At 43.2% G+C, this 57,671-nt stretch carries 58 protein-coding genes and 1 pseudogene (2 of these 59 running past the window's edge); 39 read left to right on the top strand and 20 right to left on the bottom strand.

Going from position 1 to position 57,671, the window contains the following annotated elements:
• The 3 genes from A7975_RS04125 to A7975_RS04135 all read left to right on the top strand — a co-directional run.
• On the top strand, nucleotides 1–399 hold the 3' portion of the coding sequence (locus A7975_RS04125) for a PepSY domain-containing protein (RefSeq protein ID WP_065384214.1). 81 nt of this gene lie to the left of the window's left edge; only the last 399 of its 480 coding nucleotides appear in the window; its start codon lies off the left edge, out of view; the stop codon is at nucleotides 397–399.
• A gap of 123 nt (nucleotides 400–522) precedes the next feature.
• Nucleotides 523–1,227: a response regulator transcription factor gene (locus A7975_RS04130; RefSeq protein ID WP_141680193.1), complete on the top strand. Its 705-nt coding sequence runs from the start codon at nucleotides 523–525 to the stop codon at nucleotides 1,225–1,227.
• Entirely contained in the window at nucleotides 1,224–2,597 is a 1,374-nt protein-coding gene (locus A7975_RS04135; RefSeq protein ID WP_065384216.1) for a HAMP domain-containing sensor histidine kinase, read from the top strand. The genes A7975_RS04130 and A7975_RS04135 overlap by 4 nt, the downstream gene beginning before the upstream one ends.
• Nucleotides 2,598–2,662: 65 nt before the next feature.
• Here the strand turns inward: A7975_RS04135 and A7975_RS04140 are convergent, their stop codons facing one another.
• Complete coding sequence (locus A7975_RS04140) at nucleotides 2,663–3,187, bottom strand: superoxide dismutase family protein (RefSeq protein WP_065384217.1); 525 nt, start codon at nucleotides 3,185–3,187, stop codon at nucleotides 2,663–2,665.
• Between the two features lie 211 nt (nucleotides 3,188–3,398).
• Here A7975_RS04140 and A7975_RS04145 point away from each other — a divergent pair, with 211 nt between their 5' ends.
• The 5 genes from A7975_RS04145 (at nucleotide 3,399) to A7975_RS04165 (ending at nucleotide 7,669) form a co-directional block, all read left to right on the top strand.
• The gene (locus A7975_RS04145) at nucleotides 3,399–4,871 is read left to right on the top strand and encodes a spore germination protein (protein ID WP_065384218.1); all 1,473 of its coding nucleotides are present in this window, start codon (nucleotides 3,399–3,401) and stop codon (nucleotides 4,869–4,871) included.
• Between the two features lie 42 nt (nucleotides 4,872–4,913).
• Nucleotides 4,914–6,089 (top strand): Ger(x)C family spore germination protein, encoded by a 1,176-nt coding sequence (locus A7975_RS04150; protein WP_231637634.1) that lies wholly within the window; start codon nucleotides 4,914–4,916, stop codon nucleotides 6,087–6,089.
• Nucleotides 6,090–6,094: 5 nt separating this feature from the next.
• Entirely contained in the window at nucleotides 6,095–7,198 is a 1,104-nt protein-coding gene (locus tag A7975_RS04155; protein ID WP_065384219.1) for a GerAB/ArcD/ProY family transporter, read from the top strand.
• A complete protein-coding gene (locus A7975_RS04160; RefSeq protein ID WP_065384220.1) occupies nucleotides 7,195–7,398 on the top strand; it encodes a hypothetical protein in 204 nt (67 codons plus the stop codon). Before A7975_RS04155 ends, A7975_RS04160 begins: the two co-directional genes overlap by 4 nt.
• Nucleotides 7,399–7,486: 88 nt before the next feature.
• Entirely contained in the window at nucleotides 7,487–7,669 is a 183-nt protein-coding gene (locus tag A7975_RS04165; RefSeq protein ID WP_053377793.1) for a CsbD family protein, read from the top strand.
• A 99-nt stretch (nucleotides 7,670–7,768) separates the two neighbouring features.
• Here the strand turns inward: A7975_RS04165 and A7975_RS04170 are convergent, their stop codons facing one another.
• Both A7975_RS04170 and A7975_RS04175 read right to left on the bottom strand, forming a co-directional pair.
• Complete coding sequence (locus A7975_RS04170) at nucleotides 7,769–9,691, bottom strand: AraC family transcriptional regulator (protein ID WP_065384221.1); 1,923 nt, start codon at nucleotides 9,689–9,691, stop codon at nucleotides 7,769–7,771.
• 129 nt (nucleotides 9,692–9,820) lie between these two features.
• The gene (locus A7975_RS04175; protein ID WP_065384222.1) at nucleotides 9,821–10,369 is read right to left on the bottom strand and encodes a TetR/AcrR family transcriptional regulator; all 549 of its coding nucleotides are present in this window, start codon (nucleotides 10,367–10,369) and stop codon (nucleotides 9,821–9,823) included.
• Nucleotides 10,370–10,598: 229 nt separating this feature from the next.
• On the opposite strand from A7975_RS04175, the gene A7975_RS04180 reads away from it, so the two are divergent.
• The gene (locus A7975_RS04180; RefSeq protein ID WP_065384223.1) at nucleotides 10,599–10,928 is read left to right on the top strand and encodes a carboxymuconolactone decarboxylase family protein; all 330 of its coding nucleotides are present in this window, start codon (nucleotides 10,599–10,601) and stop codon (nucleotides 10,926–10,928) included.
• Nucleotides 10,929–10,953: 25 nt separating this feature from the next.
• The gene (locus A7975_RS04185; RefSeq protein WP_065384815.1) at nucleotides 10,954–11,376 is read left to right on the top strand and encodes a MerR family transcriptional regulator; all 423 of its coding nucleotides are present in this window, start codon (nucleotides 10,954–10,956) and stop codon (nucleotides 11,374–11,376) included.
• Between the two features lie 147 nt (nucleotides 11,377–11,523).
• On the opposite strand, the gene A7975_RS04190 is transcribed toward A7975_RS04185, so the two are convergent.
• Both A7975_RS04190 and A7975_RS04195 read right to left on the bottom strand, forming a co-directional pair.
• Nucleotides 11,524–13,263, bottom strand: a complete 1,740-nt coding sequence (locus A7975_RS04190; protein WP_065384224.1) for a recombinase family protein — start codon at nucleotides 13,261–13,263, stop codon at nucleotides 11,524–11,526.
• Between the two features lie 6 nt (nucleotides 13,264–13,269).
• A complete protein-coding gene (locus tag A7975_RS04195; RefSeq protein ID WP_065384225.1) occupies nucleotides 13,270–13,944 on the bottom strand; it encodes a helix-turn-helix transcriptional regulator in 675 nt (224 codons plus the stop codon).
• 110 nt (nucleotides 13,945–14,054) lie between these two features.
• Here A7975_RS04195 and A7975_RS04200 point away from each other — a divergent pair, with 110 nt between their 5' ends.
• Both A7975_RS04200 and A7975_RS04205 read left to right on the top strand, forming a co-directional pair.
• The gene (locus tag A7975_RS04200; RefSeq protein ID WP_065384226.1) at nucleotides 14,055–14,291 is read left to right on the top strand and encodes a hypothetical protein; all 237 of its coding nucleotides are present in this window, start codon (nucleotides 14,055–14,057) and stop codon (nucleotides 14,289–14,291) included.
• Nucleotides 14,292–14,310: 19 nt separating this feature from the next.
• Nucleotides 14,311–15,366, top strand: coding sequence for a hypothetical protein (locus A7975_RS04205; protein ID WP_065384227.1), 1,056 nt, complete (start codon nucleotides 14,311–14,313; stop codon nucleotides 15,364–15,366).
• A gap of 328 nt (nucleotides 15,367–15,694) precedes the next feature.
• On the opposite strand, the gene A7975_RS04210 is transcribed toward A7975_RS04205, so the two are convergent.
• From A7975_RS04210 to A7975_RS04245, 8 genes are all read right to left on the bottom strand, one after another.
• On the bottom strand, nucleotides 15,695–15,937 hold the full coding sequence (locus A7975_RS04210) for a hypothetical protein (RefSeq protein ID WP_065384228.1): 243 nt from the start codon (nucleotides 15,935–15,937) through the stop codon (nucleotides 15,695–15,697).
• Nucleotides 15,934–16,245: a hypothetical protein gene (locus A7975_RS04215; protein ID WP_141680194.1), complete on the bottom strand. Its 312-nt coding sequence runs from the start codon at nucleotides 16,243–16,245 to the stop codon at nucleotides 15,934–15,936. Before A7975_RS04215 ends, A7975_RS04210 begins: the two co-directional genes overlap by 4 nt.
• Before the next feature lie 277 nt (nucleotides 16,246–16,522).
• A complete protein-coding gene (gene radC, locus A7975_RS04220) occupies nucleotides 16,523–17,143 on the bottom strand; it encodes a RadC family protein (RefSeq protein WP_065384230.1) in 621 nt (206 codons plus the stop codon).
• Nucleotides 17,144–17,244: 101 nt separating this feature from the next.
• A complete protein-coding gene (locus tag A7975_RS04225; protein ID WP_065384231.1) occupies nucleotides 17,245–17,439 on the bottom strand; it encodes a hypothetical protein in 195 nt (64 codons plus the stop codon).
• A 141-nt stretch (nucleotides 17,440–17,580) separates the two neighbouring features.
• Entirely contained in the window at nucleotides 17,581–17,760 is a 180-nt protein-coding gene (locus A7975_RS04230) for a hypothetical protein (protein WP_065384232.1), read from the bottom strand.
• A 34-nt stretch (nucleotides 17,761–17,794) separates the two neighbouring features.
• Nucleotides 17,795–18,013, bottom strand: a complete 219-nt coding sequence (locus A7975_RS04235; RefSeq protein ID WP_065384233.1) for a hypothetical protein — start codon at nucleotides 18,011–18,013, stop codon at nucleotides 17,795–17,797.
• 82 nt (nucleotides 18,014–18,095) lie between these two features.
• Nucleotides 18,096–18,815 (bottom strand): uracil-DNA glycosylase family protein, encoded by a 720-nt coding sequence (locus A7975_RS04240; protein ID WP_141680195.1) that lies wholly within the window; start codon nucleotides 18,813–18,815, stop codon nucleotides 18,096–18,098.
• 253 nt (nucleotides 18,816–19,068) lie between these two features.
• Nucleotides 19,069–19,434 (bottom strand): helix-turn-helix domain-containing protein, encoded by a 366-nt coding sequence (locus A7975_RS04245; protein WP_065384235.1) that lies wholly within the window; start codon nucleotides 19,432–19,434, stop codon nucleotides 19,069–19,071.
• A 320-nt stretch (nucleotides 19,435–19,754) separates the two neighbouring features.
• On the opposite strand from A7975_RS04245, the gene A7975_RS04250 reads away from it, so the two are divergent.
• The 9 genes from A7975_RS04250 to A7975_RS04290 all read left to right on the top strand — a co-directional run bounded on the left by A7975_RS04250 (nucleotide 19,755) and on the right by A7975_RS04290 (nucleotide 32,705).
• Nucleotides 19,755–19,949, top strand: coding sequence for a hypothetical protein (locus A7975_RS04250; protein WP_065384236.1), 195 nt, complete (start codon nucleotides 19,755–19,757; stop codon nucleotides 19,947–19,949).
• A gap of 21 nt (nucleotides 19,950–19,970) precedes the next feature.
• Nucleotides 19,971–20,666: an ankyrin repeat domain-containing protein gene (locus A7975_RS04255; protein WP_065384237.1), complete on the top strand. Its 696-nt coding sequence runs from the start codon at nucleotides 19,971–19,973 to the stop codon at nucleotides 20,664–20,666.
• Nucleotides 20,667–20,966: 300 nt separating this feature from the next.
• Entirely contained in the window at nucleotides 20,967–21,362 is a 396-nt protein-coding gene (locus tag A7975_RS04260; protein WP_065384238.1) for a hypothetical protein, read from the top strand.
• A gap of 148 nt (nucleotides 21,363–21,510) precedes the next feature.
• Entirely contained in the window at nucleotides 21,511–24,768 is a 3,258-nt protein-coding gene (locus A7975_RS04265) for a helicase-related protein (RefSeq protein ID WP_065384239.1), read from the top strand.
• Nucleotides 24,765–25,421 (top strand): DUF4391 domain-containing protein, encoded by a 657-nt coding sequence (locus tag A7975_RS04270; RefSeq protein ID WP_255314162.1) that lies wholly within the window; start codon nucleotides 24,765–24,767, stop codon nucleotides 25,419–25,421. Before A7975_RS04265 ends, A7975_RS04270 begins: the two co-directional genes overlap by 4 nt.
• A 23-nt stretch (nucleotides 25,422–25,444) precedes the next feature.
• Entirely contained in the window at nucleotides 25,445–27,310 is a 1,866-nt protein-coding gene (locus tag A7975_RS04275) for a site-specific DNA-methyltransferase (protein ID WP_065384241.1), read from the top strand.
• Between the two features lie 14 nt (nucleotides 27,311–27,324).
• Nucleotides 27,325–30,378 carry a type III restriction-modification system endonuclease gene (locus A7975_RS04280; RefSeq protein ID WP_065384242.1) on the top strand — a complete coding sequence of 1,018 codons (3,054 nt, stop codon included), beginning with the start codon at nucleotides 27,325–27,327 and terminating at the stop codon, nucleotides 30,376–30,378.
• Between the two features lie 81 nt (nucleotides 30,379–30,459).
• Nucleotides 30,460–32,340, top strand: a complete 1,881-nt coding sequence (locus tag A7975_RS04285; RefSeq protein ID WP_141680196.1) for a DEAD/DEAH box helicase — start codon at nucleotides 30,460–30,462, stop codon at nucleotides 32,338–32,340.
• Nucleotides 32,341–32,372: 32 nt separating this feature from the next.
• A complete protein-coding gene (locus tag A7975_RS04290; protein ID WP_065384244.1) occupies nucleotides 32,373–32,705 on the top strand; it encodes a hypothetical protein in 333 nt (110 codons plus the stop codon).
• Between the two features lie 116 nt (nucleotides 32,706–32,821).
• Here A7975_RS04290 and A7975_RS04295 read toward each other — a convergent pair whose 3' ends face one another.
• Both A7975_RS04295 and A7975_RS04300 read right to left on the bottom strand, forming a co-directional pair.
• Nucleotides 32,822–34,102, bottom strand: a complete 1,281-nt coding sequence (locus A7975_RS04295) for an HNH endonuclease (protein WP_065384245.1) — start codon at nucleotides 34,100–34,102, stop codon at nucleotides 32,822–32,824.
• 18 nt (nucleotides 34,103–34,120) lie between these two features.
• A complete protein-coding gene (locus tag A7975_RS04300) occupies nucleotides 34,121–34,522 on the bottom strand; it encodes a 23S rRNA (pseudouridine(1915)-N(3))-methyltransferase RlmH (protein ID WP_065384246.1) in 402 nt (133 codons plus the stop codon).
• Nucleotides 34,523–34,883: 361 nt separating this feature from the next.
• Here A7975_RS04300 and A7975_RS04305 point away from each other — a divergent pair, with 361 nt between their 5' ends.
• The 5 genes from A7975_RS04305 to A7975_RS04325 all read left to right on the top strand — a co-directional run bounded on the left by A7975_RS04305 (nucleotide 34,884) and on the right by A7975_RS04325 (nucleotide 38,658).
• Nucleotides 34,884–35,390: a MerR family transcriptional regulator gene (locus tag A7975_RS04305; RefSeq protein ID WP_053375937.1), complete on the top strand. Its 507-nt coding sequence runs from the start codon at nucleotides 34,884–34,886 to the stop codon at nucleotides 35,388–35,390.
• Entirely contained in the window at nucleotides 35,387–35,854 is a 468-nt protein-coding gene (locus A7975_RS04310; protein ID WP_065384247.1) for an SRPBCC family protein, read from the top strand. Before A7975_RS04305 ends, A7975_RS04310 begins: the two co-directional genes overlap by 4 nt.
• On the top strand, nucleotides 35,832–36,278 hold the full coding sequence (locus tag A7975_RS04315; RefSeq protein WP_141680197.1) for an SRPBCC family protein: 447 nt from the start codon (nucleotides 35,832–35,834) through the stop codon (nucleotides 36,276–36,278). Before A7975_RS04310 ends, A7975_RS04315 begins: the two co-directional genes overlap by 23 nt.
• A gap of 396 nt (nucleotides 36,279–36,674) precedes the next feature.
• Nucleotides 36,675–38,174: a malate:quinone oxidoreductase gene (locus A7975_RS04320; RefSeq protein ID WP_065384249.1), complete on the top strand. Its 1,500-nt coding sequence runs from the start codon at nucleotides 36,675–36,677 to the stop codon at nucleotides 38,172–38,174.
• A 136-nt stretch (nucleotides 38,175–38,310) separates the two neighbouring features.
• Nucleotides 38,311–38,658, top strand: a complete 348-nt coding sequence (locus A7975_RS04325) for an MmcQ/YjbR family DNA-binding protein (protein ID WP_065384250.1) — start codon at nucleotides 38,311–38,313, stop codon at nucleotides 38,656–38,658.
• A gap of 96 nt (nucleotides 38,659–38,754) precedes the next feature.
• Here the strand turns inward: A7975_RS04325 and A7975_RS04330 are convergent, their stop codons facing one another.
• The gene (locus A7975_RS04330) at nucleotides 38,755–39,840 is read right to left on the bottom strand and encodes a LysM peptidoglycan-binding domain-containing protein (protein ID WP_065384251.1); all 1,086 of its coding nucleotides are present in this window, start codon (nucleotides 39,838–39,840) and stop codon (nucleotides 38,755–38,757) included.
• A 359-nt stretch (nucleotides 39,841–40,199) separates the two neighbouring features.
• A complete protein-coding gene (locus tag A7975_RS04335; protein ID WP_065384252.1) occupies nucleotides 40,200–41,222 on the bottom strand; it encodes a LacI family DNA-binding transcriptional regulator in 1,023 nt (340 codons plus the stop codon).
• Between the two features lie 334 nt (nucleotides 41,223–41,556).
• On the opposite strand from A7975_RS04335, the gene A7975_RS04340 reads away from it, so the two are divergent.
• The 10 genes from A7975_RS04340 (at nucleotide 41,557) to spoIIP (ending at nucleotide 52,151) form a co-directional block, all read left to right on the top strand.
• Nucleotides 41,557–42,891 (top strand): DUF4832 domain-containing protein, encoded by a 1,335-nt coding sequence (locus A7975_RS04340; protein WP_065384253.1) that lies wholly within the window; start codon nucleotides 41,557–41,559, stop codon nucleotides 42,889–42,891.
• Between the two features lie 7 nt (nucleotides 42,892–42,898).
• Nucleotides 42,899–44,191 (top strand): acyltransferase domain-containing protein, encoded by a 1,293-nt coding sequence (locus A7975_RS04345; protein ID WP_065384254.1) that lies wholly within the window; start codon nucleotides 42,899–42,901, stop codon nucleotides 44,189–44,191.
• A 13-nt stretch (nucleotides 44,192–44,204) separates the two neighbouring features.
• Complete coding sequence (locus tag A7975_RS04350) at nucleotides 44,205–45,290, top strand: DUF4832 domain-containing protein (protein ID WP_065384255.1); 1,086 nt, start codon at nucleotides 44,205–44,207, stop codon at nucleotides 45,288–45,290.
• Between the two features lie 48 nt (nucleotides 45,291–45,338).
• The gene (locus A7975_RS04355; RefSeq protein WP_065384256.1) at nucleotides 45,339–46,604 is read left to right on the top strand and encodes a Gfo/Idh/MocA family protein; all 1,266 of its coding nucleotides are present in this window, start codon (nucleotides 45,339–45,341) and stop codon (nucleotides 46,602–46,604) included.
• Nucleotides 46,605–46,752: 148 nt separating this feature from the next.
• Nucleotides 46,753–47,556 carry an ABC transporter permease gene (locus A7975_RS04360; protein ID WP_255314163.1) on the top strand — a complete coding sequence of 268 codons (804 nt, stop codon included), beginning with the start codon at nucleotides 46,753–46,755 and terminating at the stop codon, nucleotides 47,554–47,556.
• Between the two features lie 212 nt (nucleotides 47,557–47,768).
• Nucleotides 47,769–48,452, top strand: a complete 684-nt coding sequence (locus tag A7975_RS04365; RefSeq protein WP_369688900.1) for a carbohydrate ABC transporter permease — start codon at nucleotides 47,769–47,771, stop codon at nucleotides 48,450–48,452.
• A 66-nt stretch (nucleotides 48,453–48,518) separates the two neighbouring features.
• A complete protein-coding gene (locus A7975_RS04370; RefSeq protein WP_065384259.1) occupies nucleotides 48,519–49,976 on the top strand; it encodes an ABC transporter substrate-binding protein in 1,458 nt (485 codons plus the stop codon).
• Nucleotides 49,977–50,176: 200 nt separating this feature from the next.
• Nucleotides 50,177–50,362, top strand: coding sequence for a hypothetical protein (locus tag A7975_RS04375; protein ID WP_065384260.1), 186 nt, complete (start codon nucleotides 50,177–50,179; stop codon nucleotides 50,360–50,362).
• Complete coding sequence (locus A7975_RS04380; RefSeq protein ID WP_065384261.1) at nucleotides 50,359–50,607, top strand: hypothetical protein; 249 nt, start codon at nucleotides 50,359–50,361, stop codon at nucleotides 50,605–50,607. Before A7975_RS04375 ends, A7975_RS04380 begins: the two co-directional genes overlap by 4 nt.
• A 296-nt stretch (nucleotides 50,608–50,903) precedes the next feature.
• Complete coding sequence (gene spoIIP, locus A7975_RS04385; protein ID WP_053375953.1) at nucleotides 50,904–52,151, top strand: stage II sporulation protein P; 1,248 nt, start codon at nucleotides 50,904–50,906, stop codon at nucleotides 52,149–52,151.
• 5 nt (nucleotides 52,152–52,156) lie between these two features.
• Here the strand turns inward: spoIIP and A7975_RS32800 are convergent.
• Both A7975_RS32800 and A7975_RS04390 read right to left on the bottom strand, forming a co-directional pair.
• Nucleotides 52,157–52,330, bottom strand: a pseudogene (locus A7975_RS32800) (IS3 family transposase); the annotation flags it as partial.
• Nucleotides 52,331–52,491: 161 nt separating this feature from the next.
• Nucleotides 52,492–54,333: a stalk domain-containing protein gene (locus A7975_RS04390; RefSeq protein WP_082197963.1), complete on the bottom strand. Its 1,842-nt coding sequence runs from the start codon at nucleotides 54,331–54,333 to the stop codon at nucleotides 52,492–52,494.
• A gap of 182 nt (nucleotides 54,334–54,515) precedes the next feature.
• Here A7975_RS04390 and A7975_RS04395 point away from each other — a divergent pair, with 182 nt between their 5' ends.
• Nucleotides 54,516–55,139 (top strand): histidine phosphatase family protein, encoded by a 624-nt coding sequence (locus tag A7975_RS04395; RefSeq protein WP_053375955.1) that lies wholly within the window; start codon nucleotides 54,516–54,518, stop codon nucleotides 55,137–55,139.
• 261 nt (nucleotides 55,140–55,400) lie between these two features.
• On the opposite strand, the gene A7975_RS04400 is transcribed toward A7975_RS04395, so the two are convergent.
• The gene (locus tag A7975_RS04400) at nucleotides 55,401–56,351 is read right to left on the bottom strand and encodes a helix-turn-helix transcriptional regulator (RefSeq protein ID WP_065384263.1); all 951 of its coding nucleotides are present in this window, start codon (nucleotides 56,349–56,351) and stop codon (nucleotides 55,401–55,403) included.
• A gap of 165 nt (nucleotides 56,352–56,516) precedes the next feature.
• Here A7975_RS04400 and modA point away from each other — a divergent pair, with 165 nt between their 5' ends.
• Both modA and modB read left to right on the top strand, forming a co-directional pair.
• Complete coding sequence (gene modA, locus A7975_RS04405) at nucleotides 56,517–57,380, top strand: molybdate ABC transporter substrate-binding protein (RefSeq protein WP_065384264.1); 864 nt, start codon at nucleotides 56,517–56,519, stop codon at nucleotides 57,378–57,380.
• 11 nt (nucleotides 57,381–57,391) lie between these two features.
• Nucleotides 57,392–57,671, top strand: the 5' end (the start) of a protein-coding gene (gene modB / locus A7975_RS04410) for a molybdate ABC transporter permease subunit (protein ID WP_065384265.1). 380 nt of this gene lie beyond the right edge of the window; only the first 280 of its 660 coding nucleotides appear in the window; it begins with the start codon at nucleotides 57,392–57,394; the stop codon falls past the right edge of the window.

Genomic DNA, 57,671 nt, shown 5'->3' on the forward strand with positions numbered 1-57,671 from the left:
GCCAAAGCAGAATCGCCTGCAGCGATTACAGATCAGTCTCAGCAGGACAATGATGCTGAAGTAAATGATGACCAAAACGGACAAAATGACAACGATGCTGAAGTAAACGATGATCAAGAAGGTCAGAATGATAACGATGCTGAGGTAAATGACGATCAAGAAGGTCAGAATGGCACTGACTCTGCAGTGTCTGCTGAAGCGGCAAAAGCAGTGAAAATTACAGAAGAGCAAAGTATTGAGATAGCAAAGCAACAAACAGCAGGCGAAGTTAAACAAGTGAAGTTAGAGAGTGAGAACGGAAAACTTGTTTATAATATAACAATCAAAGATACAGCTGGAAAAGAGCAGGAAATTAATATTGATGCCGACTTGGGTACAATAATTGCCGAGAACGACTAAATCATTTGAATAAGACCTAAGCAGGCTTTGCTTAGGTCTTATTTTTATAAAATAAAGTTAATCTCAACTACATGATAACTTACTAGGAACAATGATATGTGTTTTTGGGAAGGGGCGGCATTAGTGGAAAAGCGCGTATTGATCGTTGAAGATGAGGAAAAAATAGCAAGATTACTTCAGCTCGAGTTAAACTTTGAAGGATACACGACGGAGATAGCGACAAATGGCAGAGAAGCACTGGATAAAGCGTTATCGCAAGCATGGGATCTGATTCTTTTGGACGTGATGATCCCTGAAATGACAGGTATAGAAGTATTAAGAAGATTTAGGAATGTGGATGCGATTACGCCTGTTATTATGCTGACAGCTAGAAATGCTACACCTGACAAAGTAAGCGGGCTCGATCTAGGTGCCAATGATTACATGACGAAGCCGTTTGAAATTGAAGAGTTATTGGCCAGGATGCGAGCAAATATGCGAAGCCGAACGGAAGAAAGCACGACTGGCAATGCTGATCTAACAGGGAAAATTCAGGTCGCTGACCTTTCTATAAATAAAAAAAGCCGAAAAGTGATTAGGGCAGGCCGTCACCTTGAGCTGACCCCTAAGGAATATGAGCTTCTCTTATTTTTGTTGGAAAATAAGAACATCGTTTTGGAACGGGAGCAAATTATTGAGAATGTCTGGGGATATGATTTTGTAGGTGAAACCAATATAGTTGATGTGTATATCCGGTATGTGCGCAAAAAGATTGATCATGACTTCGACCTGAAGTTGATCCAAACGATACGTGGAGTAGGTTATTGCATTCGCGAGGAGGACGCATGAAACTTAAAAACAAAATCATGTTGTTAACTTCGGTTTTAGTTATCTTTATTTTGTTAGCCGTAGATTTAAGCGTATATTTCTCGTTTATTAAAATAGCCACGCAAAATGAAATGAATTCACTTCAAAACAAAGCGGAACAAATGATTGAAAAAATTGGCCCTACTTCATTGATGAACAATGAAGGAGAACAGCAGTTAAGGATGTATTTGACTGATGACTCAACGATAAGGATTATTAATTCAAAATCAGAGCTTGTAGCTGAGCTCTATAATGAAGAGAGGATGGTTCTGCCGCAAGCGCAGTTCAGCGAACGGAAAACAGCTTTGCTCAGTGAAGATTCTGAACGGAAGATCATAATCGTGCGCGTCCCTATCGTGGAGAATGCTAAGGTTATAGGCACTTTTGAAATGATACAGGGCATGGAGGGGCTGGATAAAAGCATTGATATACTTATCATTATTTTACTCCTTACATCTGGCGGAGCTGTGCTGCTGAGCTTTCTTGGGGGAGCGTTATTAGCAAAAACCATTATTAAACCGATATCCAATAGCATAAATACGATGCGGGAGATTGAAAGCAGCTTATCCTTCAAAAAAATACCGCTAACCACTCATTCTAATGATGAAATCAATCAAATGTCAGAAACCTTCAATCGGATGATTAGCCGTCTTGAAGGAAGCTTCATTAAACAGCAGCAGTTTGTTTCTGACGCCTCACATGAATTGAATACGACTTTAACGATTGTAGAAGGATATGCCAACATGCTTCGCCGCTGGGGAATGAAAGACGAGAGCATTCAGAGAGAAGCGATTGAATCCATTTATGAGGAATCCAAAAGGATGAGGAAAATGACGGAGCAGCTATTGTTGCTCGCCTCTTCGGAGCATGATTCGAAGCTAAAGCTCGAGACATTCAATCTCGTTGAATGCTGTACGGAATCTGCCTCTCTTCTTAGCAAATTGCATAGGCGTGCAATAATGATTCAAACGAATGGCGATGATCCCACAATCGCAGCAGATTACTTGAAGATCAAGCAGTTGATTCTAATTTTATTGGATAATGCACTGAAATACAGCAAAGAAAGAATAGAGCTGACTATAACCTTAATGAGCACGGAGATTGAAATTCGTGTTAAAGATTTAGGGATTGGCATTCCTTGGGAATCGCTTGATCTTATCTTCGAACGTTTTTATAGAGTAGATCATGCACGTCAACGGGCAACCGGAGGAACGGGCTTAGGGTTGCCAATTGCCAAAACAATTGTAATGGAGCATAACGGAAAAATAATTGCGGAGAGCGAAGAAGGGGTCGGTACAGAGATGATCATTCGTCTACCGCGAAATAACATCAAACGCAGAAAAAAGACTTGAGAGATGATGCCTCTCAAGTCTTTTTTCTGCGTTTTACATATATTGCCCATGCGCCAAGAAGTTACTTATTTGATTACCGCGCATGCTATACGATTTCCCGAGTTGCCGGAAGGGTCCGTTACATAATCATCCGCTTTTTCATGAATGACCAAGGAGGTACCCTCAGGCTGAAACAAGGAATTTGATTGTCCGCGAGCTAATGTGACGGTTTCACTTGTGAGCATCGCTTTTACTTTTCCGTCTGCGCCAACTTCGATATTAGGCAAATCACCGTCATGGAAACCTTTTGGGTTATGGAAGCCGTGCTGTTTGTTTTGTGGGTTAAAATGAGCCCCAGCTGTCGTGAAATCAGGAACATCACATTTGCCAACTGCATGAATATGTATGCCATGCGTGCCGGGAGCCAAATTTTCGGCTTCAACCTGAATAAACACTTTATTCTTTTTCTGCGTAAGCTCTGCGGTACCAATTTCTTTGCCTTCGCCATTAATGATTTTGACCGTTAACGCATTGGAATTCGAAGGGGTCATTGCTGTTCCGATTGCTAGGGCTGATAAGATCAAACAAGCAAATAGGATCGTCTTTTTCATCTCGTTCCTCCTGATTTTCTATTTTAGGTAATTTTCTTCTAAACCCTATTTTTTACATTCGAATCATTTTTATGCAAGGAATATTAATTTGCCTTGATCCAAATTTGGAGAAGGGGGGGTGTCTTTAGCAAAACGGAAATGTGCTTCTAGTATTGCATGTGAGTCGAATGGGAATAATTCAAAAAAAATCCATTGAAGGAGAGGCATGTACATGAAGAAGGATACCGATCAAGTGGACAAGATCTCCTTTGAAGATTTTTCTATTGAATCCATCATAAATGCTTTAGGAAATCCGCCTGATCTTACTTATCATGAATTCGCGAATCATCCTCATATTCAGGGTCATTGTTTGTTTATTGAAACGCTGGTGGATAAAAATAAAATCGAGGACATCATTCTTCGTTTTATATCGGAAGGCATCGCAGCGGCAGATCAAGAAATGGACACCATTGCGTATTTAAAATATAAAATTCCTATCGCATCTTCCACAAGCATTGTTGATCTAAGCGCATGTTTGGAAGGGCTTTTGGACGGCAAGTGTTTGCTTAATATTCATGGCTCTGCAGAAATTCTCCAGCTCGATGTAGCAATGTCCTATCATCGTGCAATTGATAAACCAGAGACGGAAGCGACCGTTCGGGGACCGCACGAGGCATATAACGAAGACTTGGCAACGAGTATCGGTCTATTGCGCAAAAGAATCCGCTCAACCGATTTGCGGTTCGAGCAATTGATCATTGGGACAAAAACGGAGACAAGAGTCGTTATCGTATATCTAGAGGAGCTTGCGCCGATTGATATCGTTCATGAATTTCGCAGCAGAATTAAATCAATCGAAACAGACAGCATATTGGATACCTCCTATATTGAGGATTTGATCGCGGACAAAACGTTTATTCCGATACCGCTCATGATGAAATCAGAAAGACCTGACGTTACGGCTTCCCATTTATTGGAGGGAAGGATTATCGTATTGGTGGATGGCAGCCCGCTGGCATTGATTGGGCCCGTTACCTTTTTTCAATTTTTTTCGTCGCCTGAAGACTACTATCAGCGAACGGATATTGCTACCTTTATGCTATGGATCAGATTTATTTCTTTTTTATTAGCGATATTTGTACCTGCGCTTTATATCGCGGTTACGACCTTCCAGCAAGGTCTGCTTCCGCCATCCCTTTTGGTTAGCATTGCGGCGCAGCGAGAAGGCGTCCCGTTTCCATCCTTTGTAGAGGCATTTTTGATGGCGGGCATTTTCGAAATTTTACGCGAAGCGGGATTGCGTATGCCCCGAATTGCTGGACAAGCGATTTCGATCGTAGGAGCGCTTGTTTTAGGGGAAGCCGCCGTTCAGGCAGGGCTTGTCTCTGCGGCAATGGTTATCGTCGTTGCAGTTACCGCAATCGCGGGCTTCGTAGCCCCCAATTATAATTTTGGCCTATCTCAACGATTCTTGCAGTATTCGTATATGGTGCTGGCGAGCTTCTTGGGCTTGTTCGGCATATTATGCGGGGCATTGTTTACGATTGTCCATTTCGCTTCCTTGAAGTCATTCGGAATTCCGTTTCTTGCTCCAATTGCACCTACCATAATTTCGGACTGGAAGGACGTACTGATGCGGGTGCCGCGCTCGAAACTCAAAACCTATCCGCGTATGAACCGAACGAGGCGGAAAAACCGATTTTAACCACGAAAACGAAAGGTGACACGCATGAATGCCAACAAGTTAATGTGGAAAGGTAAATTATGTTGCAGCTTGGCCATTTGCTTCTGCTTAACTGCATGCTGGGATTTAGTGGAGGTTAACGAGTTGGCGATCGTGAACTTTATCGGGATGGACATCGAGCCGGAGAAGGAAGGGAGCACCTTTTATTATCATATCGTTAATCCTGCGGGAATAGCTGCACAAAAAGTATCAGGGATTAATGCCCCGGTATATACGTTCCGAGTAAGCTCGAAGCATTCGATGGAGATCCCCTCCAAGCTGCTTGACAGCATTCCAAAGCGTCCGTTTTTTGACCACTCCGAAGCGATGGTAATAACGGAGAGAGCAGCGAGAAAAGGAATTTTAGACCAGCTTAATTTCATGGAAAAGCAGCAGGATCGGCAGTCCACGATCAATTTGCTTGTTACGGATTCCCCTCTTTCCAATTTCATGAAAACCTACACGACCTTGGAGCGGATGCCGGGCAATAATGTGCGCAAAATTATTCAGAATCAGTCTGTGGAATCTGGAGAAGCAAGCTACCGCTCTCGCGTAAAAGATATTATCGAAAATCTGGAGACCTCTGTGCTTACCGTATTGCCAATTATAAGCATATCCACCCCGCAAGGAAGTCCGTCGACGAAAAGATATGAGAATATTAATGCGAATGAAGGCAGCTTTTATCTAAAAGGAGGAGCTATATTTAAAAAAGGGATAATGATCGGAAAACTAACATCTTCAGAGATGCCCTTGTACAATTTGCTGAATGGACAGATTATGATGCTTCACCAATCAGTCGCGATTGATGATGGTGAAGTTGAACTGTGGTTGAAGGATATTGCCGTGCGCAAGCAATTAGCAAAAAGCTCGGGGCATCCTGTTCTGACCATACAGATTAAAGCCAAGGTTCATATCGAAGGAAATACACAGGAAGATAGATTAACAGAAGATAACTTAAACGCGATTAAAGCGCAGCTAGCCAAACAGGTAAAGGAAAAAGCCAATCGCTTATATGAGAGAGGGAAAGCTAAAGATTGGGATCTTTTGGCCATAGAAGAATTAAATGCCCATAAGCGGGGGAACCTTTGGAAGAAGGAAAAAGCTGACAAAGCGTTATGGAAAGAAACAAAGCTTGCTGTTTCTGTACATTTTGTCATCCAAACCTTCGGAAATACGATAGATCCTTATAAAACAAGGTGATGATGATGGGAAAAGAACGGATTAGCGGCTGGCAGTTTTTTTTGCTGACTGTAAATTATGCATTAGGAACTGCTTTTTTTATTCGTCCGGGCAGCATGATTGCCTCTACCAAACAAGACGGATGGATCATCCCGTTAGTGGCGGGGGCATTTGCCGTTTTGGTGGCGTGTATATGGATTTTATTGGCGAATGCTAATCCGAAATTAAGTATTATACAGATCAGCTTGAAGGTAGCGGGCAAGCCGGTCGGAGGATTGATTGCGATCGTCTATATTTGGTATTTCATACAAACCGCAAGCTGGGTCACTCGGAATCTTGGTGATTTTATGAAAACGATTCTTATGCCGCATACCCCGATAACCGTATTTCATGTTATGTTTTTGCTCATCGCTTGTTATGCCGCGATTAGAGGCATTGAGACAATCGCGCGAACGAGTGAATTGCTTACGCCGTTTATTTTGCTCGTATTATTTGTGATTTATATCGCGGCTCTTAATGAATGGCACGGAGATCGCTTGCTGCCTATGTTTCAAAGCGATCTGATCAAGCTGATGAAAGACTCAGCACCGGTGATCGGTTTCCCTTATCTAGAGACAATTACAATTCTGATGCTAGCGCCGTATGTCAAATCAAGGTTTAAGACCAGCCTGCTTTTGGGTCTCATCGCAGTGACGCTACTATTATGCGGAATCGTATTTGTTACAATCGGCGTTATGGGAGCGGCACGCAGCTCGCATCTCCTGTATCCGCTGTACACCATCGTAAAAGAGCTTCGGATCGCGGAATTTATTGAGCATTTGGAATCCACTATCGTAATTGTGTGGTTAATATGGATTTTTTTAAAGCTGTGTATTGCTTATTTTTGCGCAGTGGAAGGCATATGCCAATTGTTTCAATTAAAGGACAGAACATGGATAGCTATCCCATTGGTTCTTCTTGTCTCGGGATTAGCAATCTCACTTAATGATAACGTCGTAGCTAATATTGACTGGGACCGCAGATATATTTTTCCGTATTCCTGTTTGTTTAGCATCGTATTGCCCCTGTTGCTCCTTATCTTGACATGGATTCACAAGCAACGGCAGAAAGGAAAGGAATTATCGCCATGATCGGTTTTATTCTTCTTTTTGTCATTGCCTTTGCAGGCGCTATTCTATTTTTTGTGTCAAGAAAAAAACCTATGAAGGAAGTAAGCGTATTCGTTGTGTTGTCGCTTCTTTCATTTATGCTTTGGATTGATATTATGCTAGACCATACGTTTAACCCCAATAAGTTGATTGGGTGGATGCTTGATTGGGTGGGGTTATAGCTTGAAATGTATTCATACAGGCCGTCCTGTTTCAAAATATCGGCTTGGTGGTAAGTATGAGCATACAACGAAAGAGGAGATGGTAACCATGAAAACCAATGGACTAGAGGATAAGGTAAAAGGCATGGCAAACCAGGCAAAAGGCGAAGTAAAGGACAGATACGGAAAAGTGACTGATGATAAGCATCTGCAGGCCGAAGGCAAGCTGGATAAGCTCAAAGGCACTGCGCAGGAGAAATTAGGGGAACTAAAAGATAAAATCGGCAAGTAGCGGATAGATGATGCGATATCTCGAATCAAAAGAATTGCAACGCTTAAGCTAAGTAAAAAACGCCATGACTGCAGCTCTGCAGTATGGCGTTTTTCTCATTTATTTAAGGCCAGTCAACCACTCTGCTAATTCCTCCGTCTGGGTGAGTATGGCAATCGGATCCCAGTACCATGAACGTTCTGGCCCCCAAATGTACACTCTGTCGTTCTTGACGGCATCAAGTGAATTCCAAATCGGATCTGCTTTGAGATCTTCCATTGTATGCGAATCGGTAGTCAGAATGATGTAATCTCCCGCATATTTTGGCAATGTCTCAGCAGATATGGATGCCCAACCAGGGTCTTTCATCTCCAAGTCTACTTCAGCCGGCGGTTTGAAGCCAAACCCTCCGTAAACCGCTTGACCGCCTTTGCCATAGTTGGAGCCCACCGCAGAAATGTTTTTTTCCATCAGTTCCATAACAGAGAACGTGCTGTCTGCCGGTATGGCCTTTAAGACTTTTACTTTGGCTTCGGCAATGCGTCGGTCATAATCGGCCAGCCATATCTCTGCTTCTTGTTCTTTGCCGAGCAGTTTGCCGAAATAGGTAAGCTCATCATGAACGGTTTTTAGCGATGCAAAGGGAACGATCACCGTAGGGGCGATTTTGGGCAGCTGCTCGTTCATTTCGGCATAAGTATCATCCATGATAATAAGATCGGGCTCCATCTCCAAAATTTTCTCAATATTGCCGTTCCCATCCCCAATGTCCTCTACGCCTTTCAGGGCATCATTGAAATAGGGATTCTGAATATGATGGTTGGATGTTCCGACGGGTATGACTCCAAGTGCGATCAAGCTGCCCAAATACTCTCCTGCAACAACCCGTTTCGGATGCGTAGGAACCTCGATTTCTCCGGCAATGGTAGATATAATTTTTGTCTGCTGCTCGCTGGAAACAGGTTCCGTCTCCACCGGCGTATGGGTCGACTCTGCCGTGTTTCCCGCCGCGCCGCAAGCACTTAACAAAAGCATAAAGCTTAAAAGCAATGCCACCGCCATAGGCGGTTTGGCTTCATTAAACATGGTAGGTACTTCCTCTCCGTCAGATTGATAATGATTATCACCGACATCAGTATAACGGAGCGGTTTCCGGGAAACAATGGAGGATCTCATGCTTATGGAAGGATTATCTTCTAGCCGGCGTATGGCTGAATGTTCTGTTCTATAGTGTGATGGTGAAAGGCCATTGTGTTTTTTGAACAATCTTCCCAAATAATAAGGGTCCTGATAACCAACACCTGCAGCGATTTCCTTCAAAGTGGCATCGGTTTCGAGCAGCAGCTCTGCTGCCTTGTCCATTCTGATCTTGATTAAGTAATCAATGGGGCTAAGTCCAGTACGGCTTTTGAAATAGGAAGATAAATGGGGGACGCTGTAATTCAAGCTTTCCGACAGTGACTCCAATGTGATGGGTTCCGCATAACGATGATTAATAATAGAGATAATCTGGGCAGCCAAATCACGCTTCTCCGAGCGTATGCCCTGTAGCTGCATCTGATTCATCAGCTCATAGACAAATTGGTGAAGCAGAGCTTTCACGCGCAGCCGGCTGATCGGTTCTGTTTTCTCCCAGTCCTTATACATCTCTGTTAAATAGCCATACAAAGCTACGGGATACGCTGGCATAAAACCGTACTGAATGTGAAAGGGGCGGACGCGATCCATGAGCGTCATTATTTCCTGCCCGGCAGGCAATGGAATATTGGCTTTATAATAAATGACATAATACTCAAATCCCTCTTGGCCGGCACAAATGTCCAGCACGGCTCCTTTGCCGGTATGAAAGATCTTAAAGCGCCTTACGTTATGCTCTATGCCATCCAGCTTTAACTGTGCGCTTCCGCGTACAGACATCAGAAAGATACTGGCAGGAACGGGGTAAGGATACAAGGATTCATTCGGTCGCATAATCACGTGACGAATATCTATTATTTTGCAGTAAGCATGGTTCCATAACACAATATGATCGTGTATTTCCATCTCTTGAGACCTGCTTTCTTCATCCGCGCTTATTGAAATTCGGTATGTTTACGATTATAGATGATATCTATTCTCACTAGTAGCAGCTATTTATTGATGCACGGCTATTAGGCAAGCAAACCATGCGTTCTAGTTGCAATTCCGCTCTAACAAGATCCCCAATTGTTCTGCTAATTCCTGATGTGGAATAGGCTTATCATTTGTGAACCACCATTCCACAACCCCTACATAAGCTGATGCAACAAACCTAACGATAACCGTTTTATTTAATCCTTTATTTATTCCTTTGGTGATATTCACCTCATCCATAAACTCTTCGTGAAGAAAGTCAAGGAATCGCCTTCGAAAGAAAGGGGCGCCTTTGCTCGCCAACATCATCGAAAAGAATGAATAATTGCTTTCGAAGTATTCGGTCCAAATCAGTGAGCCGTTAATAAAATCCATATCAGCTGCCGCTTCACACCTATCTCGGAGCTCGTTGATGTGTGTTTCTATAAGCTTATCCAGCAAATCATACTTATCTAAGTAATGAAGATAGATCGTTCCTCGGCTAACGTTTGCCCTGTCAGAAAGATCCTGTATGGTAATGTCGTCAAAGTTTTTTTCAGACATCAGTTCAATAATGGCTCTCTTTAACGCTTCTTGCGTTTTGAGTATTCTTCGATCCACTTTAGACATCGGAGGTCACCAGACTTTCTGAAGATAATAAACAATGATTAAACATTCGTTCATTAATTAACAAATCTCGCTTATCTAACAATTGCATGATTTCTATGTCTGTTTATAATTATTGACATGAGTTCATTAATGTATCAAGTGCCATTATTGGAATGCTATTAACCATGTTCAAGAGAGAGGGAGGAAAATCCAAAAGTCTAATGAAAGAGAACTTACTGCCGCACAGAGAATGATTGGAGATTTTTCGCCGAAAATCGTAGAATTGACCGATAATATTTTATTCGGCGATATCTGGGAACGTAAGGAGCTTTCTCCGCGAGACGGAAGTTTAATTACGGTATCAAACTTAATCACGAGCGGAAATACCGAGCAACTAGGATTTCATTTGAACAAAGCAAAAGAAAATGGAATTTCAGAAGAAGAACTTAAAGAGGTGATTACCCATCTTGCTTTTTACGCGGGATGGCCGAAAGCGATGTCTGCTATAATAGTTGCGAAAGATAGGATCTGCAACAAACCGCGAAGAGCGCAGCATCAGTGTCCTATCTTTACGAGTTGAAGAGGTGAACGATATGACGTTGACAATGACAATTGCTGAAGTAAGTGAGAAATTTGAGGTTTCGCAGGATACGCTCCGCTACTATGAGCGAATCGGTCTGATTCCACGTGTGAACCGCAATAAAAGCGGTATCAGAAATTATACGGAAGAAGACTGCAATTGGGTTGATTTTATCATTTGTATGCGGCAAGGCGCAGGTCTTCCGGTTGATGCGTTGATTGGGTATGTAGGGCTTTTTCAACAGGGTGATGCAACCCTTGTAGCAAGAAAAGAGGTTTTAATCGAGCAGCGTAAACAACTGTTTACCAAAATCGAAGCTATGCAGAAAACGCTGGAGCGGCTGGATGATAAAATTGTTAGATATGAACAAACGATCGTAAAAAAAGAAAAGACGCTCAGAAGGGCTTCGGAGCAGATTGGGCATACAGCCCGTGCAACGAATGGCTAGAGAACGGTATTCGCCTAATTTAGGATCGATACAAGAACGACGAAACAGCTGCTGGTTCAAACCAGCAGCTGTTTCGTCGTATATATGTGTAAATATTTGTATGACGTCAAGATGCTTGTATAATAAGCAGTAGAGATCACGAAGCAGCTATGCTGGCGGGCAGGCTAATTTAACATCAAGTACGGAGAACCGTATCGCCTCTAAGGGTAAAATAGAAAGGGACTCCATAATGGAATCCCCTCGATTTTGACTCGATAAGCTGTTTCCTGAATCCAGCATCCAAGCTTCAACAGGAGCGATGTAGTTGTATGAATCATTCGCCGCGAGGCGAGTGAGCAGGTTATAGGAATCATGGTTGATTCGGTCAATCGTAAAGTCGAAGTGCAGATGGATGGCCTTGACTTGACGTCCCTTGCCCCGTGGTGCTTCCGGGGTGACCTGGATGCTCTCGACCATCAGCCGCAGCAGAGCTTTTTGCTCTTCGGCATCCACCGCCATCAATTTGTCCTGTATGTGCTTCAACAGATGGTGCAGGGCGGTTGCGTCAACAGGTGTGCTGTTATCCTCGGCAATTTTGGCTTCTACAGCTTCGAGATTTTCCTGTAGCTGTTCATGTTGCGTATGAGCCTTTATAAGCTCGGGTTTGAGAATCGGGACAAGATCAGGATCGTTCATCAGATTGTCCTTGAGCTTTTGGAGCTTCCTGCCCACATTATTCATTTCATCTAGAAGGGCCTTCTTTTCAGCCAGCAAGGGAGCTTCTGCACCGGAGCGAAGCTTGTTTATGTTGTCCGCCAACTGCTGGGCGATATCCGGTCTGGAGGCGACACGCACAAGCTCTTGGAGCATTTGTTCCTCGGCTACATCTGCACGAATCATATTAGAGCGGCATACCGTCTTTCCTTTGTTATGAAACTGACCACAGATATAGTAGCGGTAGGACTGACCTTTGGCTCCTTTGGAACGGGCTGGAACCATGCCATGTCTGCATACAGGGCACTTCAATAGTCCGCTGAGGATGTAAGGCTGATGGGAGCGGGCGGGCTTATATGAGCGTTGGCCGAGCTTCTGCCGGACGCTGTTCCATAACTCAAACGGAATCAGCGGCTCATGTACACCATCCACAAGCAGGTAGTCGTGGTTCTTTCCCTTGCGACGTTTTTCAGACCAGTCCACAACCTGATTGTATCTGATCTTCCCAATGTACATGGGATTGCCAAGGATGGTCTTGATGCTGTTTGTACTGAAGGGCTTGCCCATTTTGGAGCGATAGCCTTCTTCATTGAGCCGTCGGGTGATGGCCTTGAAGCCCATTCCCTGATCGGCGTATTCAAAGATTTTGCGGACGATGACAGCTTCGGTTTCATTGATGACGAGTTCCTTGTTTACGCTGTCGTAGCCTAACGTTTTTCCCCCGTTGTACCGCCCTTCCTTGGCACGCTGTTCCATTCCCATCTTTACACGACCAACGATCGTATTACGTTCCAGTTCGGCAAAGGAGCCGAGAAACTGGAAAGAGGCTTTGCCGAATGGAGTCGTTGTATCAATTTGTTCACTTAAACTCACCAGTCTGACATTGTTCCGCTCCAAGGTGTCACTAATCTCCAGAGCATCCTTCAGTTTGCGGGCAAGACGATCAATTTTGTAGATGACCAAGACGTCAAATTTGTTTTGTCCGGCATTCGTCAGGAGTTTCCGCATTTGCGGGCGACCTGAGATGCTTTTTCCGCTTTTCCCTTCATCAATATATTCACTCACAAGCTCAACATCATTGCGTTCGCAATACTTTCTGATTTCGTCAATCTGTGCAGTGATGCTGAATCCTTCCTTGGCTTGCTCTTCGGTGCTTACCCGGGCGTATAATGCCGCCCTGATTGTGGTGGTCATACGGTGTTATCTCCCTTCATTTTCTCTTTTGGGTTGGTATGTTGCAATAAGCTCATTCCGTGCCTTTATCCAAGCATCTTCCGGAATGGATGGATAGGCTTGAGGATAGATTGCCAAAGCGTTGTACAGCTCGGAAGCAACGATAACTGGATGCGGCTGCGTGTACAGCTTTTCGACGGTTACCGTTGACTGGAATTCGCTGATGAGCCGAGCAAGAGCCGAAATAAATTCTTGCTTATCCAGCGACTTGTAAGAACGAAGATCATGAATAAGCCTGACTGTGTTGTCGCTTCGATACTCATACAGTACAGCACCGATGACAGAGGTTCGCTCAACCCCTTCTCCGGCTTTCATGCGATTGTCGTCATTGCCCGCAAACTCACCGATAGCTATAGAACGGAAGGGACCTTCATAGAAGTCGTCAGTCAAAGCTTCGAAGGGAAGACCGAGGTCTTGAGTGATTTTGTATACCAATTGGTAGGCGGGCTTTTTGGAATCGCCACGCTCAATGGAGATGATGGTCTGATGCTTTATGCCAATGCGTGCACTTATTGCGACCGTCGTGAATGCTTTATATGTATGGAGCTTGCCGATTTCCCGGCGGAACAAGCGGAGGCGGTTGCCAAGATCGGCAGATTTCAGGTATTCAAATTCTTCTGGTGTTAACGTGCGACGTGGCATAACAGAGAACAGTCCTTTCTGGAGGAGCTAGTATTTACAGCAAGTATAAACCATGCTATATTGCTTGTAAATAAGTATTAAAACTTAAATATAAGTATTGGAGGTTGAGCATGGACTACATTAATCCCGTTGAAATTGACCTTAATACATTGGATGATGAACCCTTCCAGCTCTACTATGAGAAGCATGCGAAAAAGGAACAGTTCACCAAACAGTTTGCTCTTTTGTTAAGCAAAACGATGGAAAGAAAGCAACTTATTGATTCGGATTTCCCTAACAACTGGTCGAGAAGAATGACAACCGATAGGGCTCAAACCCTTGCCCCACATGGCTTGAGGCCCTCTTGATACTTGAGGTGAAATCATCATGTTTTTGTACAACAGACACCGGATAACGAAGATTTTAAACACGATTCCTGTCATTCAGAGCCTTCTGTCAGTCAGAGCGGGTGAGAACTTCATCTGTCCCTACGACAAGCTGATTATTGGAGCGGTTGTCCTGCCGCAACAACCATTCATTGATCTTGTTCGGCCCGCGAGCTTCCATGCTGATGACGACGATTCCTTTTACCAGAACAAGCTTATACATGACCTGTTCAGTGTGCAGTGGTCGCCGATGAATTCGCTGGCACCTGCAACCTCGATCATGCTGAATCCTTGGAAGCACCGCCTCACACCGGATGCAGTGCTGGCTCTGGTTGATCTGGTTCTTGGCAACCATTATGACGCTTACATTGTGAAGAGCGATGACAAAGTCGATTGTCTTCAGTTCATAACGTCGGAGGAGCTATCCAAGCGTCTCTACGTCGGCTATCAAAAGAAACCGCCGCAAGATTATCGCAATCTCGGTCAGACCTTCTTGTATGGGAAGCGGGGGTGGCAACAAGTCAAAAATTACGATAAGGCAGAAGAGCAGGGACTGGCCGATGTCACATGGACACGAATCGAACGGACAAGAAGGCAGAAGGACAAGCATACAAGGAAAACATTGCTCCAGTTCTTATTCGATGAGCGGGCGGATGCTATGAAACATATGATCGTCGTAGACACCGACAAGTTCAGAGGCAGAGATAAAATCATACGAAGAATCAAAAAGTACGGCACTTTTCAGGAAGCATTCATGTCTCTTGATGCCAATAAGAAGAGAAGGCTCCGGGTACACGAAGCGTTCAGAAGGCCGATCATTGATCTGGGTTCGACTTTCCGTTCCGACCTTGATAAATGGATGGCCCATTCTCCAAAGCTCTATTTCATGTTCAGGAATTATGTCGTATTGAAAGCAAGCTGGAGCGGGAAAGACAACATATCGTTCAGGGAAGTTCGGGTTAATCCGATTAATCTGCATCATACATGGATACCTGCTGAACAACATGTCGGCAAAGAGCGATACAGGCTGCGACAAAGCTACTTTACCGATGTATGAATTTGGAATGTTGTAGTGGGGGGCCGCGAGCGAAGCGAGCGGCCCCGTCTTTCCATCAGTATTCGCATTGAACCCGATTGCGTTAATGAGCCGCTTGAAGCCAGTAAAGGGCCGCAGGGGCGAAGCCTTTACCCTTGACTGAGTGGTGCCGCGAACAGACACTCCTGCTTGCCATCAGCGTTAGCTGAGGGCCGCCGTACGGCGAGTGACGGGATGCAAGGGTGGTAGTTCCTTGCGTTCTCCCTCAGGGAGCGGAGAGGGTGGTCTTTAATCGGCGAGCGAAGCGAGCCGCCTTTCCGGTTGCTAGTTTGAAGGATATGGGCAGACCTTAATCCGCATATACCACGAAACGCAATTCCTTTTGGTCACGCATCAGTTCATGGCAAACATCGACCGGTAGCGGGAGATGCGATTGAAAGAACATTCTCCATCCGTTGTCGAACCGCAGATAGACTTCATTGTCGTTGATCGATACATGAACGAAGAGTTCATCCGCAGAGAAAACGTAATGGGAAGGGAAGTAAAAACCATTCTCGCTTACTGAGAGCTCCACAGAAGTCTGTTGATTCACTCGCATAGCCTTTGCTTGCTTGGCTTGTACATGCCGTCTACAGCCGATTTAACTCGTCCTGATAATGTGGACAGCAGATCTGGCAAGCTGCCAATCAGTTTGACTATTGCCCGCAGGGGCATCCGCAATAAATCGGCATCGATGTACAATTCCTTCAGTCTCCGATCCGCAATTATCCTGTTGCTGCCTGATGCAGGACAGTACATTTTGAACAGACATACCTTCCAGCCGCTCAATTGCTCGATTGTCTCCCGGATGAACTTGAGTTTGAACCGCAGTCCGATGAATGGAGCATGTTTCAGTACCATGATTTCAAACCGTTCATTCCTGCATTCCGTTTCACATACGAGCTTCCTTGAGGCGTCCGAGAATGTTGTATGTTGCAGTACAACAACTGTCGTAATTGAAACCGATGGATGGGGATAAAGTTCAGCATTGCTTCCGATTGTTGCCGCTGTCAACTGAAATTGTTTCTGATTGTTGTTCGTGTATATTCCTCCAATGTGAAGTTAATGGTGTAAGAACACAGCGGCCAGCCATAATAGCGAGCCACTGCGGATGAAATTGTGTTCGGTGATCAACTGGTTACGAATTCATGTGTCCTCGTTCCTTTAGACTGATGAACTGCTCTCCAGCCACAATGATATGATCGAGCACTTCTATGCCCGTAATGTTCCCTGCTTCAACCAAACGAGCGGTTAACTGTATATCCTCGGGTGAGGGTGTGCAATCGCCACTTGGATGATTGTGCGAGACTACAATAGACGCCGCAGATCGTTTAATAGCGGCCCGAAAAACTTCACGTGGGTGGACAATCGCTGCGTTGAGTGAACCCTTCGAGATTGTTTCCGGTTGCCCAATGACATGATTCTTGGTGTTCAGGAACAGAACAACGAAGTGCTCCTGCTGCAAATATCGCATCTCAGGAATCAGTAAATTGGCAGCATCTTTGGGAGAACGGACAACATGCGGATGACTATACATAGGTGCATTTAATCTCCGAGCCAGTTGCAAAGCAGCAATGATCTGGCGGGCTTTTACTCTCCCGATGCCCTTGATGGAGGTCAGTTCCTGTTCAGTAACATTCATCAGCTCAGTCAGCGACGGAAAACGGGTAAAGATTTGATCCACGACAGAGGAGTCTGGCTTTTCCGCAAGAGCCTCGGTAAACAACGTTTTAATAGACGACATTTCGTACACATTCATGTGTATGACCTCCATAGAAATGCAAAAAGGAGAAGCCGTGATGGCTCCTCCAGTTGCGTGATAGATGATTTTCGATTATGATGATGACAACAGTTTTTCTCTTAATCGCTCCTATTTTTGTGGGCGATTTTTTCTTTTTGTTTAAATTCAATTTGCATTTCAATCAAGACCAGCTTGACCAGAGTCTGGGCATATACCCTGCCTTCCTCAGTCTCAAAGCTGGCGTTCCGATCCATCATCCGCATTGCCGCTGTCAATTGATCTTTTCTGGTCAGCAGCTCCTGCATCTTTTCCATGTGTCTCACCTCCCTTTAAAGGCATGAAAAATAACCCTCCTGTTGCATCAACAACAGCATGGCTATCTGCAATGACGTGCTAGACAGACGTTCCTGCTTAATCTGAATCGCATCAATCGCCGATTCCGACAACTGCATCGCTCATCTGAAGATCGGGGATGCATGGACAGAATAAGTAATCAGAATGGTGATTTCTGCATTACGAAGTGCGACAACGGCGTATCTTCCTGCATCCAGCATTACAGAATAGATGTATCCTTTTTGCTCGCAGAACCCGAGATACTCTTTCTGGCTGTTACGCCTGAATGATTCATAAGTCATCTTTTCAGTCTCCTTTCCCTGAAATCGTACATCCTCATGCTCCCGCCAATCGTTTCCGGTACTTTTGCAGCTGTTGGGGAAATTCGCGTTGAAAGTAGACAACGGTCCAGCGAGCAGCAGTTTCTTCATCCACGTCATAGGTACGGCGGCAATAAGTTAGAAGAACGCGGCCAGCCATACTGAAGTGTCCATTCATAACAAGCTGCTTCAGAACGGTAGAAACGTCATCCGGCAACCCTTTTTTCACAACCATTTTGTTCACCTCCTTTCAAGTGGAATAGAAGACATAAAAAAGCGAACCGAGGATTACTCCTCGACTCGCTGGGAATGACAGATTATTTTGTTGTTGTTACACGATTGACGATAGCATCGGACACCGGATCAAATTTGGCTGCCTTTGCTTTGTTGCCGCGTAACGAGTAACCGGGATGATAAGTACGGTAGGCGTGATAAGGCAGCTTCTCATGGACGACCCGGCATAGCAGATTAGGCGGCAAGTCATTTAGTGTTTCCATAACGGCACCGGTAAATGTCTTTTGCAGTCTGTCATCGTGATACGGGCCGGTAAAAAAGAGAACAACATCCGGTCTCAGTATGCTGATTTCATGAGGAAGCAACGAGAAATGGTTGCAGATAATCGATTCGGCTTCGGCTGAAGGTCTTGTCTTGTTCTGATCGAGCTTGATCAGATTGCTGGTCATGTAGCCGTCTCCCGGGCCATCCGAGTTTAGCCTGTCATGGATGAGCTTGCATGCTCTCCAGAAAGGCGTATGTGCCCATTTGCCATCGCGTCTGAACCGAATGTAATCATTCTGCAAGTCGTCAATCGCATCATGAGGCTCCCGATTCGCGATATCAATATATGTTCCCCATCCGCATGTTTCCTTTCCCACAAACAGTATTTTTACCGAAGTTTCTTGATAATGCTCAACCACATCGATCAGGAAGGGGTTAGACAAGCTGTACAGGTCAACGTTCCTGTCTGCCAGTGCGTTCTTTAACCGTTTCCAGTATTCATAATACATCACACTTAACTGCTCTCTGATCTGTTCCATTTCTATCGAAATCCTTTCACTTGGTATTCATCATAGTTGCTTACGATAACTATTTGATGACGGTTCCGCAAGGCAAAACAACGTCATCTCCATGAGAAAACAAAAAGACTTGTGTGAATCGTCAGTATATGACGGACACAAGTCTTTACAATGGAAGGGGTGGGGCATGAAACGGCAGGCCGGGGGTACTTCAAATATGCAGGGTGGTGCCTCGGGAAAATGTATATCATTTCTCCCCTAATAGGCCGTTCTGTCACTTGCTCTTCGTCGTCTGATCGACTGTCTGGACAAAGTCGTTGGCAACGCGGTGGATGAACTTTACTTCCTCGACATTCCTCCCGCTCAGCAGTGCCCTGACCGATTCAATCAACATGCGTTTCTCAATGGATTCATTGTCCGTGTTTGCATGTGAAAAATTGAATATCTCTGCGGGAACAACGCCCAGTGCCTCGACGATCTTTTCAAGCGTCTCCATTGAAATATTCCGTTCCCCGCGTTCAATATCACTAAGGTAACTGTATTGAAAGCCGCATTCGTTGGCCAATGCCTCCTTCGTCAATCCTCTTTCCTTTCTGATGTTGCGAATTTGCTCGCCTATGAGCTTTATGAAATCAGACAATTCGAGCACCTCTACTTACTAGAGTAGAGATGCATGCGAATCAGATTATCTTATCAAAACATAAATAATTAATTGAAATTTGCCGATAAAGTTAATATCATTGTTTTTATATGTAAATATTGGAGTAGGTGTTCAGCGTCAGTGGAGGTGTAGACAAGATTGTAATGAACCCCAAACAATTACAAACTCCGGGGATGTTGATACAGGCACTGACCATGAAATCATGCAGATGATAATGGAGCACATGGAAGTTATGTCTTAAGAGAGTTCTCAAGTCAGCATTCTCACAGATAAAATAATACGAATAGAAGGTGTATTTCATGGCAACCTTGGCACTAATTTTAAAAATCATCGGTGCTATTTCAGAAATTTCTGGCGTTGTACAGATCATCGCATCGATTAGAAAGAAGAGAAGGGCAGGTTTCGGAATCGGATTTATTATTCTGATCATAGGCATTATCTTACTTGTGCTCGCGACAAACATCGAAGATAAAATTCGAGCCGGTTACTACTAATAAGTTCGAGGGAAGGCACCAATGAAACTGATCATAAAGATTTTTCTATCCATACTTGCATGTTGTATTGCTGTTGTAGTGATTTTCAACCTCATTCCGAAAGAACGAATATTGCTATCCGCAGTCAACGACCAGAATGTGGACATGGTGGACTGGATGCTGAAGTTGGGAGCTGATCCGAATGTACATTCTGCTGCATATGCACCGCTCAATCTTGCGGTCAAAAACGGTGATACAGCAATGATACGAAAACTTCTGGCTCATGGAGCTAATGTAAACGAAGAAGCCAACTACGGAAGCGGGGAACAGATACCCATTGGCAATTTGTCACTGGCTATCAACTACGTTGAAAATCCGTTGCAGGTTGTCCAGTTGCTGATAGAGGCCGGATTGAATGTTGCTGATGATCCTGTTGCATTAAAGGATGCAATCGAGAAGGGGAATCCCGAACTGGTCAAGGTTCTCATCAAGCATGGCGGTGATGTTAATCAGGGCCTTCAGTTCGCGGTGATGTACAATAACCTCGCTGCTATGCGACTGATGCTGGAAAGCGGTGCAGACCCCAATGCAAGTGTCCTTTTGGCTAAAACGACGTACAACCAAGAGGCATTACAACTACTTGCAGAATACGGTGCAGCAATAAAGACTCTGCCGAGGGAGCAGATGCATCCTGAGGACTATAAAACAGTGAATGGTAAGAAAATTCGACTTCGATAGGCATATTATTCGGGGTTACGTTACAATTTCCATGAATTCGCGATATATGAATAAGGATTGCCAATGAAAAGGCGGATAGAAGAGTGTAAGTCATTAATTCCCTTCAGATTCCACCTTTTGTAGCCAATATAAGTGGTACTGAGGGACAAGATCGAATTTTTTCTAAACAAACCCCCAATACACGTTACAATGTCGGCATCTCTTTCATATATGTTGTTCAGTGGTTGTCCTAATCATCCTGTTACTGTACTATTTAAAGTATATAGTACGGTGATTACATAGCGAAGGACAGGTGCTCTCTTGAGAACAATTGAAATAGATGGAATAGAATTCGAGCTGCAATCGTGGGACTTCCGCTCCGATGGTGGGCTAGGGGTTATAAAATTCCTTGTGCCTAAAGGTACCTTCCAATATGACGGTCAAAACGGTGCATATTGCTGGAATTACGAGGGCGATGATCAATACGATGTTGTGGGTGCCTCTTGCCACTGCTTCCAGGTCAACGGTCATTCTGAGGATGAGTTCATGAGATTCTCCCTTTGGGATGTTGCATACGCCGCGGCAAAGTTTATAACCACGCTACCTAAGACAGAAGCGTATAATTCCAAGCTTGAATATCAAAAGTATGCTGACGATGATGCTGATGAAGTATTCAGGAATAGAGCCACTGTTTCTATCGAGGTAATTTACCGATAAAAATAGTGGCTTGCTTTATTAAACGTGTCTTTCGGTTGGGCCTGAAATGGGAAAAGAGTATTACTCATACAAGGAGTTTTAGTTGCTGGTGTCGAATTGGGAATAGATATTTTAATGTGACAGTCGGATAAACAAGAGGTGAAATACGTTGGAAGTCATTAATAACATTGACCAGGTTCTGGGTGATGATCTAAAGCATTCTATCCGCAAAGGGTCGAAGCTGTCGATAGCAGCATCCTGTTTTTCAATCTATGCCTACGAAGCCTTAATAAAGGAATTAAATCAGGTAGATGAAGTGCGATTCATCTTTACTTCTCCTACCTTCGTTGCAGACAGCATCAAGAAAGAAAAACGAGAGTTCTACATTCCTAAGCTCAATCGCGAAAAGAGTTTATACGGTACAGAGTTTGAAATCCGTCTCAAGAATGAGATGACACTTAAAGCAATCGCGAAAGAATGCAGCGAATGGATTCGGAAGAAAGTTACCTTCAAATCGAACAGCACCTCTGGAACCATGCAGGGGATGGCGAATGTGCAATCTACAGATGAATCGGTTACTTATATGCCTGTGGATGGTTTTACAACTGTCGATCTCGGTTACGAGAAAGGGAATGCCCTATCCAAAATGGTCAACAAGTTTAATGAAGCTCCAATCACAAAAACGTATTTTGAACTGTTCGATCAACTGTGGAACGATAAGAGCAAACTGGAAGATGTCACGAATCAAGTAGCAGAACACATTTCATCGGTGTATAAAGAGAACTCACCTGAGTTCATATACTACGTCATTCTGTATAACATTTTTAATGAGTTCCTCTCAGACATTACTGAGGATATATTACCAAATGAAGCAACAGGTTTTAAAGAAACGGAGATTTGGAAACGTCTATATCACTTCCAGAAGGATGCAGTACTCGGGGGAATCAATAAGCTTGAGAAATACAATGGCTGTATTCTAGCTGATAGCGTCGGTCTTGGGAAGACATTCAGTGCCCTTGGAATTATCAAGTATTATGAGCTCCGTAACAAGTCTGTGTTGGTGCTCTGCCCTAAGAAGCTCGGTGATAACTGGCTGACATATAAGCAGAACGTGACCAACAACATTCTGTATACCGATAGGTTGCGGTACGATGTGCTGTATCATACTGATATTTCACGCGAGAGGGGAAAATCCAACGACATACCATTAGACCGCCTGAATTGGGGTAACTATGACTTGCTCGTCATCGACGAATCACATAACTTCCGCAATAACGAGGCAAAGAAAGACAAGGAAACAAGGTATCAAATGTTAATGCGGAAGGTACTGAAAAGCGGAGTCAGAACAAAGGTACTCATGCTCTCGGCTACACCAGTGAACAACAGGTTCATGGATCTTCGCAACCAGCTTGCATTAGCGTATGAGGGCAATGCGGAAGAAATCAACAATAAGCTGGGGACGGAGCGTGACATCAATGATGTCTTCAAACGTGCTCAGTCTGCATTCAATCAATGGTCTAGGCTGGATGCATCTCATCGGACAACTGCAACACTACTTGGGATGTTAGATTTTGATTTCTTTGAGCTGCTCGATAGCTTGACTATCGCCCGTTCTCGTAAACATATTCAGAAATACTATAAGGCCGAGGAAATTGGTGAGTTTCCTAAGCGGATGCAACCTATTTCCAAGTTCTGCGATATAACAGACAGAACTGATGTCATTGGGTATAATGATATCTTCATGGAGCTGTCGAAAATCAATCTAGGTATATACGCTCCATTCAAGTACATCCTTCCTAGTCGGTTACGTTTCTACGAAGAAATCTATGATACCAGCGTGAAAGGCGGGAGCGGGAGCTTTAAGCAGATGGATCGTGAGGGCAGCTTGCAGATACTCATGCGGATCAACCTGCTTAAAAGATTGGAAAGCTCAGTAGAGTCATTCCGCTTAACGCTTTCCAAGATTGGAACTAAACTCAATCAGACGCTTCAGCAAATCGAATCCTATGAACGTAATAAAACTTCAGATACTGTTGGGTATACCGACATTGGAGAGGCAAATTTAGATGATGACGACTGGCTGGATGATGAGTTCAGTATAGGAAGTAAAATCAAGATTAACTTGTCTGACATCGATGTTCTTCGTTGGAAAGATGATTTGACGAGTGATCGCAACATATTATATGCACTTCATGAAGAGATGCAAAAAGTAACACCTGAATATGATGAGAAGTTAAATGCGTTGAAGCAGATAATTGACCATAAAATCCAACATCCGATTAATCCCGGGAACCGTAAAGTCATCATCTTCAGTGCATTCACGGATACGGCAGCGTACTTGTACACACACCTATCTGAATACATGAAGGCGAAGTACAACATTGATACAGCTAAAATTGTTGGCAGCGATGAGAACAAAAACACTGCTGGTTTGAGGAATGACATAAGCACGCTGCTTACCTGTTTTTCTCCGCGATCCAAAGAGAAACATCTTACGATGCCAAACGAAAAAGGTGCAATTGACCTTCTTATTGCATCAGACTGTATCTCCGAAGGGCAAAACTTGCAAGACAGCGATTATCTGATCAACTATGACATTCACTGGAATCCGGTGCGGATCATTCAACGATTCGGACGGATCGATCGCATTGGCTCAAAGAACAAGGCCATTCAACTGGTGAACTTCTGGCCTAATATGACGCTCGATGAGTATATTCAATTGAAGCAACGGGTCGAAAATCGTATGGTCATTATGGATATGACTGCAACGGGCGATGATAACGTATTGTATAACCAATCCAGTGACCTAGAATACCGGAAACAGCAACTTCATCGCTTACAGGAGGAAGTAGTTGATTTGGACGACATGAACACAGGCGTTTCAATAACCGATCTAGGGCTGAACGATTTCCGAATGGATCTTGTGAACTACGTCAAAGAGAACGGCGAGATGGATACCGTTCCTAGTGGGTTGCACACCGTTGTTCTAACCGATGCTGACAAAGGTATTCATCAACCAGGAGTCATCTTTATTCTTCGGAATATCAACGATGAACTTAACCCTGATCAACAGAACAGGCTGCATCCCTTTTATCTCGTCTATATGAGCGATGACGGCGATGTTGTTACTAATCACTTGGATGTTAAGAAAACGCTGGATATTCTTAGAGCTGTTTGTAGGGGGCAGTCGGAACCGATCATCGAGGCATGCCAAATCTTTAATCAGGAGACGAAAGATGGCAAGAAGATGGGGCAATATTCGATGCTGCTGGAAGAGACAATCCGTTCAATCGTTCAAGTGAAAGAAGAAAGCGACCTCGACAGTTTGTTCAGTTCAGGTGGAACGACGGCATTAATCGATTCGATTAAAGGTCTTGAGGATTTTGAACTCATTACCTTTGTCGTTATTCGGCAGGCGGGTGCATGATGTTTCAATTACCTCCGAGTACGCTGGTCAACCGCAAGATTCCAAAGAACAAATTCTATGAGAAGCTACAAGCGAATCATAAATTGAAGGAACTATTTACGGAGCAAGTTGAATCGATCGTCTGGAAGTTCAAGCTATCCAAAGAGACGATCCGATTGGAGCCAAAGGATGGCATCGAAGAAGTGCAGGTATTCGAGATACACCTGAAGGAGCTATCCTACTCCCTTGATCTGTTACGAAGCATCGATAAAGCAATTCCTTACCCGATATTGCATGTGTTAATACATGAGGGTCAGGCAAAGCTTGCAATAGCTTACAAGGAGCGTAATCAGGCCGATGACAATCGGTCAGTGATACGCTCCTACCATGAATCGGACTGGCAGCCAGAAGAGGAATGTAAGCTGGATATCCTTCATGGACTTGATTTAAGGGCTGTTTATGAGAATATCATCCGTCAACTATTGCCAATCAACTCAAAGCCGGAAATTGAGCTTACAGCCGTTCTGGAGCGACAAGCTCGTATTGATAAGTTGACACAAGAATGCCAGCGGTTGGAATTGAAAATTCGTAGTGAAAAACAGTTCAATCGCAAAGTCGATCTGAACATGGAGCTACAACGTAAGCGAAAAGAACTGAATCTACTGCTTGATTAAGTAATTGGAGGTCTGAACTAAACATGAACCAATTGACAATGAAGTCTGCCGATATGACACAGGTCAATATCGATAAACTTGCTGAGCTATTCCCTAACGTAATTACAGAGGCTAGAGATGACAGTGGAAAGATCAAACTTGCAGTTGATTTCGATCTATTAAAGCAGGAACTATCCGACTTTCTTGTTGAAGGTGACAAGGAACGATATCAACTAACTTGGCCGGGTAAGAAAGAAGCTATTGTCATCGCAAATAGTTCGATTGATAAGACACTGCGGCCTATTAAAGAAGACAGTATTGATTGGGAAAGTACACAGAATGTTTATGTTGAAGGCGACAATTCAAACGTAATGAAACTGTTACAGGAATCTTATTTGAATAAAATAAAGTGTATTTACATTGATCCGCCGTACAATACAGGAAAGGATTTTATTTATAAAGATAATTTCAGGGATTCGGTGGAGGAATACTTGGAAGAGTCTGGTCAAGTAGATGAAACGGGTATCAGATTGTTTCAAAATACCGAGTCTAATGGTAGATTTCATAGTGATTGGCTAACTGAGATCTATCCAAAGCTCAAATTGGCGAGAAATCTACTAAGAGATGACGGAGTAATATTTATAAGTATTGATGATTATGAAATGCATAACTTACGAAAAATGTGTGATGAAGTATTCGGTTCAAGTAATTTTGTATCTACTATTGTCTGGCAAAGGGCATTTGCTCCAAAGAATGATGCTAAACATTTTTCAGTTAGCCATGACTATATCCTTGTATATGCCCGCAATATTGATAATTTCAATATCAAACTATTACCAAGATCAGAAGAAGCAAATAGTAGATATAAAAACCTCGATGGAGATCCCAGAGGGCCATGGACTTCTGATAATCTAACAGTTAAAACATATTCTGAAAATTATAATTATGCTATAACAACTCCAAGTGGTAGAGAGGTATATCCTACAGATGGAAGATGTTGGTTTACTTCAAAAGAAAAAATGAAAAAATTAATTGAAGATAATCGAATTTGGTTTGGGGAATCTGGTAGCAATACACCTCGATTAAAGAGATTTCTAAGCGATGTTCAGGATGGAATGGTGCCATTGACAATATGGTTGCACGAAGAGGTTGGACATAATCAAGAAGGAAGGCAAGAGGTTAAAAAACTATTTGACAATAAAGGCTATTTTGATGGGCCTAAACCGACACGCTTAATAAAGAAGATACTACAAATTGCGAATTGCAAGAATGACGACATCATATTGGATTTCTTTTCAGGGTCTGCAACAACAGCTGATACGGTTATGCAGTTAAATGCCGAAGATTCTGGTAATCGCAGATTTATTATGGTTCAATTGCCAGAAGCTATAAATGAACAGTCTGAAGCATTTAAAGATGGGTACAGAAATATTTGTGATATTGGCAAGGAACGAATTCGTCGTGCCGCTAAGAAAATTAGTGAAGAAACCAAAGCGGATATTGACTATGGTTTTCGTGTGTTTCGGTTGGATTCCACAAATATGAAGGACGTATACTACTCACCAGACAAACTAGGTCAGGTTAATTTGGATGATGTTTCTTCCAACATTAAAGAAGACCGCACCAGTGAGGATTTACTGATCCAAGTGATGTTGGAATGCGGACTGGAACTTTCATTGCCGATGGAATCAAGAGAGATTGTGGGCAATACCGTTCATTATGTAGCTGGCAATTCATTAATCGCTTGCTTCGATGAAGAGATATCGGAGTCAGTTATCAAGAAGATCGGAGAGGATCAACCGCTTCGGGTTGTTTTCCGCGATAGTTCCTTCCAAGATGATTCAGCTCGAATCAATGTTGAAGAGTTATTCAAGTTGCTCTCTCCGAGCACCGAAATCCAAGTGGTTTAAGGAAGGTGAGCGGGATGAAAATTAAATTTAAACACCAGCAGTTTCAAGCGGATGCTGTTAAAAGTATTATCGAGGTCTTTAACGGTCAACCGAACGAATCCTCTCATTTCACACTTGATAAGGGTCGGCGTCAGAAGACTGACTATGCAGGGGATCTATTTCAACCAAACTCAAGTAATGAAGCGGAATATGGGTTTAAGAACAATACCATTAAGCTAATCGATCAAGAAGTGCTGAGTAACATTCAATCGACACAACGCCAAAATGGATTAAAATTATCAGAACGACTTGAAGGTAAATTCAACTTGACCATCGAGATGGAGACCGGTACTGGTAAGACATACACCTATATTCGCTCGATGTTTGAGCTTTATAAGAAATATGGATGGAGCAAATTCATCATCGTTGTCCCTTCCATTGCGATTCGGGAAGGTGTGCTGAAAACGTTCCAGATTACCGAAGACCACTTTATGGCTGAATATGGCTCAAAGGCTCGTTATTTCGTTTACAACTCGAAGCAATTGCATCACATTGAGCAGTTCGCCAGCGATGCCGGGATCAATGTCATGATTATTAATTCACAGGCGTTCGCCGCGAGAGGTCAGGATGCTAGGAGAATTTACATGGAATTGGACGACTTCAACTCCCGACGCCCAATCGATGTAATTGCCAGTACGAATCCGATCCTGATCATTGATGAGCCGCAATCGGTGGAAGGTCAGAAGACCAAGGAATCGCTAAAGTTGTTCAGATCATTGTTTACGTTGCGTTATTCGGCCACTCATAAAGAGGACTATAACAAAGTCTATCGCCTCGATGCTCTGGATGCGTACAATATGAAGCTGGTTAAAAAGATCAGTGTAAAAGGTATCTCGGTTAAAGGAACCAGCGGAACCAACAGCTATGTGTACCTCGAAGGCATCGATGTCAGCGACAAACACGCTCCCATAGCCCGCCTTGAGTACGAAATAAAAACAAAGTCCGGTTTAAGCAAAGTATCCAAAAAAAGAGTAACAGGCGATGACCTCTATCAATTGTCCGAACATCTGGAGCAATACAAGGGGTATAAGATTTCTGAGATCAACGGACAAAATAATAGTATAAGCTTCACCAATGGCGTTACTTTGTACGCGGGAGACGTACAGGGCGATGTCAGTGAGAACCACTTCCGCCGAATTCAAATTCGGGAGACGATCAAGTCGCACTTTGAGAAGGAGAGGGTCCTTTTCTATAGAGGAATCAAGGTGCTCTCTCTTTTCTTCATCGACGAAGTCGCGAAGTACCGGCAATATGATAAAGACAGCACAGAACTGAACGGTGTTTACGCTGACATTTTTGAAGAAGAATATATGGAAATTTTGAATGAACAGCTTTCGTTGTTTGCGGATGACCCATATATTCAATACCTGAATTCAATCCAAGTACGTGGGACACACAAAGGGTACTTTTCCATCGACAAGAAGAGCAGTCGATTTGTTGATTCGAAAGTATCTGCTAAAGAAACCGATTCAGATGACGCAGATGCGTACGATCTAATCATGAGGGATAAGGAGCGTCTTCTTAGCTTCGAGGAACCGACGCGGTTTATTTTCTCTCACTCGGCGTTAAAGGAAGGCTGGGATAACCCGAACGTATTCCAGATTTGTACGCTCAAGCATAGCGACTCAACGATCAAGAAACGGCAGGAAGTCGGACGTGGACTAAGGTTGTGTGTGAATCAGCATGGCGAACGCATAGATGCCAGCATTCCAGGCATTGATGTTCATGAGATCAACTCATTGACTGTCGTTGCCAGCGAATCCTATGAGCAATTTGCCAAGCAACTTCAAAACGAAATTGCTGCTACATTGTCGGAACGTCCACGCAAAGCGGATACTGGGTTCTTCCTAGAGAAAGTGCTTACCAATACCCGCGGCGAGCAATTAAAAATCGACGAGAGACTGGCAAGCAAGCTGCAATTTGCATTCATTAAGAATGGATATGTCGATGATGAGTTCCATTTGACAGACGATTACTTTGCCGCGGTGGAAGGGCAACAGGTCAAACTGCCTGAGGAACTGAGTGCACATCAAGAACCACTTATCAAGCTGGTCAAATCCATATACGTCGAAGGTAAGTCTGATATGACGAATGATGATCGGAAAAATACGATCTCATCCATTACGGTAAACGATAACTTCCACAAAAAAGAGTTCAAGGAATTGTGGAACAGGATTAACAAAAGATCAGTTTATACGGTTCAGTTCGATTCTGTAGAACTAGTGCGGAAGTGTGTCTTAACGTTAGATATGAACTTGCAGGTGCCCTCCATCCGTTACTCCATTAAACATGGGGAAATGAATCAGATTGAGTCCCGGGAGCAACTGAAGCAAGGTGAGGCGTTCATACAGCGAGAGACACAAACTGAGTACGTGCACAAAGCTGCAACAACAAAGATCAAGTATGACTTGATCGGTAAGTTAATGGATGAGACTCGATTGACGCGGAAAACGATTGTAGCAATTTTGAAAGGCGTTAAGCAGTCTACCTTTATGTTATTCCAGAAGAATCCCGAGGAGTTTATTATCCGGGTATCCAAGCTGATTAACGAGCAGAAGGCGACGACTATCATTGAGTCCATTACTTACGATGTTATCAATGATACGTTCCATACGGATGTGTTCACAAAGAACACTCTTAAGGGACAACTCGGGCAAAACGCCATTCCCGTTGAAAAGCATATTTACGATTATGTTGTCACGGATTCTAAGATCGAGCGGGCATTCGCCAAAGAGCTGGATACGAGTAATGAAGTAAACATTTATGCCAAGCTGCCACGTGGATTTTACATTCCTACGCCAGTTGGCGACTACAACCCCGACTGGGCAATTGTGTTCAAAGAGGGGGACGTAAAGCACATTTACTTTATTGCTGAGACGAAGGGTTCTATGGACTCAATGGAGCTCCGCGAGGTCGAGAAGGCGAAGATTGAGTGTGCACGGAGGCATTTTGCGAAGCTTAACTCCGATCAATTGAAGTACGACGTTGTTAACAACTACGAGAAGTTGATGGAGATTGTGAAAGGGTAATAATTTTGTATTGAGCCGGGGATCAATCGTTACTGATCTCCGGCTTTTCTTTAGGTTTAACTGTTCTTGGATGGCAGGATTTTGAAGCATTATGTAGAAATATGTAATACAACAACAAATTGCCGGGGGGCTTATATGTACTTCCAAAATACATTTGCTCATATTGAAGGAAATCCCAATTTACGAGAGCCACAAGTGCAAGGATACTTAAGAGTGAAAGAATATTTTGAATCGCCATTTGATCATAAGCCGGCATTAGTTACCTTACCTACAGGGGTGGGTAAAACGGGTTTAATGGCCATCCTGCCGTACGGCATAGCTAAACATAGGGTGCTAATCGTTACTCCCAATCGGACAATCCGCAATACGGTTACTGATAGCCTTGACCCAAGGTATGAACATAATTTTTGGTGGAATCGTAGAGTCATTAATATTCCAACTAATTTACCCGAAGTCATTGAATACGAAGGTGATTCCAGAACGCTGGAACAAGCAAAAATTGTGATTACCAATATTCATCGACTTCAGTCACACAATGCAAGTTCATTGTTGCAGAAGGTGCCGCGGGATTTTTTCGATATGATTATTATCGATGAGGCACATCATTCACCAGCAGCATCATGGGTAGAGATGGAAGAGTACTTCAATTCGGCGAAAATCGTTAAAATAACGGGTACTCCTTTTAGATCGGATAAGAAGGAAATTTATGCTGAGGACATTTATTCATATCCACTGAGTCGAGCGATGATAAAAGGTTATGTGAAGCAACTCGTTAAAAAAGAGTACATCCCAGATCAGTTGACTTTCAAGGTACAAGGTTACGAAGAAGATGTTACCTTTGAAGAGGTATTAAAATTAAAAGACAGCGACTGGGTGGAGAGAACTGTAGCGTATTCGACTCCGTGCAGTGAAGCAGTTGTAAAAAGAAGTCTTCAAATCATGGCAGAGAAAAGAGAAGCGACAGGAGTACCTCATAAAATCATCGCTGTTGCTTGCTCAATTGAACATGCTAGGGAGATTAAACAGCTTTACGAAGCAGAGGGATGTCTTGCATCCATTATACACAGCGACATGGAGCCTTCTGATCAGGATCGGGAACGAGTAGATTTTCATAATGATCGAACGCATGTAATCGTAAACGTGGGTATGTTGGGTGAAGGTTACGACCATCCGTACATCTCAATTGCAGCAGTATTCCGTCCATTTAAGAGCTTATCGGCATACGCACAATTTGCAGGAAGGGCATTACGCTCCATTCCAGATGCAAAAGACCCTGCAATAGATAATGTTGCTCATCTGGTATATCACAATGCACTCGGTCTAGAGGAATTGTGGGAGTACTACAGCAAAGAACAACAAAAGGCTGAGATCATTGACCGGTTAGAGAAGATATTTGAAGAAAATGAAGGCAGAGGCTCTGACGGTAACGACAATTCAGAACCTGACGTCGGAGAGGCAAGGCAGTCCGAAACCTTCAAAGAAGAACTAAAGACGTTTGTTGGTGATGAAACCATATTGGAAGCATACGAAGAGGCAATTCGTCAAAGCAGAAGCAAGACGGAAGAAGCATTAGAGGCATTAAGGTCAAAGGGCATATCGATTACTGACGAGATGATTAAACTTATCGAAGGGTCTACGTTCGAAGATATCGCTAAATCAAAGAGACCTGACCTTGAATTGAAGGAGCGTCGGCAAGAGTTAAAAACATACATTGAAAACGGGATTGCGGAGATATTAACTGCAAAGGTTCTGAACCCTAAAGGTAAGGCAGAAGAAATTGCTACAAAGCTGGGGTACTACCGTGATACACAACTGGCTCTAGACGGCCTATGCGTTAAAATAATTAATGAACAGTTGTTAAAAGCGATTGGGTATTCAAGAAAAGAATGGTCTATTGCTGACTTCAAGCAAGCAAGACCACTGGCTGAAAAATATGTGGCTTATTTAGCCGAAAGACTTTAGAATGAGTTTATTAACCGAAAGGAGGGTAACATTTGCTTAGTGTGCAGGAATTAAAAGTGAAGTTAGCACAAGTTCTTGCCAATAAAGGGATTCCTCCTTTTGTGTTGGCCAACAATATTAGTGAAGCAAATTATGATGAGATTTCACTATACAAGCGAGATCAAATGATCATCGTTGATATGTACTGCAAAGATGACGAAACAGGTGAACCGCTACAATTCAGGTATATGTATAACAAGGAAGAGGTACTGCTGAAATCAGAAATGATAATAGCAGGACGCTCAAGTGTGATGTGGGATAGAGAAGCAGAGATAGCTAGTTTGACAAAACAAATTCAGCGAGCTGAAGCTGTAGTCAAGTTATAAACGGAGGGGCCTAGGAGATGATCCGGGCCCCTTTGCTTTAAGGTGTGAAGCATATCAGTAGATACGGTGAAAACTCTATTCGAACTGGAGCGAGTGTAGTGAATTATTATGATCTGTTAGTCGACATGTTGGAAAAAATTCAAATGAAAATGTTCAGGCGTTTTACCTGAAAAATCATAGTAGTTAAAATAGGCATTTTTATAGTGTGGAAGGCTTCTCAAAAATTTATTAAATTGTTCGGCTGTATAAAGTAATTCACTTTCATTTTCTCTTGATGGAATTTGTGTAATATACACGAATTGCCCGAAACCTATCTCTATAAATGCATTAGGGGTCTTGTCATCAGCCTCTTTTTTTATAAATGTTGCGGCATAGGGTTGCTCATGTTTCCTTTCTTGAAAAAAAGAAAAGGCGACGACAGGTAAATTTTCAATCAAAGGGATATTGTTACGTACCCATTTCAAGGTATCATCGAATTTATTTAATAGTTCGGAATTGACTACAGAGAAGAAAATCTTACAGAACATTTTATAAACATTTTCTGGGGTAAACATTTCCTCATTACTGATCTGAATAGCCAATTCAGTTGCAGCCATATTTTTATCAGATACAATGACCGGAATTCCGATTCCATCCTCCACTTCGGAATAGAAGAAAATTGTATCCCCATTACGAAGCTCTGGAACACCATTTCTACCCTTTGTACCAGCAAAAATTCTGAGTAGCTTAGTGTATTTTTCCAAGTCATTTTCGATGGTACTTCCAAAGTATGAGTTGCATTCATCACATTCTTCATTTTGAAATAGCGTTGTGTTTCCTAAAAAGGCCGGAATGGTGTGAGCTTCATTTTTGAATGAGGCTCCCTTGTTCATGTCTCTATTACAGAATCTACAAACACGCTTATTCTTGTTTCTTTCACCTAAATACTCCTTTTTGTTATAGCTAAAAAAAGAAACGGAAAAATCTTTTGATAGCTGTTCATGTATTTGAGATAGCTTCGAATTGTTGTCGAGATAACTTTGCATCATTTTTTGAACCCATTCATGGTCAAACCTTTGATTATAATATTCAAGTGATTTCTGACAGTCTATACAAAGCTCCTGGGTCAATTTATCAGGAAAAAAATAAAAACATTCGCCATCATTGATCTTAATAAAGAAGTGCATGATTTTATTAAAAGACCTATTTAATTGAGTATAGGGAATGATAATATTTTTGATTTTCTCTTTGTTTTCCTTACTCATAATAAAGGGTTGCTCGCAGATAAGTGTTCCATGTTCATCACTTACTAAAAACGGTGCTACTAACGCTAAAAAGAAGGTATCAAAATCATTGAAGTTACTGAACTCTTCAATAAATTTTTCATTTCTGCTGATAAATGTAATGTGTCTTTGCATAACCTGCTCACCCTTTTATTATTTATGGTATGGATGATTATGTATTATTCGATAAGCCCGATAAACTTGCTCGATCAGAATAGTATTCTGAAGTCCAAAGTCCATCTCCATTTGACTAAGTGAAATAATGTCATTGTATGTAGGTGGAGTCGCTCCGACAATAATGGAGATGTCAGAAACACCAGCCGATGCTTTGTGATCCAGTTTATCTGCCAGCTCTTCAGAGGAAATGGTATTACGTGAGGTGTTTACAGCCATTACAAAAGACTTGGGATTCAGTTTCCTTTGAACTTCGTTTATATTCTTCAAGTGAAAGAACTTTATAACACAGTATCGGCTTAAACGCTTCTCATACTCTTTTATGGCTTCAAGGTAAAACTTTTCTATTTTATCTCCAACAGCATATACGCTGATTTTCATATTTATTGTTTCCTCGCATTCGTAGGGAAATAAACGAAGAGCCAGTCTTCATCGGACTGACTCTTCAATCAAATGAACAGTGTAAATCATGCAGAGTTCCATCTAATACAGAGTATATCACGTATGCTCATTCTTAGACACGGTAAGCAGGCCAGCCTAAGTTAGTGAGTTAGAGTCATTTTCATCGTTCGTATTTACCCTATCAATAGATACGGTGAACCGCATCATAAGTAACGTCGTCGCATTCAGTCTTCTGTTACCGCTTGCTTGCTTTCTTTATTTTTTGGCTTGAACCTTACGTAACGTAATGTTTTATAATAAAGTTACCGGTAATAAGCTAGCGAAAACGAAGGGATTGAGCATGAAAAATCTTTGGAAAGTCGGAGACCTCGCGAAAATGACGGGGCTCACTGTTCGAACCATGCGCTTTTACGATCAGATCGGTTTGTTCTCGCCATCCGGCCAGACGGAATCCGGCCACAGACTATACAATAAATCCGATCTTTCGCGTCTTCACCAAATTTTAACGCTTAAGGAATTGGGCTTGTCGCTTGAGGAGATCAAGCTCGCCTTGGACGGAGATCAGATCAGCCCGCTTGAGATCGTCTCCTTGCAAAAGACCCGGGTCAAGGAGCAGATCAAGTTGCAGCAGAGGCTTCTGGAGCAGCTTGATCATGTGTCCAAGCTTATGTTGGGGAAATCTTCGTTAACTGTTGATGATTTTACGAATCTCCTGCAGGCGATGAAGATGGAGTTCGAGAAGCCCGTTATTGAGCGGCGCAAGAGCTGGGAACACCGCCTTGATCTGCTGGACGACTTTCTTGCCAGCGGGAGCGAAGCGCACAAATCTAAGGAGGAAAATTCATGAATGAACGATTCGTAAAGCACGCGACCTTCGTTGTCGAGCGGACTTACGCAGCATCGCCTGAGCGGGTTTATAACGCATGGGCGAACCAGGAGACCAAAGCCAAGTGGTTCTCGAAGGCGGAGATCTTCGATTTTCAAGTCGGTGGCCGCGAGTATAGCAGCGGTGGACCGCCCGAAGGTCCGATCTTCGACTTCAATGTCATCTATCAGGAGATCGTACCGGAACAACGCATTGTTTATACCTACACCCTCGATACGGGAGGCAAGCGTGTCTCCGTCTCGATCACGACGGTTGAGCTGATCCCGGTGGAGGCTGGCACGATGTTGGTTTTGACCGAGCAAGGAGCGTTCTTCGACGGCCTCGATACGCCGGAAGTGCGCGAGCACGGCACCAATGAGATGCTGAAGGCGCTGGGCAAGGCATTAGCAGAGGGGGATGACGATGATGGAAATGGTGGACGATAACGAAATTATATCCACGCGCGAGCTCGACGCTTCACAGGAGCTCGTATTTAAAGCATGGACCGCTCCTGAACTTTTGGCTCAATGGTGGGGACCGGCAGGATTCACGAATACGTTTCACGAGTTCGACCTAAGACCGGGCGGCAATTGGCGATTCGTTATGCATGGACCGAATGGCGTCGACTTTCCCAATCACAACGTCTTTGCCGAAATCGTACCGAGGGAACGGATCGTGCTCGACCATTTGTCCAATCCGGAATTTCGAGTCACGGCTACCTTTGAAGATTTGGAAGGACGCACCAGACTGACATTTCGTCAGCGATTTAAGAACATAAAGGAGTTCGAGAAAATCAAAACATATTGCGCAGAAGCGAACGAACAAAATTTCGACCGATTGGGAATCGTGCTAGCCGGGATGACTGAATAGTCCTGAGTTCAGAGCTTAAGATCTAAATAAAATGGCGGCCATCTATCTGGCGGCCATTTTTTCTATCCATTGAGACATTTTTGCAAAGGCTTGACGTCACGGTCAGCGCGGAGAACCATGCCACGGTTGCGGCAGCTCAAATCATTTCATATGGAAGAAGCTGGGTTAAGCCCATGGTTCTTGCAAGCTCCTATTGACATGTGGGCGGACTTCTCACTTTATTATTGCTTTCAAATAGCTTATAATAATCAGATAATAGTAGGTATTTTAATTTATAAATAAATGTAACACGAAACAGAAAAGGTGTGTGACTAAGTCGCGCCTAGTCTTGGTGTGTCGTCAAAGCAGGTGCGCCTAGATCCTTTCTGCAAATTTTAGGGTGTAAGGATGGTAATAATGAGCAGCAGAGAAACGAAGACAGACGTCATCTTAATTGGTGCCGGAATCATGAGTGCGACCTTAGGGACACTTTTGAAAGAATTAGTACCGGAATGGGAAATTAAAGTGTTCGAGAAGCTTGAAAATGCTGGTGAGGAAAGCTCTAACGAATGGAATAATGCAGGCACAGGGCATGCGGCATTGTGCGAGCTGAACTACACGGTCGAAAAACCAGACGGATCGGTAGATATTAGCAAAGCTATCCAAATTAATGAACAGTTCCAGCTTTCGATGCAGTTTTGGTCTTATCTTGTAAACAACAAGCTGATACGAAATCCGCAGGACTTTATCATGCCATTGCCTCATATGAGTATGGTACAAGGGGAACAAGATGTGAAATTTTTGAAGAAACGTTTTGAAGCGATGAATAATAATCCTCTGTTTCAAGGGATGGATTTTTCCGAAGACACTGCAAAACTGATGGAATGGATTCCACTTATTATAAAAAACCGTCCATCGAATGAACCAATAGCGGCAACAAAAATCGACTCTGGAACGGATGTCAACTTTGGCGCTTTGACACGCATTCTGTTTGACCACTTAAAAAGTAAAAACGTCGAAATCAAATACAAGCATAGCGTTGATAATCTGAAACGTACGAGCGACGGCTCGTGGGAATTGAAGGTAAGAAACGGCAACGGCAACGTCGAGCGCCACACTGCAAAGTTCGTCTTTATCGGAGGCGGAGGCGGAAGCTTGCATCTATTGCAAAAATCCGGCATTCCCGAAGGAAAACATATTGGCGGATTCCCGGTGAGCGGGATATTTATGGTGTGTAATAATCCGGATGTTACAGAGCAGCATCATGCCAAAGTATACGGCAAAGCTAAGGTTGGAGCACCTCCAATGTCTGTTCCGCATCTTGACACAAGATTTATCGACAATAAAAAATCGTTGCTATTTGGACCGTTTGCCGGCTTCTCGCCAAAGTTTTTGAAAACCGGTTCTATGTTTGATTTGGTAACATCAGTAAAACCGGATAATCTGGTAACGATGTTGTCGGCAGGTGCAAAAAACATGTCTTTGACAAAATACCTGATCGAGCAAGTTATGTTATCGAAAGAAAAGCGCATGGAAGAGCTGCGGGAATTTATCCCGAGCGCCAAAAGCGAGGATTGGGATTTAGTAGTAGCAGGCCAACGTGTGCAAGTTATCAAAGATACAGCAGATGGAGGCAAAGGCACACTTCAATTTGGTACGGAGGTTATTAGTGCCGCTGATGGATCGATTGCAGCATTGCTAGGTGCTTCTCCAGGCGCCTCTACTGCTGTCCACGTTATGCTTGAGGTGTTTAAAAAATGCTTCCCGCAACATATGAAAGAGTGGGAACCAAAAATTAAAGAAATGATTCCTTCTTATGGCGTGTCGCTTATGGAAAATCCAGAGCTTCTGCAAGAAGTTCATGCTTCAACAGCAGAGACGCTTGGTCTAGTCAAAAAAGAGCTAGCTTATAGTTAACTTTTAAAACATAGAATCTTTGATCTATCTATAGATTGAAGGTTCTATTTTTTAAAGCCTTACAGATCCGCGCGCAGCGTGGTTTTTTATTTTATGGACGGAAATTTCGTATTAGGGGAAAAGGGGAGGTACTGATTTGGATAATAAAATCATCGAATACTGTTTAAAGAAAAAAGGGGCGACTAAGGATTATCCCTTCGGCTTCACGCCATTGGTGATCAAAATTGCAGGAAAAATGTTCGCGCTTATTTTTGAGGAGAAAGAGGGCTTTGTTTACATAAACCTAAAATGTGACCCGATCATTGCGGAGAATTTGAGAGAGCAGCATGAGGCCGTCCGTCCAGGATACCATATGAACAAAAAGCACTGGAATACGGTTACGATCGATGGTTCCTTGCCCGATTCGGATATTTTTGCAATGATTGATCACTCTTATGATTTGGTTGTCAAAAGTCTTCCGAAGAGTCTTCGAGAATTGGTTTAGGTTAGCGATTGCAGCCGGATTTTTTGATTTCATAAACTTCTTAAGGTAAAATTCGACTGCAAAGGCATCACTTTGTTTATCCCGATGGACGATTGATTATGACTTAGGAATCTTCAGTACAGTACCTGCTTTTACTTGGTCAATATCGACGATATGATTGTAGTCTGCAATAAACATGGCATGTTTGGTCGTGCCGTAATAGGTTTTGGAGATGCTGTAGAGCGTCTCGCCCTTCTGCACGATATGCTCCGTTGCTTCAAATTCATCAGCGTTGTCACCAGAGCCGATCGTTTCATCTGGCTTGTAATTCTTGAGAGAAGGAATGACAAGGTTGGTGCCTGCCTTTAGCCCTTCGTTTTTGTCCAGTTTATTTTCACTCGCAATGTAGTTCACATATTCTGCTGATTTATAGAACATTCTAGAAATACCGGATAGCGTGTCACCAGCTTGAATTAGATAGGTTGCCGGCAGATTAATCTTGGAATAATCTTTGGTGCCCTGCGGCTTGCCGCCTGATGAACCGGTCCCTGAGGAAAGCGCAGGAATGGTAAGCGTGTCGCCGACCTTCATATCATTAATAAAGAAAATTTGATTATGTTCGGCAAGCAGCGCGTAATGCTCTTTGGTTTGATAAAATTTTTCGGATATCGTGCTCAAGGTATCGCCTTTTTGGACTACATAAGTTGTTGGCAGCTTTATGGTCTGGCTTTCGTCTTTAGGCTTGTTGTTGCTGCTTTCCTTCTGGTCTTGACTTGGCTTGTCCGTCTGCTTAGGCACGGTTGTTACCGCTTCGTCCTTTTCTTTCACCGGTGTTTCGGTTGCCGTAGGCTCGGGAAGCTTCGTGTTTTCTCCAATATCTTCAGTAGGCTGTTGCGTTTCTTCCGCGTCAACGGTGCCGGCAGGAACTGGCTCATCCGCAATGGGCTCGTTTCCGACTTGCCCTACGTTTGACGAATCAGAGTTAGAGGGATCGTTATTCCCAGACTTATTATTGGATTCAGGATTCTCAGCAGCCGCTGTTTGTTGATTGGTATCGACCAGATTCGTATATTTGCTGTACAGTACTCCGCAAATGGATACGAGAATGATGACGACGGCCAGATAAATTGAAAATGTTACTTTCTTAAATGATGTCAAGCTGCCCTTTGAACGTTTGTTGCTTCTTGTCGTTTTGTTATCCAATGCGTAATCTTCTCCCTTAATTCAACTTATTTCTATTCTATCGACTTGTCGAAACCTGTGGAATGGGACTAAACAGCCATTTCAGCCGGAATCAAAATGCTACCTATGTTACTCGCATACGCTAGCATTTTCTGTGTTGCACTCAAAATCAACATTTTGCATGGTTTTGGTATAAACACAGCGTTAGAATTGGAAATATCCTCTAATGATGTTTATATTACAATATCTTTCTTAACAAAAACTGTACATGGGAAAACTCTCATAAAATAAAGCAGCCCTTCCTCATCAGAGGAGGGGCTGCTTTTGCTCTATTAGTCTAACCTTTCGTTTTGCATGGCGCATGAATACGTTGGTTTTATTCAAGTTGAACTGCGTACGACCAAGTGTGTAGGTAAAATAACCTTCTTCGGCAGCAGCATATTTCCATTTAATCGATCCAATAATAGGTCGACTGCGACCATGCCAATTTCCTCGGTGGGCACATCAATGGTAGATAGAGGCGGATTGGAGTATTTAGATACTTCAATATTGGATAAGCCTATAACGGCCACTTCGTCAGGCACAGAGATGCCATTGTTATATAAGCTGTTAAGGGCTGCCATAGCCATCAAATCACTGGCAGCAAAAAAAGCTGTAGGCAAATGTTTGGTTTGGCATAAATGATTGATTTTATCTATACAGACAACTTCATCCCACATGCAATCAATCACCCAATCGGGATTTACGGACAATCCGGCAGCATGCATGGTGGAGTAGTAGCCTTGATAGCGCCTGCTTTCCTTTAAGTTGCTCTTTAATCCGCTTCCGCCTATATATCCAATATTCGTATGGCCTTTTTCAATGAGATGGCTTACTGCCAGAGAAGCGACATTGTAATGATCATAACCTACATTATCGATATCCCAGCGCTCTGTATCGATGCCAACGATATGCGGAACCTGCTTGCGGACATACTCGTAAGTTTCGCTGTTTAAGGATTCCATTAGGATAAGACCGGTAATGGATTCACTAAACGTATTAAACAAGATTTTCTTATCGTCTAGTTCAGGTCCAGTACGAATAAAGGCAATATTATACCCTGCGTGAAGCAATCGCTTTTCTACACCGGACAATATAGACATGAAATAAGGATCGTTATACTTATTTTTTGTAACGCTTAATACGCAGCCTATCTTGATGTGCGCCTTGTTTGTTGGCGTATCCTTCGCTGCTGCTTGACGCTTCGGGCTTACATTGATTTTATAGTTAAGTTGGGTTACAGCCTGCCAGACTCTTTCACGGGTTTCATCTGTGATTTTATATTTCGTATCATTGTTTAAAACTCTAGACACGGTGGCCGTGGATACACTTGCTAATTTAGCAACATCCCTAATCGTACTCATAAAAATGCATTATCTCCTTTATTGCTAATGATCGCAACGTTACGTTGGGAACCGTCATTAGCTTTTTTTATGTAATGTTGCGTAAAAATTACGTTCATGAAGGCTTGTTACTATGTATGACCTATTAAACTATATAGTAACATACGGATGATAGGTTATGTCAGCATAAATTTAATATTAAATCGACGTAAATTTCACTTGCAGGTTTGGTTGAAAATGTTATAATTGCACAATAAGATTACTAAACAAACCATACATATAACGTAACACATAACGTAACAAGATTGCAAATGCTGTTAACTTTAAAGAAAACGTGTTTGGGAGATGATGAGACATGAACAAAGCAGTAACGGTGTACCCGGCAGTAATCGATAGCTTAATAAGCAATCCCGGCATTGGCTTTATTGCAGCTCCAGGGTTAATGGGCGACATCGGTGATGTATATGACAATAGAGGGGAGAAGAAAGAGAAATATAAATTTACGGAAGACAGCAGCACTTACAATCATCCGGATAGCAAAGTTTATTTCTGCAGCGTGCGTTGGAAGGATGTGGAAATCGAGAAAGACGTGTACAGATGGGAAGTGCTGGAGGAAAAATTGGACTATGCGAAATCCATTGGCTGTACGGCGGTGGTACGCTGCTCGCCGTACGCATTAAACGAAGAAGATGATATACCGGATTGGTTCCGAGCGGAAAACCCGGAGGAGCCCGAATTTCCTTTCTGGAGAGTAGATCCTCAGACAACACGATATGTTGACTATTGGGCTGATTTTATTAAAGCTTTTGCAATAAAGTACGATGGGCACCCTGTAATAAGCTCTATAGATCTAACGATTGTAGGAGCATGGGGGGAAGGCGGAGGAACTGAGTTTTTAAAGCCGGATGCCATTTCGTGTATTACAGATGCCTATTTGGATGGATTTAAAATAACGCCTCTCCAAGCGCTTTTGCATGACCCGATGTCTATGGGAATAATTACGGATCGAAAGGAAAAAGTTGGCTTCCGTGTAGATTGTTTAGGTGATATGGGCGGTTTTCATGGAGAAGAATGGTCGCATATGACCGATTTCTACCCTCAGAATATACAGAACTTCAAGATGGAAAATGCTTGGGAGAAAGCTCCGGTTTTGTTTGAAGCATGCTGGCATATGAATGACTGGTATCTTCAGGGCTGGGATATTGATTACATCATTCAGGAAACGCTCAAATGGCATATTTCCTCCTTCAATAGCAAAGGAACGATCGTACCGGAGCCTTGGAAGGAAAATGTAAAGCAGTGGTTAAAAAAGATGGGTTACCGCTTTGAATTAAGAAAGTTCTCTTATGACTCTGAAGTAAGGGCGGGCGGGAATCTGGACATTGCTGCTTTGTGGGCTAATGTAGGTGTCGCTCCTATCTATAATCACTATCCGCTTGTTCTGAAGCTTAGAAGCCATGATCAGGCATATACGCTGTATAGCAGAGAAGATATAAGAGAATGGTTGCCGGATGAGGATATTGCTTGGGAGGAAAGCTTCTCAATACCTAGCGATGTTCCAGAAGGAGAGTACGTTTTAGAAATTGGCATCGAAACCGGCGTGAAAGAGATCGGAAATATAAAGCTTGCGATCGAAGGAAACACGGACGGCTATTACCAAATGGGTAAACTATTAATCAAGAGGGGATGAGTAGAAATTGGAGATCAGATTGGATTTTAAAGAATCTATTGCTTACTGCAATTTTGATTATTTACCTGAAGGTTTGGAAGACAAATATAATCGCTATCAACCGGATAACCATACACTCCTAATTCCACGCAATTTTTTATTTGATATTTTTGAGCAATATCAAATCCCTGAGTATACACGGCAATTGCTGATTCATGGAATCGAAGCAATAGAAAATGATAGAGTGCTGTTTCTTTTCACATCATTTTTAGTGGGAGATCTTTGCTCCGCGCGTAATCGCTGTGATGAAGACTTCTATACGAATATGACTCCGGGATGCATGAAGCAATATGGTGAATTATATTCTTTTCTTTTGCTGCTTGCCTGCGTAGTCCCTTCTATGGAAATGCTGGAAAAGCGCGGAATACCGATCGAGTATTACGAAAAAATACCTCATCAGCCCCTGAAGGCTCAATTCGAAAAATTAGTGGCACATGGTGATTCCAAAGTCCATGACTTCCCGTGGGATATGAATTTTTATACTTGTTCCATATTTCGATTAGATCGATTTCTCTTTATCCCATACCGATTTGAAGATCGCTTCACGATGTTTCGCCATGTAAATACACAGAAAGTTATTGCACTACGGCATGCGGGAGAAGAGTTCCGCAGCGATGGTCAACGGAATGGCATCAATGATGTTTTTGATCAACGAGGGCATTTCACTTCGCAATGGGACGAAAATGCTGATTGCATCATAGCTAATCGGATTAATCCAATGGGTTTCGTTGAAAGAGAACCAACTTCAATTGCAAAGAAGGAATGGGAACCGGTTCTTCAGAAAGGGGACACCCTTTTAGCGCTTCATATTCCATCTGGACCCGGTTATACACCCGACAGGCTGAAAAATTCGATGCAAATGGCTACCGAATTGTACGCCAAATATTTTCCGGAGTTATGTATAAAAGGTTTTTGGAGTGCAAGCTGGCTTTATGATACTAGATTATCACTCCTATTAGACAATGAAAAAAGCAATATCGTGCTTGTCCAAAACCAGTTTTATAATTATCCAACACTTGAAGGGGACGGCATGCTGCGTTATGAGCTCTTTGGAGACCGTGAGGCAGATCCTGTCCATAGCCCGATCCAATTCACAACTTCGTTGCAAAAAGCAGCAGCAGCGTATATGAGGACCGGAGCCCGGTTTAATACATTAAGCATGATTGTTTTGAAGGAAGAAATCGAAAAGATTGGCAGCATGCCCTATATATCAGCTGCCGATAACGAAAAATTTATTCAAACAGTAGACAGCCATTTATAAGGGAGGTGATTGGATGGGGAAATATTCGCTTGAAAGCTACGAGAAGTATAAATCCATAAAAATCCGGCCTAATCCATTACCAAGGAATGAAAATCTTTTGAAAAATGGACCGTTTACATATGTTTCATTTTCATGGGTAGAACTGGAGCCAACTAGAGGAGAATATAGACTCGAAAAGGTGAAAGAAGCCATAAGCACAGCAACAAATCCTATCCTGGTGCTCAAACCTGATTTACCTTTGTGGGTAAAGGAACATGCCAATGATTGTTTTGCAGCCTTAATAAGAAAAGTCGGAAGCTACATAGACACAGTCAGTCGTCTTGCGGGCGTTGTGATCTCGACACTGGCTGAAAGCAACGAAGAATGGAGTGCCTATATAGATTCGTTTGAAGAGCTGAATCTTCTTGCCGATCTCCACAATGAAAGACTGATTCATTATTTAAGGGAGCATAGCCGTGGGTTTGGCTTGCTGGTAAAGTGCAGTGAACATAATTGGATTGCATGCTGCGAAGCCTTTGCCAAACAAAAGCTGCAGCATGTTTGGAAGAGTTACCCGGTTGTCCTTCATATAACCGATAACGTATGCGGACCTCATATTAGGCGCGAGTCATACCGGTGGCATGCAAGCCTCTCCAATCTAAATGCAGAGCTCGGATATTCTCTTGCCTTGCGAAGGCTGACTTATCCAGAGACCGTTTCCAGTGAGGGCAGCCTACCGCTTCGTTTCTGGTTTGTGAACACGGGGAGCGCTAGGGTTTACCGTGAATTCAGTCTCTGGGTGAAATTGGAGCAAGGGGATGTATCTTATGAACTCCCAATGCGTGCCGCGACGCAATTTTGGTTGACAGGAGATCTTGTCCATAACGAAATTATACAATTGCCGAATATGGAGCCGGGAAATTACAAGCTAAGCATAGCCTTATTTTTCAAAGACCGATCCTATATCAAACTAGATATACAAAGCAACGAACAGGATGGGTACTATGAGGCAGGTACTGTAGAAGTCAAAGTTACAAGTGAGGATCCGCTTTTGAATATATGGGATAGCTATTATCCGGAAGGTTATTATCCGCTGGAAGACCCTAAGGTACCGGAATAGAAATAGAGAGCGTCACGGACCATAAAACATACGCTGGAGGTAGTTGATTTGAAGCTGGCATTAATCGGAGCAGGGCAAAGAGGCATGATTTACTCAGAGTACGCGAGCAAACGTGCGGAAATTGTTGCGGTAGTTGACCCAAATGACATCAGAAGAAAGGCTGCTGCAGAAGAGTTCGGCATTCCGCAGGAGAAACAATTTAAATCGGTAGATGAATTTTATGGCTTAGGAAAAATTTGCGATGCCCTTATTATTTCTTCTATGGACAGAGATCATTATACGCAGACGATGGAGGCGCTTGAGCTTGGTTATGACATTCTATTGGAAAAGCCTATTTCGCCGAGTCCTGAGGAATGTTTAAGAATTCAACAAAAAGCGAATGAAAAAGGGCGCAAAGTTATCGTTTGCCATGTGCTCCGATATACGAATTTTTTTGCGGAAATAAAAAAAATCATAGATAGCAATGAGCTTGGTAAGGTAATAACCATTCAACATAATGAGAACGTCGGAAATTATCATATGGCGCATTCATTCGTCAGGGGCAATTGGAGAAGAAGCGACCTAGCGAGTCCTATCATTATGCAGAAGTCCTGTCATGACATGGATATTTTATCATGGTTAGTAGATAGTGATGCGAAGCGGATTTCCTCTTACGGCGACCTGACTTATTTTAAAGAAGAGAATGCACCAGCAAATAGCGCTGATCGATGCTTAGACTGCGCCGTAGCTGCCGATTGCCGATTCGATGCAAGAAAAGCCTATCTCCCCATAAGGGGACAATGGCCGGCTACTACGATCTCAGTGGATCAGACAGAGGAAGGATTGTTGAAGGCTCTTGAAACAAGTCCATACGGACGCTGTGTTTATCGATCGGATAATAATGTTTGCGATCATCAAGCGACCGTGATTGAGTTTAAAAATGGCGTTACCGTAACGTTTAATTTGAGCGGATTTACAAATAAGATGTATCGAACGATAAAAATTATGTGTGAGCATGGAGAAATTAGAGGAGATGACAGCTTAAATAGGATAGAAGTGACTAGATTTACTTCTAATATGGCTGAACGATACGAGCAAACCGTCATCCTGCCGGCGTCCATGAGCGGCGGACATAACGGCGGCGATACAGGACTGATGATTGACTTCTTGGATAATTTAGAAAACCAAAACAGCAACAGCAGGTCTTCCATCGATAGGTCCGTGGAAAGTCACATTATGGCATATGCAGCTGAGAAAGCAAGAGTTACTGGCGCTGTGATTGATATCGACCACTTGAAGAAAGAGCTGCAAGGAACATTAGAGGTTAATCGCTAGATAACGATGCAAAGGTAGTGATGTAATGAGTTTAATAGTGAAAGGATTTCTATATGAGATAAAGAAAAACAGAATATTGTATCTCATGTGTGTGCCTGCTCTTATTGTGCTAATTATGTTCTGCTATATCCCTTTTGCAGGGATATGGATGGCGTTTACCGATTTTAATGTAGTTGATGGAATATTTGGCAGCAAATTTGTTGGTCTGGACAATTTCACCTACTTTTTTTCTAAAAACAGCATGGGCTGGAAGGTTACTTATAACACCTTATACATTAACTTTTTTGGCCTTATATTAGGCATTATTGTTCCTGTCAGCATCGCTGTTTTCTTAAACGAGATAAGGCATAAGGCATTCAAACGAGTAGCTCAAAGCATGATGTTTTTTCCGTATTTCATATCATGGGTTGTAGTTGGCGCCATACTCTACGGGATCTTCTCGACGGATGTAGGTGTTGCCAATCATATTTTGGCGTTTTTCGGGGCAGATCCGATCAGGTGGTATTCAGAACCAAAGTATTGGAAATGGATCATTATTCTTTCAAGCGTATGGAAGTGGAGCGGATATAGCTCTATCCTTTACATGGCTGCAATGGCTAACTTTGATGGAAGCCTGTATGAAGCAGCTAAGGTAGATGGCGCAAATAAGCTGCAGCGTATTGTTTTCTTAACGATTCCTATGTTAAAGCCTACTATCATTGTCTTGACTTTACTGAGTGTTGGACGGATCTTTTACGGAGACTTTGGAATGATTTATGGGATTGTCGGCAATAACCCGGTATTAATTGACGAGGTGACGGTAATCGATACTTATGTCTACCAGTCTATGCGTACTTTGGGCTTTTCTTATTCGACCGCAATCGGATTATTTCAGTCGCTTATGGGATTAATTCTAATTACTGCAGCAAATAAATCGGCTAAGAAAATAAATGATGGAGAGGGTCTATTTTAACAATGGAAACTAATAGATGGCTTGGAGATAGACTTGTAAAAAGCTTGTCGTACTGTTTTATTGGCCTATTTGCGCTCGTTTGTCTATACCCTCTTGTATTAACCCTTAGCGTTTCCTTCTCATCCGAACAGGAGATTGTTAGAAATGGCTATTCAATCATCCCTCTGACTCCAAGCTTGGATACGTATAAATATATATTTGTTAACAGTGGAATGAAGATACTGAAATCGTATGGCGTAACCATCTTTGTAACCGTAGTTGGCACGGTAAGCGCATTGCTTATTACGAGCATGATTGCATTCTCGATATCCGTCAAAAAGCTGAGGTACCGTAACGCAATCGCATTTATTAGTAATTTTACGATTATTTTTTCAGCAGGCTTGATTCCATGGTACATGGTTAGCGTCAATTATTACGGATTGAAAAACAGTATTTTGGCATTAATCATACCTTCCGTTTTTAGCGTTTGGAATATGTTTTTGATGCGTACGTATTTTGCAAGCATTTCGCCGTCTTTGTATGAAGCAGCGGAGATGGATGGAGCAAATTATTTTACGATCTATATCAAAATAGCCCTTCCTTTAAGCAAAACCGCGCTGCTAACGGTAGGTTTAATGTATGCGCTTAGTTATTGGAACGATTGGTGGAATGCACTTATCTTCATTAACGATAAAGATTTATTTCCGTTGCAATATTATCTCTACAATATCTTATCTAACGTAAATGCGATCAGCTCCGGCCGTATTCCATCAGGTGCTTCAGGCAACATAACGCTCCCCGCAGAAACAGTGAAGATGGCTATAACCGTTATCACAATCGGACCTATTATTTTCCTATTCCCGTTCATTCAAAAGTATTTCGTTCATGGTATTATGGCAGGCGCAGTCAAGGAATAAGCGATATATGGTTTGCAGCCTATCAAGGCTTTACATATATTAACCATTTTATTGGGAGGGTTATCCATGAAAACAAGGAAAATGCTTATCTTTTTGGTTTTAATGCTAGTGTCCATTTCTATACTGGCAGCCTGTAGCGACAAAAAAGAGGTTGAGGGGAAGCTCGAAACACTTACCATTTTATACCCTGGGGACGAAAGTGATCGCATGACTGAATTTCTTCAAAATGAATTTTCAGAGAAAATGGCAGCCGATCTTGGCTTAAAGGTAAAAGTAATATTTGTACCATGGTCGCAGTATTGGGAGCAAAAAGATATCATGCTGGCTGCAAATGAACCTATTGATCTGTATTGGGATGGCCTTCCTGACCTTTCTACTATTGTTAATAAGAAGCAAAGCATGCCGTTAGATGATTTAATTAAGGAATATGGCCAGGATATGCTTAAAGTTTTGCCGATGGAACAGTTTCAAGGGGCAGTAATCGATGGAAAAATTCATGGCATTCCCTCTGCGTATGCTCCATCCTCTGCCATGTACCAACTGGTAGCCGTGCGTCAGGATATACTAGAGGCAGTTGGTATGAGCGAAGTGAAAACAGCTGATGATTTAAAAGAGTTTGCAACAAGGGCGGCAACAAAGTTTCCGGAAATGAAGGGGCCTGCCGATATTGTCTTCAAGCCTCTAACCAGGTATTTTACCGAAGAGCAATATAACTTCATTGCAGTAGAAGATTTGGTTGTATTTGGGGAAGACAGCAAAAAAGCGTACAGTTACTATGAATCGGACGCTTTCCAGAAAGTGGCGAAGTTTAACCGCGGCATGTATGATGCAGGGCTGTATTCGGAGGATCTGACCATTAAATACAATGAAAGAGACTCCCGCATGCAGACAGGCTTATACTTATGGGTTGAAGGCTCCCTAGGCAAGGAAATGGAAATTATTGATGCGATAAAAGCCAATGCACCGGATGCTAGAGTTAAAACTTATCTTTTGGCAGACGAAAAACCTCGTTATATTACAGCAACAGGCGGAGAAGTTCTAGGCGTACCTGTAACTGCCCCCAATCCAGAAGGTGCTATAAAATTTGTCAACTGGATTTATAAATCCAAAGAAAATTATCAATTAGCACTCTATGGTGTCGAAGGCAAGGATTACGAGATCGTAGATGGAAGAATCAAAAAGCTGACCTCTAATGAGTTTTTCTATGAATGGATGTTTAGAAACCAGAATTATCAAATGTTTGGGCCGGATGTAGCACAAGAGTCTATCGATAATTATAAAAGCTGGGATGATAAGGCGATCTTATCCGCTTCATTGGGCTTCCGATTTAATAATGAGAAAGTAAAATTGATAGAAACTGCCCTGAAAGAAGTCGCAGGCAAGGACCTAGCTGCTATACGCTCAGGTTTTGTGGATTTTGAAACGGGATATCCGAAGGCTATTAAGAAGCTTAAAGCGGCTGGGATCGATGAATACGTCGCTGAGATCCAGCGTCAGTTGGATGAGTTTTTGGCTAGCAAGTAAAGAGATATCAATTGAATAACTAGAGGATGAGCAGGCCTACTGTGGCCTGCTTATTTTTATTTAGTTGGAATGATCAAACAATCAACCGCTGGCTTAATGACAGGGTAACAAGCAGAGTCACCTGTAAGGGTGATTTTTTCATGCCGGGCGTTATGCAAGAAATAAATAAGAATTAAGAATGAGAAACGACAACATTCGCCATGCCGATGTTCTCGTTATCGAAGCCAACGGGAACTTATCAGGTAGGAACGGTAGCGTATCATTGGACAGACGAGAAACGCGCAGAAAATTTTGCAAAGGAGCCGCAAGCGAAACGTGAGTTGATGGTTCAAATTTGTTATCCCGCGGTAGAAGGCAGCGGCAAGAAACAAGGCCATTATTTGTGAAATTCGCCGGAGGTGAAGACGGCAATCGTAACCAGAATATGTTCCAAGCTGAAGAGCTCGCAAGTCAGGGCTACATCTTGGTCGGCACCGATTATACCTATAATGCAGGCGCGACGGTATTTCCGGATGGAAGAACGGTGGAGTATTGGACCGAAGACGAGCCAAACACCAATGCGGAGTACGACAAAGGATGTCTTTATGGGTTAACGATGCCGCGTTCGTGCTCGACGAATTGGAAGAGTTGAACCGTGGTGGAGAACCACGATCATCTCCGCATTCGTCATCGAGTTCGCCGTCTACGCGACGAATAATGGGACTACGCTCACCACGCACCACGGTCTGAAGCTAACCCTGACGGCTATCGGAGTGGCGGGTACAGTTTGATAGATTGGACTGTCTTAAGCTATACTGCCATGTCATTTTACTTACGCGACTAGGGATTTACTCTCATTTTTGTGCTGAACAATGTAGATTAGAAGGATTTTCCTCTGTTGCTGTCGAAATTCGTAGAACAAGTCTTTGAAATGGAGGAAAGCTAGCTTTGAAATTACGAAATCAAATATTGGGCGGAACTATCATTCTTTCTTTATTATCCGGGGGTTCCGTTTCTGCATACGCGTCAATTCAGAACCTGTCGACAGGAAAAACGGGAGCTCAAACGTATGCACAGAATCATTCAGCTCAAAATAAGGAAACAATCGCTAAAATCGTGGATATTACCAATCTGCGTAAAGGGCCGGGCCTTGAATATGAGGTTGTAGCCAAGGCGAAGGCTGGCGCAACCTATCCGATTGTTGGCTCGAAGGGAGAATGGTACAAAGTATCTCTTTCTAGCGGCGGCACGGCTTATGTTGCGAATTGGGTAGTGGAAACCATAGAGAGCAACAGCAGCCAATCTGCCAATAATGGACAAAAGCCGGAAAATGTGAATCAGCCGAGCACTGATCAAGATAAGGCAGCCATAGTAAACATCGTGGACACGACTAATTTGCGCAAAGGGCCGGGGACGGATTATGAAATTGTTTCCAAGGCGCGGGCAGGTGAATCGTTTCTTGTAGTCGGAATAGATGGAGATTGGTATCAAGTAACGTTGCCAAGCGGAGGAACCGCTTACGTTGCCAATTGGGTCGTGAACACAGGGGTTTCCAAACAAAGCGGCAGCAAAGTGTACATCTATCATACGCATAATAGGGAGTCTTGGAAGAATGTATCTGGCAGTACAAAAGGGACCTCCGTCGATGATCCGAAAGTGAACATTACACTTGTAGGCAAGAAGCTCGCAGAGAACCTGCAGAAAAAAGGAATATCTTCCATTGTTGAAGAAACCGATATTGCTGAGAGGCTGAACGAACAGAAACTAAGCTACACGAAAGCCTACAGTGAATCGCGTAAAGCAGTAGACAAGGCGATGAAGTCTAATGCTTCCCTGACTTATTTCTTCGATATTCATCGAGATGCAGATGTTCCGCGCAATAAAACAACGGTTGTCATTAACGGTAAAACTTATGCGCGCATTATGTTTGTCATAGGAGACGCGAACCCCGCCCACAAAGAAAACAAAAAGTTCGCGGAATCGTTAGACGCTTTATTAAACAAGAAGTATCCGGGCATATCAAGGGGAGTTCTGATGAAAAGCGCCCATCAAGGAAATGCCGAATACAACCAGTCTGTTTCTAACGGAAGCCTGCTTCTGGAATTCGGGGGAGTGAACAATACGCTGGAAGAGAATCTCCAAACAGCAGAGGCTTTCGCTGACGTATTTGCAGAGTTTTATAAATCAATTAAATGAACAAGTTAAGCCGCCAGTCGTCGGAAATCAACCGGCGACTGGTTATTTCGTTTCGTTTGAATGCGAGTTAAGTTATAGTAATTCATGCAGTCTCGAACGGTCTGTTCAACGATTGAAGTCGTTGTACACGTGAGACCTTCGAGGTAGAACGTTTCAGGCTTTAGTGTGGAATGGAACGATGTTGCTCACTCTTGTTGCCAACGCAAAAACACCTCCAAGGTTATCTCCATATCTTACGACAGGGTTGCATTCACTTGAAGATGTTTTGATTCGTCTCTCGTTATGGGGTCAGTCCCGCTCGAACCGTGTACTTATCATCCTTTTTCTTCTTTTGACGCTTCTATTTCACTCGCGTTGAAACCCGTTGATTCATTTCCACGAGCATCGCTTTATAATCCGCTGATGCCGTATATTTACTTATGAAGTTCGTCCAATCCTCAATAGTGGACTCGCCCATAATTACTTTAAGCTTAAGCTGCTCCAGCTCGCGATTAAACTCGACATACTGTCCCGTTTGCAATAGGCTGCTGGCTTCAGGCAGGGAAGTGTTTGAATAAGAAATCTTCTTCCACGACTTAATGGCAGCTTCGTACTCACTCCGAATTGCTGCAGGGAGCGAATCCAAGCTGCTATTGCGCTTTAGCATATCGCTTTGACCAAATAAACTGTTTACTGCTTGTTGATCAGGCAGCTGCCAGTCTTTAAGCGTATCCCAACCGCCGGATTCCGTCTTTTCAATCCCGTGATCGAGCCAAGCCAATATTTGCTTCGCACCCAGCTTCGAGTTTTTGGAAACGATATAAGTTCCATTGCCTTGGGTATTCCAAGGTGCGATTGGCACGCTTGTTGAAGAAGCTTTAACCGTCGTCAGCGGCAGCCAAACGGAATCATCACCTGTTAGAGCAGCAGCTTCGTTTATGTTTAACGCTGCAAGTCCTGCTTTATTGCTGCGCAGCCTGTCGCTTACTTGTTGCATTGACACTGCCGCAAACTCCTTGTCCAGCAGACCATCCTTGAAAGCACGAGCTAACCATTGAAGCGCTTGCGTCTCTTCCGTACTTACAGCATAATCAATGACCTTGCCATCCTTTATAGTAAAGCGAGCAGGGTTGCCTGTAAAAGCATGCTCTACCCACGATAAAGTTCCAAGTCCAAATTCGTTCGTGTAACCAGTCAGACCGATTGTATCATGCTTACCATTGCCATCAGGATCCTGTGAGGTGAACCGCTTTAGCACCTCATATAATTCTTCCATCGTTTGCGGTTGTATTAGCCCCAGCTTATCCAGCCAATCCTTGCGGATTGCAGGGAAGGAAGCGTTATGGGGATCGCCCGGCCGGGGCACGCCGTAAATTTTTCCGTCGATTACCCTGCTTCCCGGAGCGGTAAGCGCCAGCTCCTTCAGCCTTGGGTAGTCTTCCAAATCTTTAGTTAAATCTATGGAGAAGCTTGACATCAGCTCATCTTGAAAAACGTAAGGATCCTCAAGCAGCATCAGCGCAGTAGGATCTCCGGCTGCAATCATGACCATCGTCTTCTGGCGGTAATACTCCGGCCCTACTTGAACAAAATCAACGTCCAGTTTAAAGGTTTGCTTCATATACTCCAGCATTTTCAAAGGGGATTCCGCTAAACCATTATCTATCTTGGTCATTACGCTGAATCTTGGCAGAGCCAGAGGATCGGTAACGATTGCGTATCGATTCGCTGCATCCCATGTGACGCGAAGTCCGCTGGCTTCTGCCGCTAAGCGAAGCGGAATCCATAATACTTGTTGGTCAATGAAAGAGGCAGCAGGCGGTCCTGTTATCTTCTTGCCGTTAATCTCTGCTTGAGCAAGGCCAGCCCAGAAGACGAGCGTCGGTTTATTCTCTTGTTCTGCTACGAGCTTTCGTTCATCAGCCTGCCATTTCGTTTTATAACCTAACCCTTCAAGCAGCGCTTTGCCTGGTACCATAATCGTTCCCTTGATAAAACGCGGCGGCAGGGGAAACGAGATCGGCAGATTCAGAAAGATTACATTTGCTGATGTATCTTGAAGCGCTTGGTTGGCAGCAAGAGGGGTCAGGTTTTTCCGGGTCGTTTGGTCCTCTGCTGATACCGGAATCGAATTCAGCAAAGTTGCGGCAAGTGCTACGGTCATTCCGGCTATTGTTGATCTTCGAAACTTAAATCGAATCATAAACACCTACTTTCCCAAATTTGGCAACAACTACTAGACGCAAATGCGAAGGAAAGGTTTCGAAAAAAACCGTTTTTCAAAAAAACGCTTTCAAATAATATTTCGTGCAGGTAATATACGTTTGAAACAGAATATTTAAAAATTCGATAGATTTATAAATAGAGGTTAGGAGAGGTTATCACTTGAAAAAAACGACCCTTTACTTAACAAGACATGGCCAAACGGAGTGGAATGTAGCACATCGATTACAGGGGCATAAGAACTCGCCATTGACTCCGCTTGGGTTGCTGCATGCCGCATGGTTAGCGGAATCCATGAGCAGCATTCAATTGGATATCATTTATAGCAGTTCGAGTGAGAGAACGCTGCAGACAGCAGAAATTTTAAGAAATAAGAGAGATATAGCTATACTTCCAGAGCAAGATTTGAGAGAAATTAATATGGGCTGCTGGGAGGGCGAAGTGAAAGACAACGTGGAGGCGGCATTCCCTGAAGATTATTCAGCTTTTTGGCAAACACCACATTTATTTAAGCCAAATAACGGCGGCGAATCCTTTTATGATTTGCAAAACCGGGTGCTTCCTAAGCTTAGGGAGATTATTGAAAGCAATGAAGGGAAAAACATATTAATTGTTACACACGCTGCCACATTGAAGCTCATCATGACTCATTTTAGCGGAAAGCCGCTATCGGAAGTTTGGACACCGCCGATTGTTGATTCCACAGCGCTTTGCAAAGTCATAATCAAGGGTGATCAAACGATTATTGAGCTGCACGGTGATACCTCTCATTACAAAGATAATTAACAGGAAAAACTACCGTTAATTTACGAAAATAGGGAGGGAAATCGGGGTTAACTGGAAAAACTCCTGTTAATTTTTTGAATTTGGCTCTATTTCGCTGAATGAGCTCCGATTAACGGGAGATTTTCCTGCTAGATGGTCTACGAGCCTTCCTTGCGGAAAATTAGATGGAGCATTTCCTGTTAAATGTTCGAAAGATGCAGCACATACGAGCCCTAGAAGCGATTCTAAGGCTCGTTTGTGTCTCCTTATTTCTGGATAGTTCTAGGTTTCCAGCAATATTTCACCGGTTCGCGTTAAATCATAGCCTGAAATGGCTTGAAGCTCCTTCTTGAAATCATCGGATCTAAGAATTTGGAGCAACGATTGAATCCAAGCTTGATTGCTCGCGGTCTTCAGCATAACCAGGTCATAACGTTCCTTAATCAATGGAATAAAATCAATATTTCCTACGATCGAAGCTGCTTTCTCAATGCCAATGCCAACATCTGCTTCGCCTGCTGCCACTTTGGATGCAACGCCAAGATGGTTGCTTTGCTCCTGTTCGTAGCCCTCAAGCTGATCCGGCTTCAAGCCATGCAAGCGGAGCTGTTCGTCCAGCAGGACACGAGCGCCGGAGCCTTTCTCCCGATTGGAGATCCGCAAGCCTTCGGTGCCCAAATCAGACCAACCATGCAGCTTCAAAGGATTGCCTTGCTTAACGTAAAAGCCTGCATTTCTGGCTAGCAAATTGACGACAATGTAGGAAGAGCCTATAAGCAGCTTTTTGATATAAGGGAGATTGTATTCACCCGTGTCACCGTCAAGCAAATGCGTGCTGACGATGTCGGATTCTCCTCGGTACATGGAGATCAAGCTGTCAAGGCTGCCGACATATGCGCGCAGCGGCCTAATCCCGTCCGTCTTTTTCTCCATATATTTTGCCAGTATATCAAGGCTGAGATCTTGACCTGTAATGACGAGGGGGCGAAGCCCGGAGAACGATGCTTGTCCATGGGTGAGCGCCGGAGAATCGGTTAGTGTTGGGCGTTCGTTTAATTGAATGCCCTTGTTCCGCTGCTTGTAAGCTTCCAGATCTGCTGGGTCTACTCGCATTTGTTTGCCTACGCGGTAAGAGGGCAGCTCGCCTTTTTTTATGAGATCATAGACGGTCAGTTTGGATATTTTCAGCAGCTTGGCAATTTCTTCGGTCGTATATGAGACATCGCTGGACATGATGCTCCTCCTTCATATAAGTACAAGCCGTTATGTTATTTTTTTATTGTATCATAATAGGATGTGTACGTTCTGTTAAATAGATTTACAAAAGAATTGAACTGTATATATAATTTAATTCAGATATATCTATTTATATCTAAACATAACTCAGGAGGATCGATCATGTTTAAAATGATTAAAGGTTATATGTTTTTGTTCATCGTAGTTGCAATGGCTTTGGTGTTCGCAGGCTGCGGAGCCGCAGAAAATACGAAACCAAGTACAAATACAAACGCGAGTACAGACGCCCCGGCACAGGGCACAACTGAGCCTAGCACGGAGCCGTTAGAAACGGTAGAGCTGACGATCTCTGCAGCGGCGAGCTTGACTGACGCGTTAACGGAAATCCAAACGGCTTATCAGGCTAACAATCCGAACATACAGCTAAGCTTTAACTTTGGCGCATCCGGCGCATTGCAGCAGCAAATTGAGCAAGGAGCGCCTGCTGATTTGTTCCTGTCGGCAGCCGTTAAGAACATGACAGCACTTGTAGACAAACAGCTCATTGATACAAACGAACAAGTGAATTTACTGAAGAATGAGCTTGTCGTTGTTATTCCAGCTGACGGCAAGACGGCGATTGAAAATGTAAACGATCTAACGAAAGCAGAAGTAAAAACAGTTGCGATCGGCATTCCGGAAAGCGTGCCCGCCGGCAACTATGCCAAGGAAGCGCTGACCAAAGCAAAGCTGTGGGACACGCTGCAGGCCAAATCGGTGCAAGCGAAGGATGTAAGACAGGTTTTGCAATATGTTGAAACCGGAAATGCCGATGCAGGCTTTGTATACAAAACAGACGCTCTAACATCCGATAAAGTTAAGCTCGCTTTTGCCGTTGATGCTTCAACCTACAAAACGATTCAATACCCGATTGGAATCGTAAAGGCTTCGAAACACACCAAAGAAGCCAAAGATTTTTATACGTATTTGCAAACGCAGGAAGCGCTTGACGTATTTATCAAATATGGCTTTTCCGTTCCTAATTAATAGTGGCATTCATGAACTGGGATGATTTTTGGCTGCCAATCCGGCTTTCCTTACAGATCGCCTTGCTATCAAGCATAGTGGTTATTCTGCTCGGTGTGGCAGTCTCGTGGTGGATGTCCCGCCGCAGATTCAAAGGGAAAGTTATACTTGAAACGTTATTTATGCTGCCGCTGGTGCTTCCGCCTACAGTAGTCGGTTTTTTGCTGTTAGTGCTACTAGGGCGGAGAAGCTTTATTGGAAAATGGATTGAATGGTTGTTTGCAGCGCCTATTGTTTTCACTTGGTGGGCGG

It is taken from the genome of Bacillus sp. FJAT-26390 (genome assembly GCF_001682865.1).
In the GTDB taxonomy this organism is placed as follows: Bacteria; Bacillota; Bacilli; order Paenibacillales; family Paenibacillaceae; genus Pristimantibacillus.

Bases quoted from the DNA above. Each gene is read 5' to 3' on its own strand.
- A7975_RS04375 (WP_065384260.1), top strand. From the start codon at position 50,177: ATGCCGATGTTCTCGTTATCGAAGCCAACGGGAACTTATCAGGTAGGA.
- A7975_RS04295 (WP_065384245.1), bottom strand. From the start codon at position 34,102: ATGCAAAGACACATTACATTTATCAGCAGAAATGAAAAATTTATTGAA.
- A7975_RS04340 (WP_065384253.1), top strand. From the start codon at position 41,557: ATGAACAAAGCAGTAACGGTGTACCCGGCAGTAATCGATAGCTTAATA.
- A7975_RS04140 (WP_065384217.1), bottom strand. From the start codon at position 3,187: ATGAAAAAGACGATCCTATTTGCTTGTTTGATCTTATCAGCCCTAGCA.
- A7975_RS04250 (WP_065384236.1), top strand. From the start codon at position 19,755: ATGGCAACCTTGGCACTAATTTTAAAAATCATCGGTGCTATTTCAGAA.
- A7975_RS04235 (WP_065384233.1), bottom strand. From the start codon at position 18,013: ATGGTTGTGAAAAAAGGGTTGCCGGATGACGTTTCTACCGTTCTGAAG.
- A7975_RS04255 (WP_065384237.1), top strand. From the start codon at position 19,971: ATGAAACTGATCATAAAGATTTTTCTATCCATACTTGCATGTTGTATT.
- A7975_RS04190 (WP_065384224.1), bottom strand. From the start codon at position 13,263: ATGACCACCACAATCAGGGCGGCATTATACGCCCGGGTAAGCACCGAA.
- A7975_RS04175 (WP_065384222.1), bottom strand. From the start codon at position 10,369: ATGTCTAAAGTGGATCGAAGAATACTCAAAACGCAAGAAGCGTTAAAG.
- A7975_RS04170 (WP_065384221.1), bottom strand. From the start codon at position 9,691: ATGGAAATACACGATCATATTGTGTTATGGAACCATGCTTACTGCAAA.
- A7975_RS04165 (WP_053377793.1), top strand. From the start codon at position 7,487: ATGAAAACCAATGGACTAGAGGATAAGGTAAAAGGCATGGCAAACCAG.
- A7975_RS04135 (WP_065384216.1), top strand. From the start codon at position 1,224: ATGAAACTTAAAAACAAAATCATGTTGTTAACTTCGGTTTTAGTTATC.
- A7975_RS04310 (WP_065384247.1), top strand. From the start codon at position 35,387: ATGAATGAACGATTCGTAAAGCACGCGACCTTCGTTGTCGAGCGGACT.
- A7975_RS04335 (WP_065384252.1), bottom strand. From the start codon at position 41,222: ATGAGTACGATTAGGGATGTTGCTAAATTAGCAAGTGTATCCACGGCC.
- A7975_RS04320 (WP_065384249.1), top strand. From the start codon at position 36,675: ATGAGCAGCAGAGAAACGAAGACAGACGTCATCTTAATTGGTGCCGGA.
- A7975_RS04305 (WP_053375937.1), top strand. From the start codon at position 34,884: ATGAAAAATCTTTGGAAAGTCGGAGACCTCGCGAAAATGACGGGGCTC.
- A7975_RS04240 (WP_141680195.1), bottom strand. From the start codon at position 18,815: ATGGAACAGATCAGAGAGCAGTTAAGTGTGATGTATTATGAATACTGG.
- A7975_RS04360 (WP_255314163.1), top strand. From the start codon at position 46,753: ATGGCGTTTACCGATTTTAATGTAGTTGATGGAATATTTGGCAGCAAA.
- A7975_RS04180 (WP_065384223.1), top strand. From the start codon at position 10,599: ATGATTGGAGATTTTTCGCCGAAAATCGTAGAATTGACCGATAATATT.
- A7975_RS04145 (WP_065384218.1), top strand. From the start codon at position 3,399: ATGAAGAAGGATACCGATCAAGTGGACAAGATCTCCTTTGAAGATTTT.
- A7975_RS04155 (WP_065384219.1), top strand. From the start codon at position 6,095: ATGGGAAAAGAACGGATTAGCGGCTGGCAGTTTTTTTTGCTGACTGTA.
- A7975_RS04300 (WP_065384246.1), bottom strand. From the start codon at position 34,522: ATGAAAATCAGCGTATATGCTGTTGGAGATAAAATAGAAAAGTTTTAC.
- A7975_RS04280 (WP_065384242.1), top strand. From the start codon at position 27,325: ATGAAAATTAAATTTAAACACCAGCAGTTTCAAGCGGATGCTGTTAAA.
- modA (WP_065384264.1), top strand. From the start codon at position 56,517: ATGTTTAAAATGATTAAAGGTTATATGTTTTTGTTCATCGTAGTTGCA.
- A7975_RS04150 (WP_231637634.1), top strand. From the start codon at position 4,914: ATGTGGAAAGGTAAATTATGTTGCAGCTTGGCCATTTGCTTCTGCTTA.
- A7975_RS04230 (WP_065384232.1), bottom strand. From the start codon at position 17,760: ATGACTTATGAATCATTCAGGCGTAACAGCCAGAAAGAGTATCTCGGG.
- A7975_RS04215 (WP_141680194.1), bottom strand. From the start codon at position 16,245: ATGGTACTGAAACATGCTCCATTCATCGGACTGCGGTTCAAACTCAAG.
- A7975_RS04195 (WP_065384225.1), bottom strand. From the start codon at position 13,944: ATGCCACGTCGCACGTTAACACCAGAAGAATTTGAATACCTGAAATCT.
- A7975_RS04185 (WP_065384815.1), top strand. From the start codon at position 10,954: ATGACAATTGCTGAAGTAAGTGAGAAATTTGAGGTTTCGCAGGATACG.
- A7975_RS04205 (WP_065384227.1), top strand. From the start codon at position 14,311: ATGTTTTTGTACAACAGACACCGGATAACGAAGATTTTAAACACGATT.
- A7975_RS04365 (WP_369688900.1), top strand. From the start codon at position 47,769: ATGAAGATACTGAAATCGTATGGCGTAACCATCTTTGTAACCGTAGTT.
- A7975_RS04370 (WP_065384259.1), top strand. From the start codon at position 48,519: ATGAAAACAAGGAAAATGCTTATCTTTTTGGTTTTAATGCTAGTGTCC.
- A7975_RS04275 (WP_065384241.1), top strand. From the start codon at position 25,445: ATGAACCAATTGACAATGAAGTCTGCCGATATGACACAGGTCAATATC.
- A7975_RS04400 (WP_065384263.1), bottom strand. From the start codon at position 56,351: ATGTCCAGCGATGTCTCATATACGACCGAAGAAATTGCCAAGCTGCTG.
- A7975_RS04225 (WP_065384231.1), bottom strand. From the start codon at position 17,439: ATGGAAAAGATGCAGGAGCTGCTGACCAGAAAAGATCAATTGACAGCG.
- A7975_RS04315 (WP_141680197.1), top strand. From the start codon at position 35,832: ATGATGGAAATGGTGGACGATAACGAAATTATATCCACGCGCGAGCTC.
- A7975_RS04160 (WP_065384220.1), top strand. From the start codon at position 7,195: ATGATCGGTTTTATTCTTCTTTTTGTCATTGCCTTTGCAGGCGCTATT.
- radC (WP_065384230.1), bottom strand. From the start codon at position 17,143: ATGAATGTGTACGAAATGTCGTCTATTAAAACGTTGTTTACCGAGGCT.
- A7975_RS04390 (WP_082197963.1), bottom strand. From the start codon at position 54,333: ATGATTCGATTTAAGTTTCGAAGATCAACAATAGCCGGAATGACCGTA.
- A7975_RS04350 (WP_065384255.1), top strand. From the start codon at position 44,205: ATGGGGAAATATTCGCTTGAAAGCTACGAGAAGTATAAATCCATAAAA.
- A7975_RS04200 (WP_065384226.1), top strand. From the start codon at position 14,055: ATGGACTACATTAATCCCGTTGAAATTGACCTTAATACATTGGATGAT.
- A7975_RS04270 (WP_255314162.1), top strand. From the start codon at position 24,765: ATGATGTTTCAATTACCTCCGAGTACGCTGGTCAACCGCAAGATTCCA.